This is a genomic window from Klebsiella sp. B345, from assembly GCF_051131735.1.
Classification (GTDB): Bacteria; Pseudomonadota; Gammaproteobacteria; order Enterobacterales; family Enterobacteriaceae; genus Klebsiella.
This window is the reverse complement of sequence record NZ_CP180443.1, coordinates 3,209,897-3,267,567: the sequence shown is the minus strand read 5'-3', so window position 1 is coordinate 3,267,567 and position 57,671 is coordinate 3,209,897. Positions and strand designations below refer to the sequence as shown.

The 57,671-nt window shown below is 55.0% G+C and carries 45 protein-coding genes, 1 tRNA gene, 3 rRNA genes and 1 riboswitch (2 of these 50 running past the window's edge); of the genes, 25 read left to right on the top strand and 24 right to left on the bottom strand.

From position 1 onward, the window contains the following. Both panS and ACMYSO_RS15355 read left to right on the top strand, forming a co-directional pair. On the top strand, positions 1–601 hold the 3' portion of the coding sequence (gene panS, locus ACMYSO_RS15360) for a ketopantoate/pantoate/pantothenate transporter PanS (RefSeq protein WP_123757724.1). It extends 329 nt beyond the left edge of the window; 601 of the gene's 930 nt are visible here — the last part of the coding sequence; the start codon falls outside the window, past its left edge; it ends in the stop codon at positions 599–601. Positions 602–690: 89 nt separating this feature from the next. Continuing rightward, entirely contained in the window at positions 691–963 is a 273-nt protein-coding gene (locus ACMYSO_RS15355; protein ID WP_123757723.1) for a DUF3811 domain-containing protein, read from the top strand. Here ACMYSO_RS15355 and rluF read toward each other — a convergent pair. Continuing rightward, on the bottom strand, positions 960–1,835 hold the full coding sequence (gene rluF, locus ACMYSO_RS15350; RefSeq protein WP_123757722.1) for a 23S rRNA pseudouridine(2604) synthase RluF: 876 nt from the start codon (positions 1,833–1,835) through the stop codon (positions 960–962). The genes ACMYSO_RS15355 and rluF overlap by 4 nt on opposite strands. Positions 1,836–2,307: 472 nt before the next feature. On the opposite strand from rluF, the gene ACMYSO_RS15345 reads away from it, so the two are divergent. From ACMYSO_RS15345 to pepE, 9 genes are all read left to right on the top strand, one after another. Then, positions 2,308–3,261 (top strand): sugar-binding transcriptional regulator, encoded by a 954-nt coding sequence (locus tag ACMYSO_RS15345; RefSeq protein WP_434665672.1) that lies wholly within the window; start codon positions 2,308–2,310, stop codon positions 3,259–3,261. A gap of 68 nt (positions 3,262–3,329) precedes the next feature. After that, positions 3,330–4,133 carry an SDR family oxidoreductase gene (locus ACMYSO_RS15340; RefSeq protein WP_434665669.1) on the top strand — a complete coding sequence of 268 codons (804 nt, stop codon included), beginning with the start codon at positions 3,330–3,332 and terminating at the stop codon, positions 4,131–4,133. Between the two features lie 9 nt (positions 4,134–4,142). Further along, entirely contained in the window at positions 4,143–4,562 is a 420-nt protein-coding gene (locus ACMYSO_RS15335; RefSeq protein WP_434665667.1) for a mannose/fructose/sorbose PTS transporter subunit IIA, read from the top strand. Beyond that, on the top strand, positions 4,562–5,056 hold the full coding sequence (locus tag ACMYSO_RS15330) for a mannose/fructose/sorbose PTS transporter subunit IIB (RefSeq protein ID WP_434665664.1): 495 nt from the start codon (positions 4,562–4,564) through the stop codon (positions 5,054–5,056). The genes ACMYSO_RS15335 and ACMYSO_RS15330 overlap by 1 nt, the downstream gene beginning before the upstream one ends. 90 nt (positions 5,057–5,146) lie before the next feature. Further along, complete coding sequence (locus tag ACMYSO_RS15325) at positions 5,147–5,944, top strand: PTS mannose/fructose/sorbose transporter subunit IIC (protein WP_434665661.1); 798 nt, start codon at positions 5,147–5,149, stop codon at positions 5,942–5,944. Between the two features lie 11 nt (positions 5,945–5,955). Then, positions 5,956–6,780, top strand: a complete 825-nt coding sequence (locus ACMYSO_RS15320) for a PTS system mannose/fructose/sorbose family transporter subunit IID (protein ID WP_434665660.1) — start codon at positions 5,956–5,958, stop codon at positions 6,778–6,780. Positions 6,781–6,831: 51 nt separating this feature from the next. Beyond that, positions 6,832–8,061 carry an L-sorbose 1-phosphate reductase gene (gene sorE, locus ACMYSO_RS15315; RefSeq protein ID WP_123757717.1) on the top strand — a complete coding sequence of 410 codons (1,230 nt, stop codon included), beginning with the start codon at positions 6,832–6,834 and terminating at the stop codon, positions 8,059–8,061. Then, positions 8,054–8,866, top strand: coding sequence for a shikimate 5-dehydrogenase (locus tag ACMYSO_RS15310; RefSeq protein ID WP_434665657.1), 813 nt, complete (start codon positions 8,054–8,056; stop codon positions 8,864–8,866). Before sorE ends, ACMYSO_RS15310 begins: the two co-directional genes overlap by 8 nt. A gap of 131 nt (positions 8,867–8,997) precedes the next feature. Next, on the top strand, positions 8,998–9,687 hold the full coding sequence (gene pepE, locus ACMYSO_RS15305; protein WP_434665655.1) for a dipeptidase PepE: 690 nt from the start codon (positions 8,998–9,000) through the stop codon (positions 9,685–9,687). 37 nt (positions 9,688–9,724) lie between these two features. Here pepE and ACMYSO_RS15300 read toward each other — a convergent pair whose 3' ends face one another. Then, positions 9,725–11,356, bottom strand: coding sequence for a Na/Pi cotransporter family protein (locus ACMYSO_RS15300; RefSeq protein ID WP_434586828.1), 1,632 nt, complete (start codon positions 11,354–11,356; stop codon positions 9,725–9,727). A gap of 227 nt (positions 11,357–11,583) precedes the next feature. Then, entirely contained in the window at positions 11,584–15,267 is a 3,684-nt protein-coding gene (metH, locus tag ACMYSO_RS15295) for a methionine synthase (protein WP_434665653.1), read from the bottom strand. A 194-nt stretch (positions 15,268–15,461) separates the two neighbouring features. Between metH and iclR the strand changes: the two genes are divergently transcribed. Both iclR and ACMYSO_RS15285 read left to right on the top strand, forming a co-directional pair. Next, the gene (gene iclR, locus ACMYSO_RS15290) at positions 15,462–16,289 is read left to right on the top strand and encodes a glyoxylate bypass operon transcriptional repressor IclR (protein ID WP_434665651.1); all 828 of its coding nucleotides are present in this window, start codon (positions 15,462–15,464) and stop codon (positions 16,287–16,289) included. Positions 16,290–16,299: 10 nt separating this feature from the next. Next, the gene (locus ACMYSO_RS15285; protein ID WP_434670820.1) at positions 16,300–16,719 is read left to right on the top strand and encodes an ASCH domain-containing protein; all 420 of its coding nucleotides are present in this window, start codon (positions 16,300–16,302) and stop codon (positions 16,717–16,719) included. Between the two features lie 33 nt (positions 16,720–16,752). Here the strand turns inward: ACMYSO_RS15285 and aceK are convergent, their stop codons facing one another. From aceK to ACMYSO_RS15245, 8 genes are all read right to left on the bottom strand, one after another. Continuing rightward, positions 16,753–18,495 (bottom strand): bifunctional isocitrate dehydrogenase kinase/phosphatase, encoded by a 1,743-nt coding sequence (aceK, locus tag ACMYSO_RS15280; protein ID WP_434665648.1) that lies wholly within the window; start codon positions 18,493–18,495, stop codon positions 16,753–16,755. Positions 18,496–18,547: 52 nt separating this feature from the next. Continuing rightward, positions 18,548–19,852 carry an isocitrate lyase gene (aceA, locus tag ACMYSO_RS15275; protein WP_434670819.1) on the bottom strand — a complete coding sequence of 435 codons (1,305 nt, stop codon included), beginning with the start codon at positions 19,850–19,852 and terminating at the stop codon, positions 18,548–18,550. Between the two features lie 88 nt (positions 19,853–19,940). Beyond that, a complete protein-coding gene (gene aceB / locus ACMYSO_RS15270; RefSeq protein ID WP_434665646.1) occupies positions 19,941–21,542 on the bottom strand; it encodes a malate synthase A in 1,602 nt (533 codons plus the stop codon). A 260-nt stretch (positions 21,543–21,802) separates the two neighbouring features. Next, positions 21,803–22,732, bottom strand: coding sequence for a homoserine O-succinyltransferase MetA (metA, locus tag ACMYSO_RS15265; RefSeq protein WP_434665644.1), 930 nt, complete (start codon positions 22,730–22,732; stop codon positions 21,803–21,805). A gap of 312 nt (positions 22,733–23,044) precedes the next feature. Then, positions 23,045–23,160, bottom strand: a 5S ribosomal RNA gene (gene rrf / locus ACMYSO_RS15260). Positions 23,161–23,254: 94 nt separating this feature from the next. Then, a 23S ribosomal RNA gene (locus tag ACMYSO_RS15255) occupies positions 23,255–26,160 on the bottom strand. 218 nt (positions 26,161–26,378) lie between these two features. Next, a tRNA-Glu gene (locus ACMYSO_RS15250) sits at positions 26,379–26,454 on the bottom strand. 85 nt (positions 26,455–26,539) lie between these two features. Then, positions 26,540–28,081: ribosomal RNA gene (locus ACMYSO_RS15245) — 16S ribosomal RNA — on the bottom strand. The 16S, 23S and 5S rRNA genes sit together here with 1 tRNA gene alongside, the layout of an rRNA operon. A gap of 616 nt (positions 28,082–28,697) precedes the next feature. Between ACMYSO_RS15245 and purH the strand changes: the two genes are divergently transcribed. Then, on the top strand, positions 28,698–30,287 hold the full coding sequence (gene purH, locus ACMYSO_RS15240; protein WP_434665641.1) for a bifunctional phosphoribosylaminoimidazolecarboxamide formyltransferase/IMP cyclohydrolase: 1,590 nt from the start codon (positions 28,698–28,700) through the stop codon (positions 30,285–30,287). 15 nt (positions 30,288–30,302) lie between these two features. Next, positions 30,303–31,592, top strand: coding sequence for a phosphoribosylamine--glycine ligase (gene purD, locus ACMYSO_RS15235; protein ID WP_434665638.1), 1,290 nt, complete (start codon positions 30,303–30,305; stop codon positions 31,590–31,592). A 169-nt stretch (positions 31,593–31,761) separates the two neighbouring features. On the opposite strand, the gene ACMYSO_RS15230 is transcribed toward purD, so the two are convergent. From ACMYSO_RS15230 to nudC, 6 genes are all read right to left on the bottom strand, one after another. Beyond that, positions 31,762–32,454 (bottom strand): DUF1481 domain-containing protein, encoded by a 693-nt coding sequence (locus ACMYSO_RS15230; protein WP_434670818.1) that lies wholly within the window; start codon positions 32,452–32,454, stop codon positions 31,762–31,764. A 12-nt stretch (positions 32,455–32,466) separates the two neighbouring features. After that, on the bottom strand, positions 32,467–32,739 hold the full coding sequence (hupA, locus tag ACMYSO_RS15225) for a nucleoid-associated protein HU-alpha (protein ID WP_004097675.1): 273 nt from the start codon (positions 32,737–32,739) through the stop codon (positions 32,467–32,469). A gap of 186 nt (positions 32,740–32,925) precedes the next feature. Beyond that, positions 32,926–33,516, bottom strand: coding sequence for a YjaG family protein (locus ACMYSO_RS15220; RefSeq protein ID WP_434665635.1), 591 nt, complete (start codon positions 33,514–33,516; stop codon positions 32,926–32,928). A gap of 42 nt (positions 33,517–33,558) precedes the next feature. Further along, entirely contained in the window at positions 33,559–34,230 is a 672-nt protein-coding gene (gene nfi, locus ACMYSO_RS15215; RefSeq protein WP_434665632.1) for a deoxyribonuclease V, read from the bottom strand. 9 nt (positions 34,231–34,239) lie between these two features. Then, positions 34,240–35,304, bottom strand: coding sequence for a uroporphyrinogen decarboxylase (hemE, locus tag ACMYSO_RS15210; protein WP_434665630.1), 1,065 nt, complete (start codon positions 35,302–35,304; stop codon positions 34,240–34,242). A gap of 39 nt (positions 35,305–35,343) precedes the next feature. Beyond that, positions 35,344–36,117 carry an NAD(+) diphosphatase gene (gene nudC / locus ACMYSO_RS15205; RefSeq protein ID WP_123758164.1) on the bottom strand — a complete coding sequence of 258 codons (774 nt, stop codon included), beginning with the start codon at positions 36,115–36,117 and terminating at the stop codon, positions 35,344–35,346. 93 nt (positions 36,118–36,210) lie between these two features. Between nudC and rsd the strand changes: the two genes are divergently transcribed. The 10 genes from rsd to ACMYSO_RS15155 all read left to right on the top strand — a co-directional run bounded on the left by rsd (position 36,211) and on the right by ACMYSO_RS15155 (position 45,025). Next, positions 36,211–36,708, top strand: a complete 498-nt coding sequence (gene rsd / locus ACMYSO_RS15200) for a sigma D regulator (protein WP_123758163.1) — start codon at positions 36,211–36,213, stop codon at positions 36,706–36,708. A 53-nt stretch (positions 36,709–36,761) separates the two neighbouring features. Continuing rightward, positions 36,762–36,914: riboswitch (TPP riboswitch) on the top strand. Between the two features lie 86 nt (positions 36,915–37,000). Next, the gene (gene thiC, locus ACMYSO_RS15195; RefSeq protein ID WP_434665628.1) at positions 37,001–38,908 is read left to right on the top strand and encodes a phosphomethylpyrimidine synthase ThiC; all 1,908 of its coding nucleotides are present in this window, start codon (positions 37,001–37,003) and stop codon (positions 38,906–38,908) included. Beyond that, positions 38,908–39,543, top strand: a complete 636-nt coding sequence (thiE, locus tag ACMYSO_RS15190) for a thiamine phosphate synthase (RefSeq protein WP_434665625.1) — start codon at positions 38,908–38,910, stop codon at positions 39,541–39,543. The genes thiC and thiE overlap by 1 nt, the downstream gene beginning before the upstream one ends. Then, positions 39,536–40,291 (top strand): HesA/MoeB/ThiF family protein, encoded by a 756-nt coding sequence (locus tag ACMYSO_RS15185; RefSeq protein WP_434665622.1) that lies wholly within the window; start codon positions 39,536–39,538, stop codon positions 40,289–40,291. Before thiE ends, ACMYSO_RS15185 begins: the two co-directional genes overlap by 8 nt. After that, positions 40,275–40,475 (top strand): sulfur carrier protein ThiS, encoded by a 201-nt coding sequence (thiS, locus tag ACMYSO_RS15180; protein WP_434586845.1) that lies wholly within the window; start codon positions 40,275–40,277, stop codon positions 40,473–40,475. The genes ACMYSO_RS15185 and thiS overlap by 17 nt, the downstream gene beginning before the upstream one ends. A 1-nt stretch (position 40,476) precedes the next feature. Continuing rightward, entirely contained in the window at positions 40,477–41,247 is a 771-nt protein-coding gene (gene thiG / locus ACMYSO_RS15175; RefSeq protein WP_434665619.1) for a thiazole synthase, read from the top strand. Further along, positions 41,244–42,374: a 2-iminoacetate synthase ThiH gene (gene thiH / locus ACMYSO_RS15170; RefSeq protein WP_434665616.1), complete on the top strand. Its 1,131-nt coding sequence runs from the start codon at positions 41,244–41,246 to the stop codon at positions 42,372–42,374. Before thiG ends, thiH begins: the two co-directional genes overlap by 4 nt. Positions 42,375–42,698: 324 nt before the next feature. Beyond that, on the top strand, positions 42,699–44,231 hold the full coding sequence (locus ACMYSO_RS15165) for a sensor domain-containing diguanylate cyclase (protein WP_434665613.1): 1,533 nt from the start codon (positions 42,699–42,701) through the stop codon (positions 44,229–44,231). Between the two features lie 218 nt (positions 44,232–44,449). After that, positions 44,450–44,710, top strand: coding sequence for a PTS sugar transporter subunit IIB (locus ACMYSO_RS15160; protein ID WP_434670817.1), 261 nt, complete (start codon positions 44,450–44,452; stop codon positions 44,708–44,710). 3 nt (positions 44,711–44,713) lie between these two features. Beyond that, entirely contained in the window at positions 44,714–45,025 is a 312-nt protein-coding gene (locus ACMYSO_RS15155; RefSeq protein WP_123758153.1) for a PTS lactose/cellobiose transporter subunit IIA, read from the top strand. A gap of 51 nt (positions 45,026–45,076) precedes the next feature. Here the strand turns inward: ACMYSO_RS15155 and ACMYSO_RS15150 are convergent, their stop codons facing one another. The 7 genes from ACMYSO_RS15150 to rplK all read right to left on the bottom strand — a co-directional run. After that, positions 45,077–46,417: an anaerobic C4-dicarboxylate transporter gene (locus ACMYSO_RS15150; protein WP_434665610.1), complete on the bottom strand. Its 1,341-nt coding sequence runs from the start codon at positions 46,415–46,417 to the stop codon at positions 45,077–45,079. Between the two features lie 414 nt (positions 46,418–46,831). Then, on the bottom strand, positions 46,832–51,055 hold the full coding sequence (rpoC, locus tag ACMYSO_RS15145) for a DNA-directed RNA polymerase subunit beta' (protein WP_123758151.1): 4,224 nt from the start codon (positions 51,053–51,055) through the stop codon (positions 46,832–46,834). Positions 51,056–51,131: 76 nt separating this feature from the next. After that, positions 51,132–55,160, bottom strand: a complete 4,029-nt coding sequence (gene rpoB / locus ACMYSO_RS15140; protein ID WP_123758150.1) for a DNA-directed RNA polymerase subunit beta — start codon at positions 55,158–55,160, stop codon at positions 51,132–51,134. A gap of 320 nt (positions 55,161–55,480) precedes the next feature. Next, positions 55,481–55,846, bottom strand: a complete 366-nt coding sequence (gene rplL / locus ACMYSO_RS15135) for a 50S ribosomal protein L7/L12 (protein ID WP_004118416.1) — start codon at positions 55,844–55,846, stop codon at positions 55,481–55,483. A 66-nt stretch (positions 55,847–55,912) separates the two neighbouring features. Then, positions 55,913–56,410, bottom strand: coding sequence for a 50S ribosomal protein L10 (gene rplJ / locus ACMYSO_RS15130; RefSeq protein WP_004097644.1), 498 nt, complete (start codon positions 56,408–56,410; stop codon positions 55,913–55,915). A 299-nt stretch (positions 56,411–56,709) separates the two neighbouring features. Then, on the bottom strand, positions 56,710–57,414 hold the full coding sequence (gene rplA, locus ACMYSO_RS15125; RefSeq protein ID WP_123758149.1) for a 50S ribosomal protein L1: 705 nt from the start codon (positions 57,412–57,414) through the stop codon (positions 56,710–56,712). Between the two features lie 3 nt (positions 57,415–57,417). Beyond that, positions 57,418–57,671 carry the 3' portion of a 50S ribosomal protein L11 gene (rplK, locus tag ACMYSO_RS15120; protein WP_004097640.1) on the bottom strand. The gene runs 175 nt beyond the window's last position, so 254 of the gene's 429 nt are visible here — the last part of the coding sequence; its start codon lies beyond the right edge, outside the window; its stop codon occupies positions 57,418–57,420.

Here is a 57,671-nt window from a genome sequence, read left to right as displayed (position 1 = left end):
GATGATCTACCTGGCAAAAGGTGATGTGGCGCTGTCGGTCACCATTTCGTCCGTCTCGACGTTGGTTGGGGTAGTCGCCACCCCGCTGTTAACGCGGCTGTATGTGGATGCTCATATTCAGGTGGATGTGATGGGGATGCTGCTGAGCATTCTGCAAATTGTGGTGATCCCGATTGCGCTGGGACTGGTCATTCACCATACGTTGCCAAAAGTGGTGCGCGCGGTTGAGCCTTTCCTGCCCGCCTTCTCGATGGTCTGTATTCTGGCGATTATCAGCGCCGTGGTTGCCGGCTCCGCTTCCCATATCGCCTCTGTTGGTCTGGTGGTGATTGTCGCGGTGATCCTGCATAACGCCATCGGCCTGCTCGGCGGCTACTGGGGTGGGCGGTTGTTTGGTTTTGACGAGTCAACCTGCCGCACGCTGGCGATTGAAGTGGGGATGCAGAACTCTGGCCTGGCTGCCGCGCTGGGCAAAATCTACTTCGGCCCGCTTGCTGCACTGCCTGGGGCGCTGTTCTCGGTCTGGCACAATCTGTCCGGTTCCCTGCTGGCAGGCTACTGGTCCGGAAAACCCACCGCTAAATCAGAGCGTAAACGCTAAGTCGCCATGACGCGGGAGACGGATGAACGCGCTGTCCGTCGGCCCGCGATTGCCGTACACTAAATTATCGGCTGACTGAGGGTTCTACTATGGCACTTCCCCGCATTACGCAACAAGATATGACCGAACGTGAGCAGCGTGAGCTAAAAACGCTGCTGGACCGGGCGAGAATTGCGCACGGCCGCCTGCTGACTAACGCAGAAACCAACGCCGTCAAAAAAGAGTACATCGATAAACTGATGGTACTGCGTGAAGCAGAAGCGAAAAAGGCCCGCCAGCTGAAGAAAAAGCAGGCCTACAAACCCGATAGCGACGCGTCGTTCTCATGGTCGGCAAACACGCCGACCCGCGGCAGACGTTAACGCCCTTTCTTCTTACGCCCCGGCTGAGTAAAACGTTTACCGTTTGATGCCGGGCGCCCTTTCTCGTTACTTTTCTCAGCCTTGACCACCGGACGCTTGATCCCGGCCGTTTTCGGTTTGGCTTTCGGCTTCGCCTTCGGTTGCGCCTCGGACGACGAGTTCTCAATCAGCTTAAACAGCGCCACCAGCTCATCATCCGTCAGGTCACGCCACTCACCCAGCGGCAGTCCCGACAGCCCGATATTCATAATACGCGTCCGTTCAAGTTTCGTGACTTCATAGCCAAAATGTTCGCACATCCGGCGAATCTGACGGTTTAGCCCCTGCACCAGGGTAATGCGGAACACGAACGGTGCTTCTTTTTTGACTTTACACTTCTTCGTCACCGTCCCGAGGATCGGCACACCGGCCCCCATGCCGCGAATAAAGTCGTCGGTCACCGGCTTATCGACCGTCACCAGATACTCTTTTTCATGATCGTTGCCGGCGCGCAGGATCTTATTCACCAGATCGCCGTGGTTGGTGAGGAAGATCAGTCCCTGGGAGTCTTTGTCCAGGCGGCCGATAGGAAAAACGCGCTTGCTGTGATTGACGAAGTCAACAATGTTGTCGCGCTCGCTGTCTTCCGTCGTGCTGACAATACCGATCGGCTTATTCAACGCGATGAACACCAGATCTTCAGCCTCGCGCGGTTCGATCAGCTGACCGTTAACCTTCACGACGTCGCCAGGATTAACCTGATCGCCGATGGTCGCTCGCTTGCCATTAATGAAAACATTGCCTTGCTCAATGTAGCGATCCGCCTCGCGACGCGAGCAGATGCCGCTTTCACTGATGTATTTATTAAGTCGGGTTGATGAGTCGGGCAGCATAACGTCTCCTGAGACACTTCATCCTTCAAGTTGTCACTGTGTTGGCTCCGCTCACTCATTCCACATAGATTGCTATGCTGCCGGAGTGCGCTCTCTTGCCGCCTTGATAAAACTTGAATGCTTTGATGTATGACGGGCATAAAACGTGGAATATACCTCAACCTGCGGACAATCAAAAACAGTCACGTCAGCATCAAGCGCCGATAAATGTGATCTCCCACCTCTTTCTACACAAAAGTGTCCATTCACAGACCGTGCAACTTTGCCCGGTGAACATAAGCAGAATCAATCCATTAGCGCATCACGCACAGAAGTGCCATCTCATGAGGGGATCAAGATCAAATGTGCAAAACAAACCACCACCTCATCCTAATGAAATGGTGGAATATTTCTTTGTAGTCGGCCTGTGATGGGGTTATATCAGATCAAGAGAGCAAGAATGTCATTTGCACAAATGTGCAGGAGCCCGAAGATGGCGATCGAAAACAGCGATGATATCCGCTTAATAGTGAAAGTTGCCCAGCTCTATTACGAGCAGGACATGACCCAGGCGCAGATTGCGCGCGAGCTGGGTATTTACCGCACCACCATCAGCCGCCTGCTGAAGCGCGGACGCGAGCAGGGTATTGTCACCATCGCCATCAACTACGACTACAACGAAAACCTGTGGCTGGAGCAGCAGCTGAAGCAGAAGTTCGGTCTTAAAGAAGCCGTGGTGGCCTCATGCAGCTCTTTACAGGAAGAGGACCAGCTCAGCACCATCGGTCAGCACGGGGCACACCTGGTGGATCGCCTGCTTGAGCCCGGCGATATCATCGGTTTTTCCTGGGGACGGGCGGTACGGGCGCTGGTGGAAACCCTGCCTCAGGCAAGCCAGTCGCGGCAGGTGATCTGCGTGCCGATCATCGGCGGCCCTTCGGGAAAACTGGAGAGTCGATATCATGTGAATACGCTGACCTACGGCGCCGCTGCCCGGCTGAAAGCCGAATCGCACCTGGCTGACTTCCCGGCGCTGCTGGAGAACACCCTGATCCGCAACGGCATTATGCAGTCTCAGCACTTTAAAACCATTTCATCCTACTGGGAGAACCTCGACGTGGCTCTGGTAGGGATCGGTTCCCCGGCGATCCGCGATGGCGCCAACTGGCACGCCTTTTACGGCAGCGAAGAGAGCGATGACCTTAACGTACGCCAGGTCGCTGGAGATATTTGTTCACGCTTTTACGATATCAACGGCAACGCCGTTGAGACCACGATGAATGAAAAAACGTTATCCATCGATATTGCCCGATTAAAACAGGTACGTTATTCCGTAGGTATTGCCATCGGAGAAGAAAAATACACGGGTATTATTGGTGCATTACGCGGTGGCTATATTAACTGTCTGGTGACTAATCGAGAAACTGCAGAGCTATTACTGAAATAAAAATCGTTTTCTGTTAACGCAGCTGGCGCTGCGTGGGTTCCCTTTACCTGAAAAATGAGATGACTATTATGCAAACCTGGCTAAATCTGAAAGATAAAATCATTATTGTTACCGGTGGCGCTTCGGGCATTGGCCTGGCAATTGTTGAGGAATTATTAAACCTCGGCGCCAATGTCCAGATGACCGATATTCACGGCGGCGACAAATATCAAAACAGCGATCGTTACACATTCTGGCCGACGGATATTTCCAGCGCCAGTGAAGTGAACCACAGCGTAGCGCAAATTATCCAGCAATACGGGCGTATCGATGGTCTGGTGAATAATGCCGGGGTGAATTTTCCGCGACTGCTGGTCGATGAAAAAGCGCCGGAAGGCCGTTATGAGTTAAACGAAGCCGCCTTTGAGAAAATGGTCAATATCAACCAGAAAGGGGTCTTTTTGATGTCGCAGGCGGTGGCGCGGCAGATGGTGAAGCAGCGTGAAGGCGTGATTGTCAACGTCTCTTCGGAAAGTGGGTTGGAAGGCTCAGAGGGCCAGAGTTGCTATGCCGCGACCAAGGCGGCGCTGAATAGCTTCACCCGTTCATGGTCCAAAGAGCTGGGTAAACACGGCATCCGCGTCGTCGGCGTGGCGCCGGGGATCCTTGAAAAGACCGGGTTGCGTACGCCGGAATATGAAGAAGCGCTGGCCTGGACGCGCAACATCACCGTTGAGCAGCTGCGGGCGGGCTATAGCAAAAATGCGATTCCCATTGGCCGCTCCGGTCGTCTGAGCGAGGTTGCCGACTACGTCTGCTATCTGCTGTCAGAGCGGGCAAGCTATATAACCGGAGTAACCACTAACATCGCCGGCGGAAAAACCCGCGGTTAAGGAGTCGATATGGTGAATGTTATTTTCTGCGCACATGGCCAGTTGGCCGGCGCCATGCTCGATTCGGTCCGCATGGTCTATGGCGACGTCGACGTCAACGCCGTGGAATTTGTCCCGGGAGAAAACGCCGGGGATATCGCTGCGAAGCTGGAAAAGTTAGTGAGCACTCACAATGATAGCGAGTGGCTGATTGCCGTTGATTTGCAGTGCGGCAGCCCGTGGAACGCCGCCGCCGGACTGGCGATGGGCAACCCACGACTGCGGGTCATCAGCGGCCTCTCGTTACCGCTGGCGCTGGAACTGGTGGATAACCAGCACAGCATGAGCGCAGAGGCATTATGCGACCACCTGATCGCCATCGCCAGCCAGTGCTGCGTGGTCTGGCGGCAGCCGGAAACCACTCCGGAAACCATTGAGGAGGATTTTTGATGAACATTACGCTCGCCCGCATCGATGACCGCCTGATCCACGGCCAGGTGACTACCGTCTGGTCCAAAGTGGCTAACGCCCAACGCATTATTATCTGCAACGACGAGGTGTATAACGATGAAGTACGGCGCACCTTACTGCGCCAGGCCGCCCCACCGGGAATGAAGGTCAACGTCGTGAACCTGGAAAAAGCGGTCGCCGTCTATCACAACCCACAATATCAAAACGAGACCGTTTTTTATCTCTTTACCAACCCGCAGGATGCGTTAACGATGGTCAAGCAAGGCGTCAATATCGCCACCTTGAATATTGGCGGAATGGCCTGGCGACCGGGTAAAAAACAATTAACCAAAGCGGTATCGTTAGATCAAAACGATATTAATGCGTTTCGTGAGCTGGATAAATTGGGAGTCAAACTGGATTTACGCGTGGTGGCTTCGGATCCATCCATAAATATTATCGACAAAATAACTGAGCAGTCCATTACAGAATAAAAAAAGCGCCTGTATTAATACCATCGTTCGCACGATGCCATATTAATGCCATAACAGGCAGGGATTAATATATCCGCAAGGTGACATATAATGGAAATTAGTACCCTACAAATAATCGCCATATTTATTTTTTCCTGTATTGCTGGCATGGGCAGCGTGCTGGATGAATTCCAGACTCACCGCCCGTTAATTGCCTGTACCGTTATCGGGTTAATTCTCGGTGATTTAAAAACCGGGATTATGCTCGGCGGTACGTTGGAGCTGATCGCCCTCGGCTGGATGAACGTTGGTGCCGCACAATCGCCGGACTCCGCGCTGGCCAGCATTATCTCGGCCATTCTGGTTATCGTCGGTCATCAAAGCATCGCCACCGGTATCGCCATCGCGCTGCCGGTAGCGGCGGCAGGCCAGGTATTAACCGTTTTCGCCCGCACCATCACCGTCGTCTTCCAGCATGCGGCGGACAAAGCGGCAGAAGAAGCCCGCTTTCGTACCATCGATATGTTGCACGTCTCGGCGCTGGGCGTACAGGCGCTGCGCGTCGCCATTCCGGCACTGGTGGTCTCGATGTTTGTCAGTGCCGACATGGTCAGCAACATGCTCAACGCCATCCCGGAATTTGTCACTCGCGGTCTGCAAATCGCCGGCGGCTTTATTGTGGTGGTGGGCTACGCCATGGTCCTGCGCATGATGGGCGTGAAGTATCTGATGCCTTTCTTTTTCCTCGGTTTTCTGGCGGGAGGTTATCTCAATTTCAGCCTGCTGGCCTTTGGCGGCGTGGGCGTCATCATCGCGCTGATTTACATCCAGCTGAACCCGCAATGGCGTAAGACCGAGCCGCAGCAGGTTGCCGCCTCTTCCACCGCCCTTGACCAACTTGACGACTGATGGAGCCCACAATGGAACCGAAAAAACTGACACAAGGCGACCTGGTTAGCATATTTCTGCGCTCCAACCTGCAGCAGGCCTCCTTCAACTTCGAACGAATTCATGGCCTTGGTTTTTGCTACGACATGATCCCGGCGATCAAGCGCCTGTATCCGCTAAAAGAGGATCAGGTGGCGGCACTGAAGCGCCATCTGGTGTTCTTCAACACCACCCCCGCCGTCTGTGGCCCGGTGCTGGGCGTGACGGCGGCCATGGAGGAAGCACGCGCCAACGGGGCGGCCATCGACGATGGAGCCATTAACGGCATCAAAGTTGGCCTGATGGGACCGTTGGCCGGCGTCGGCGATCCGTTGGTATGGGGGACGCTACGCCCGATTACCGCGGCGCTCGGCGCATCGCTGGCGCTCTCCGGAAACCTGCTGGGCCCCTTGCTGTTCTTCTTTATTTTCAACGCAGTACGTCTGGCCATGAAATGGTATGGCCTACAGCTCGGCTTCCGTAAAGGAGTCAATATCGTCAGCGATATGGGCGGCAACCTGCTGCAAAAATTGACCGAAGGAGCGTCGATTCTGGGTCTGTTCGTCATGGGGGTGCTGGTCACGAAATGGACCACCATCAACGTGCCGTTGGTGGTATCGAAAACGCCGGGCGCCGACGGAGCTACCGTCACCATGACCGTACAAAACATCCTCGATCAGCTCTGCCCTGGCCTGCTGGCGCTGGGTCTGACGCTGCTGATGGTGCGCCTGCTCAACAAAAAAGTGAATCCAGTATGGCTGATCTTCGCCCTGTTCGGGCTGGGGATTGTTGGCAACGCGCTGGGCTTCTTGTCCTGATTTTTCTGCCCCGGCCGCGCCGGGGCCACTGTGCTCAATATGAGGTGGTTTATGCAAACAACAGCTCTTCGACTGTACGGCAAGCGCGATCTGCGCCTGGAAACCTTCGAACTCCCGGCCATGCAGGACGACGAAATCCTCGCCCGCGTGGTCACCGACAGCCTGTGTCTCTCTTCCTGGAAAGAGGCTAATCAGGGGGAAAACCATAAGAAAGTCCCGGACGATGTGGCGGTCAACCCCATCATCATCGGTCATGAGTTCTGCGGTGAAATTCTCGCGGTCGGCAAAAAATGGCAGCACAAGTTTCAGGCCGGTCAGCGCTACGTGATTCAGGCCAACCTGCAGCTGCCGGACCGCCCCGATTGCCCCGGCTACTCTTTCCCGTGGATCGGTGGTGAAGCCACTCACGTGGTGATCCCTGACGAGGTGATGACGCAAGATTGCCTGCTCACCTGGGAGGGCGATAGCTGGTTTGAAGGCTCGCTGGTCGAACCGCTCTCCTGCGTGATCGGCGCGTTCAATGCCAACTATCATCTGCAGGAAGGCACCTACAACCACACCATGGGGATCCGGCCGCAGGGGCGCACGCTGATCCTCGGCGGCACCGGGCCAATGGGGCTGCTGGCCATCGACTATGCGCTGCACGGGCCGGTGAATCCGTCGTTGCTGGTGGTGACCGATACCAATAAGCCGAAGCTGAGCTATGCCCGCCAGCACTATCCGTCCGAGCCGCAAACGCTGATCCACTACCTTGACGGACACGATGCCGGACGTGAGACATTGATGGCGCTGACCGGCGGACACGGCTTTGACGATATTTTCGTCTTCGTTCCCAATGAGCAGCTGATTACCATGGCCTCTTCGCTGCTGGCCCCTGACGGCTGTCTGAACTTCTTTGCCGGTCCGCAGGATAAGCAGTTCAGCGCGCCGATCAACTTTTACGATGTGCACTACGCCTTCACCCATTACGTCGGCACGTCCGGCGGGAATACCGATGATATGCGGGCCGCCGTCGCCCTGATGCAGGCGAAAAAAGTCCAGGCCGCCAAAGTGGTGACCCATATTCTTGGGCTTAACGCCGCGGGTGATACGACCCTCGATTTGCCCGCTGTCGGCGGCGGTAAAAAGCTGGTGTATACCGAAAAATCACTTCCACTGACGCCCCTGGGCCAGATTGCCGATCCGCAACTGGCGGCCATTATGGAGCGTCACCATGGGATCTGGTCTGCGGAAGCGGAACAGTACCTGTTAGCCCACGCACCGGACATTGCTCATGATTAATCGTGATACCCAACTCTGTATGTCGCTGGCCGGTCGCCCGGGTAATTTCGGCACGCGCTTTCACAACTATTTGTATCAGAAACTGGGGCTGAACTATCTCTACAAGGCCTTTACGACGCAGGACATTGCCGCTGCGGTGGCCGGCGTGCGGGCGCTGGGCATTCGCGGCTGTGCGGTATCGATGCCGTTTAAAGAGAGCTGCATGCCCTTCCTCGACGCCATCGATCCTTCCGCTGCGGTTATTGATTCGGTGAACACCATCGTCAACGACAACGGCAGGCTGACCGGCCTCAATACCGACTATATTGCGGTGAAAAGCCTGATCGACAGCCACCAGCTGGATAACGCCGCCGCCGTGATGATTCAGGGTAGCGGCGGCATGGGGAAAGCGGTAATCGCTGCCTTCCGCGATGCCGGTTTTCGCAACGTGGTTATCGCTGCTCGCAACCGCGACAACGGCCTCGCGCTCGCCAGACAGTACGGTTTTCAGTGGCAGCCCCAGCCGGAAGGGATCGCCACCGATATCCTGGTCAACGTCACGCCGCTCGGCATGGCGGGCGGGGCGCACAGCGACACCCTGGCGTTCAGCCAGACGATGGTCGCCCAGGCCAGCGTGGTGTTTGATGTGGTGGCCCTGCCCGTGGAAACGCCGCTGATTCGCCTGGCGCAGCAGCTGGATAAACACATCATCAGCGGAGCGGAAGTGATCGCGCTGCAGGCGGTAGAGCAGTTTGCGCTGTATACCGGCGTGCGCCCGGATGCTGACCTCGTCAGAGAAGCCGCGGCATTCGCCCGGGCGGAGTAACAACGCTGAGCGCCAGGGAAGGCGCAATTCCTGTCGCGACCTTGCAACATCGTGAGCCATATCAGCGAGCGAGCAGGCTAGCGGTGGTAGGATCCGCAGCCGATGCTATCACCTGGCTACATGGAGAAAAGATGGAACTGCTGTTATTAAGTAACTCGTCGCTACCTGGTAAAGCATGGCTGGAACACGCGCTGCCCGTGATTAGCGGCCAGCTCAACGGACGCCGTTCGGCGGTGTTTATCCCCTTCGCTGGGGTGACGCAAACCTGGGATGACTACACGGCCAAGACTGCCGCAGTACTCGCCCCGCTCGGTGTCAAAGTCACCGGCATTCATAGCGTCGCCGACCCGGTGGCGGCCATCAACGCTGCCGAACTGGTGATTGTAGGTGGCGGGAATACCTTTCAGTTGCTGAAAGAGTGCCGTGAGCGCGGGCTTCTGGCTCCTATCGTGGATGTGGTAACGCGCGGCGCGCTGTATATCGGCTGGAGCGCCGGCGCGAATCTCGCCTGTCCGACCATCCGCACCACCAACGATATGCCGATCGTTGACCCGCAGGGGTTTTCTGCGCTGGGGCTGTTCCCGCTGCAAATTAACCCACACTTTACCAATGCGCTGCCGGAAGGCCATAAAGGTGAAACCCGTGAGCAGCGGATCCGCGAGCTGCTGGTCGTGGCGCCGGAGCTGACGGTGATCGGCTTACCGGAAGGTAACTGGATTCAGGTGACCCAGGGGCACGCCACCCTCGGCGGCCCGAACCCTACGCTGGTGTTCAGGGCCGGTGAAGAGGCGGTGACGCTCGAGGCAGGCCACCGCTTTTAAGACCGCTTCCCGGCTGGCGTATGCACGTCAGCCGGGCTTAATACTCATCCCGCTCATCGTCTTCATCCGGTTGTTCCATCACGCTATACGCCACGGAACAGAACAACGAGTTCAGACGTTTCATATCGCCCAGTAAACCCAAATGCAGCGAACTGGTCTCAATGCTCTGCACGTTCTGCTGGTGCAGACGATCGACGTGCGCATGCGAGTAGCGGCGGTTGAGGATGCGGAAGCGGTGCTTGTTGCGGCGCAGACGACGGGCGCTCGGCACATCGCTGGAGAAAAAGACCGACATCGCCAGCTGTAGGTTGCTAAGTAGCTGATCGTACAGGCCGTCCAGCTCTTTCAGCCCTTCGACGGAAAAGGCGCGCCGCGCCGCCAGAGATTTATCGGCGATCTCGCTGCCCATTCGCTCGACGATATCGGAGGCCTGTTCGAGGTTCAGCGCCATTTCGATGATTTCCGCCCAGCGCCGGGATTCCTCTTCTGCCAGCTCATCTTTCGGCATCCGCGCCAGATACAGCTTGATCGCGGTATAGAGCACGTTGATGTCGTCAGCCAGCCGACGCAATTCCTTCTCCTCTCGCGGTTCACCGTGCATCACCTTGTGCAACCCTTCCAGCATCTGCTCCATGGCGTCGCCAATACGCAGGGTCTCACGCGCGGCATTGGCTAACGCCAACGTCGGCGTATCCAGCGCCGAAGTATCCAGGTGCTTCGGCTTAAGATGCAGGTCAAGCTCAGGATCTTCGTGAATCAGGCGCTTACACAGCCGGGCCATCGGTTCAGCAAACGGCACCATCGCCACGCAGCGGATCAGGTTGTAGAAGACGTGGAAGTAGATGACCAGCTCCGCTTCCGGCAGCGGCATACGGTGCATCACATCGGCCAGCACATGGACAAATGGCAGGATAATCAGGCTACCCACCAGCTTAAACAACAAGCTACCGAGCGCCACGCGCCGCGCGGAGGCATTGGCGGCGCTGTTGTTGATCATCGCCAGAATCCCCGAGCCGAGGTTGGCGCCAATCACCAGACACAGCGCCACCGGGAACGAAATCACGCCGGTTGAGGTCAGGGTAGCCGTTAACAGCACCGCCGCCAGGCTGGAATAACTGATAATGGCGAACATCGCGCCGATCAGCGCATCCAGCATGATGTCGCCGGTCAACGAGGCGAAAATCACCTGTACGCCATTGGCCTGCGTAATGGGGTGAACCGCCTGTACGATCAGCTCCAGCGCTAATAAAATCAGCCCCAGACCGATGCCCACTCGCCCGAGCTGGCCGGCGCGGGTTTGTTTGCGGCCAAGAAAGAAAATCACCCCGATAAAAATCAGCAGCGGTGACAGCCAGGAGAGGTCGAAGGTCAGCACCCTCGCCATCAGCGCGGTACCAACATCGGCCCCAAGGACAATCACCAGCGCCGGCGTCAGCGCCACCAGATCCTGGGCCACGAACGAGGTCACCAGCATGGTGGTGGCGTTACTGCTCTGTACCAGCGCCGTGACGCCAATACCCGCGCAGAAGGCGAGCGGCTTTTTCTCGACGCTGCTACTCAGCACGGAGCGCAGGCGCGCGCCAAATACGCGCATCACGCCGGTACGAACGATGTGCGTCCCCCAAACCAGTAGGGCGACGGCAGACAGCAGGTGCAGCAGAGTTAACACGGATTCTTTTTCTCCTTACTTACCCGACGGATAAATACGGCTTCCCCGCCAGGAATTCCCCCGGCAGTGCTCAACCGGGCTACATCGTCCAGAACGCTCGCCATGGAAGACGGCACGCGCTGAACCAATAACCAGTATAAGGGTTTAGCAGCAATAAAGAGACAGGGCGCGACTGGCGCGCCCTGTAAGTTGTAAGGTGAGATGACAGATTTGTGACCGGCCGCGAGCTAGTCCGCGTCGTACCCGAGGTTTGGCGCCAGCCAGCGCTCAACTTCGGCCGGGGTCATCCCTTTACGACGGGCATAATCCTCCACCTGATCGCGCTGAATTTGCGCCACCGCGTAGTACTTGCTGTCCGGATGACTGAAATACCAGCCGGAAACCGAGGCGCCCGGCCACATGGCAAACGACTCGGTAAGCTTCATGCCGGTCTGGGCTTCAACATCCAGCAGTTCCCAGATAACCGCTTTTTCGGTATGTTCCGGGCAGGCCGGATAACCTGGTGCCGGACGAATCCCCTGGTAGTTTTCGCGGATCAGTTCTTCATTGCTGAGGTTCTCATTCGCCGCATAGCCCCAGTAGACTTTACGCACCCGCTCATGCAGATATTCCGCGAAGGCTTCCGCCAGACGGTCGGCGATGGCTTTCACCATGATCTTGTTGTAATCATCGTGCTGTGCATCAAACGCTTCCGCCAGCGCGTCTTCTTCCAGCCCGCCGGTGACCGCAAAGGCGCCGATGTAATCCGCTTTACCGCTTAGCTTCGGAGCGACAAAGTCGGCGAGGCAGTAGTTGGCAAAGCCCACTTTCTCCGTTTGCTGACGCAGATGATGACTGACCGTCAGGACGTGGGTGCGGGTCTCATCGCGGTAGATTTCGATATCGTCGCCCACGCGGTTGGCCGGGAATAATCCCACCACGCCGCGCGGGTTGAGCTGCTTCCCGGCGCTCAGCATATCCAGCATTTCGTTGGCATCATTGAACAGCCGCTGCGCCTCTTCACCCACGACTTCATCCTCAAGGATGCGCGGATATTTCCCGGCCAGCGACCAGGTCATAAAGAACGGCGTCCAGTCGATGTAGTTGCGCAGGGTTTCGATGCTGGCTTCCACGCTTTGTACGCCCAGACGGTGGGCCACCGGCGGCGTGTAGTTTTCCCAGTCGAAGGCCAGGTCGTTATCCCGGGCGGCAGCCAACGTCACCGGCGGCGTGCGCGGTTTTTTACGGGCGTGTTGAATACGCACGGTGTCGTACTCTTTACGGGTACGCGCGACGAACTCATCGTGCTGGGTTTCCGAAAGCAGCGAAGCCACCACGCCCACGGTACGCGAGGCGTTCTGCACGTACACCGTCGGGCCGCTGTAGTTCTGCTCGATTTTAACCGCCGTATGCGCTTTCGAAGTCGTGGCGCCGCCAATCAGCAGTGGAATGGTAAAGCCCTGGCGTTCCATCTCTTTCGCCACGTTGACCATTTCATCCAGAGACGGGGTAATCAACCCAGAGAGGCCAATCAGGTCGGCATTCACTTCACGGGCGGTTTTAAGGATTTTATCCGCCGGTACCATTACGCCAAGATCGATAATTTCGTAGTTATTACACTGCAGCACCACGCCAACGATATTTTTACCGATGTCATGGACGTCACCTTTGACGGTGGCAATCACCATCTTGCCGTTGCTGGAGCCTTTTTCCTTGCTGGCTTCGATATACGGCTCCAGATAGGCGACCGCCTGTTTCATGACGCGGGCCGATTTCACCACCTGCGGCAGGAACATTTTGCCCTCGCCGAACAGATCGCCGACTACGTTCATGCCGTCCATCAGCGGGCCTTCAATCACCTCAATCGGGCGAGCAGACTGCTGACGTGCCTCTTCGGTGTCCAGCTCGATAAACTCGGTAATCCCTTTTACCAGCGAGTATTCAAGGCGCTTTTTCACGTCCCAGCTGCGCCATTCCGCCTGTTGGGCATTTGCAGCGTCGTCGGTTTTACTGCCGCGGTATTTTTCCGCCAGCTCCAGCAGGCGATCGGTACCCTCGGCGTGTCGATTGAGGATCACGTCTTCTACGGCGTCGCGTAGCTCGGCCGGGAGATCGTCATAAATAGCCAGCTGCCCGGCGTTAACAATCCCCATATCCATGCCGTTGCGAATGGCATAGTAGAGGAACACCGCGTGAATCGCTTCGCGCACCGGATCGTTGCCACGAAACGAGAACGAGACGTTCGAGACGCCGCCGGAAATCAGCGCGTGCGGCAGCTCGCGTTTAATGTCTTCGCAGGCGCCGATAAAGTCCTGGGCATAGTTGTTGTGCTCTTCAATACCGGTGGCGACGGCGAAGATATTGGGGTCAAAAATAATGTCTTCCGGTGGAAAGCCCACCTCTTTGGTCAGAATGTTGTACGCCCTGCGGCAAATCTCAATTTTGCGCGCACGGGTGTCGGCCTGGCCGACTTCGTCAAAGGCCATTACCACGACGGCCGCGCCGTAGCGACGGACCTTTTTCGCATGCGCGACGAAGGCCTCAACCCCCTCTTTCATCGAGATAGAGTTGACGATGCCTTTCCCCTGAATGCATTTCAGGCCCTTTTCGATGACATCCCATTTCGAGGAGTCGATCATAATCGGCACCCGGGCAATATCAGGCTCGCCGGCAATCAGGTTGAGGAAACGCACCATCGCCGCTTCGGCGTCGAGCATCCCCTCATCCATGTTGATATCGATAATCTGCGCGCCACTTTCCACCTGCTGGCGGGCAACGTCCAACGCTTCGTTATATTTTTCTTCTTTAATCAGGCGTTTGAACTTAGCCGAACCGGTGACGTTGGTACGTTCGCCGACGTTCACAAACAGGCTGTCATCACCGATATTCAGCGGTTCCAGGCCCGCCAGGCGACAGGCCACCGGGATTTCCGGCAGCGCGCGCGGCGCCAGGCCCGTCACGGCACGTGACATGGCGGCGATATGTTCCGGCGTAGTGCCGCAGCAGCCGCCGACGATGTTCAGGAAGCCCGCTTCCGCCCATTCGCGGATCTGGGCGGCCATAGTGTCGGCGTCGAGATCGTATTCCCCAAAGGCGTTTGGCAGCCCGGCGTTAGGGTGCGCGGTGACGTAGCATTCGGCAATGCGCGACAGTTCCTGCACATACTGGCGCAGTTCGTCTGGTCCCAGTGCGCAGTTCAGGCCGAAGGTCAGCGCATCGGCGTGCCGCAACGAGTTATAAAAGGCTTCAGTGGTTTGCCCGGAGAGCGTACGACCGGAGGCATCGGTGATGGTGCCGGAGATCATAATGGGCAGATCCACCCCCAGCGCTTCGAACTCCTCTTTCACGGCAAAGATCGCCGCTTTGGCGTTCAGGGTATCGAACACCGTCTCAATCATGATCAGGTCCACGCCGCCTTCTACCAGCGCTTTGGTGGATTCACGGTATGCTGCTACCAGCCCATCAAAGGTGATATTGCGGTAGGCCGGGTCGTTAACGTCCGGGGAGATAGAGGCGGTGCGGTTGGTCGGGCCGAGGACACCTGCAACGTAACGCGGTTTTTCCGGCGTCCGGGCCGTCCACGCATCGGCGCAGGCGCGCGCCAACTGTGCCGCAGCAAAGTTGATTTCCGCCGACAGGGATTCCATTTGGTAATCCGCCATCGCGATAGTGGTCGAGTTAAAGGTGTTGGTTTCAATGATATCCGCCCCGGCCTCAAAGTAGGCGTCGTGGATAGCGGTGATCACCTCCGGCTTGCTGAGCACCAGCAGGTCGTTATTGCCTTTCAGGTCGCAGGGCCAGTCGGCAAAGCGTGCGCCACGGAAATCTTCTTCACTCAGACGATAGCCCTGGATCATGGTGCCCATACCGCCATCCAGAACTAAAATACGTTTTTTTAACTGCTGATGCAGTTGTTCAACTTTGCTGCTCACACTCGCTCCCGACAACGCTCACCCAGGCCAAAAGGCCAACAAACCATACTGGCATAAACCACCCATGCGGAAAAGAGAGCGACGGACAATATGAGACATGTTCAGCTTCACTCATCCGATCAGTCTGGTTGTGATTGCAAATCGTGCAAATAAAATGAAAACTATTTCCACGATACAGAAAAAAGGATTCAGCGATGGCTACTCCCGTTCCCGCTAAGCGCGGCAGAAAACCCGCGACGCCCGCCGCCCCACAGGCTGGCGGCCAGGTTCAATCGCTTACTCGCGGATTAAAACTCCTCGAGTGGATTGCTGAATCGCACAGCAGCGTCGCATTGACCGAACTGGCTCAACAGGCCGGTTTACCCAACTCCACGACCCATCGCCTGTTGACGACCATGCAGCAACTGGGTTTCGTGCGCCAGGTCGGCGAACTGGGTCACTGGTCGGTGGGCGCGCATGCCTTTATCGTCGGCAGCAGCTTTCTGCAAAGCCGCAACCTGCTGGCCATCGTCCACCCGATTCTGCGCCAGCTGATGGAAGACTCCGGTGAAACGGTCAACCTGGCCGTCCTGGATCAAAGCGACCACCAGGCTATTATTATCGACCAGGTTCAGTGTACGCAGCTGATGCGAATGTCCGCGCCGATTGGCGGAAAACTGCCGATGCACGCCTCCGGGGCGGGTAAAGCGTTCTTGTCTCAGCTCAGCGAAGAACAGGTCACTGGCCTGTTACACCGCAAAGGTCTGCACGCCTATACCCACGCGACGCTGGTTTCGCCGGTCCATCTGAAAGAGGATCTGGCCCAGACGCGCAAGCGTGGCTATTCGTTTGATGATGAAGAGCATGCCCTCGGTTTACGCTGCGTCGCCTCCTGCATTTATGACGAGCACCGTGAGCCGTTTGCCGCCATCTCCATCTCCGGCCCGATTTCCCGCATGACTGACGATCGGGTCACCGAACTGGGTGCGCTGGTGATTAGAGCGGCCAAAGAAGTGACGCTGGCGTATGGCGGGGCTCGCTAACATGAACGATCTGAAATCCCTCTGGCAACAGCGTTATCCCGGTGCATTCTGCTGGTCATTCGGCGATTCCCCCGAACTGGCCGATGAACTGGTGGATCTGGTTATCGCCGGGAAAAAACGCGGCACCTGCGGTTCTCTTGCCAGCTATCGCCAGGAGAACCCGCCCGTCACTCAAGGCGCCTACCACATCGTGCTCAACGGAGCCGGCGAGCCGGCCTGCGTCATCCGCACTCTGGTGCTCCGAATCATTCGCTTTAATGAGATGACCGCGGAGCTCGCCGCGCGGGAAGGTGAAGGCGATTTGAGCCTGGCCTACTGGCAGCAGGGCCATCAGGCGTTCTTCGAGCGTGAAGGGACCTGGTCACCGGAGATGGAGCTGATTTATGAAGAGTTTGCGCTGATCGAGGTCGCCGACGCCCGATTGTCCTGAGCCGCGAACCCGCGGCTCTCAATAACGTTTCGCTTATCCCGCCTGCTGCATGGCGCCGTAGCGCACGCAAAAGCGCTGGCGGCGGCGATAGGCATAGACATCTTCCACATGACCGTTACGAATGCGCGTCTGCAGCTCTCGCCAGTAATCCGCCCGTAGCAGGTCAGCGTGCATTTCCTCCAGCAGCGGTCCGATACGCGGGTCCGCGCACAACCAGTGGCGAAACTCTTCCGGAAAGACATCCCCGGCAGAGACGCTGTACCACGGTTCGCTCGCCAGCTCATCTTCCGGGTAGCGCGGCGGTGGTATTTCGCGGAAATTCACCTCGGTCATGTAGCAAATCTCATCGTAATCATAAAACACCACCCGACCATGGCGGGTCACGCCGAAGTTTTTAAACAGCATATCGCCGGGAAAAATATTGGCTGCGGCAAGCTGGCGGATGGCGTTGCCGTACTCCTCCACCGCATCGCGCAGCGCCTGGCCGTTTACCTGCTCCAGCCAGATATTCAGCGGCACCATACGGCGTTCGATATAGAGATGGCTGATGGCAATTCGATCGCCAAGATCGGTGATTTTTGCCCCGGCTTCAGACTGCAGTAACGCCATCAGCGCCGGGGCAATTTGCCGTTTTTCCAGCACGAAGTTTTCAAACTCCTGGGTGTCGGCCATACGTCCGACGCGGTCATGCTCTTTCACCAATTGATAACAGGCACGCACGTGGGCGGCGGTCATCTCCTTTTGCGGCGCAAAGCGGTCTTTAATGACTTTAAAAACCCGGTCGAAGCCCGGCAGGGTGAAGACCAGCATCACCATGCCGCGGATCCCCGGAGCCTCAATAAACTGTTCATTGCTGCGCTCGATGTAGTACAGGTATTCCCGATAGCTTTCGGTCTTCGCATGCTTCTGGCAGCCAATGGCCATATACAGCTCCGCGGTGGTTTTACCGGGCAGGATATCGCGTAGCCACTCGACCAGCGCCCCTGGCAGCGGTGCGTAGACCATGAAATAGGAGCGGGCGAAGCCAAAGACAATACTGGCTTCGGCATGAGTCATCAGACAGGTATCAATAAACAGCTCGCCTTCATCACTACGATGGACAGGCAACAAAAAGGGCAAGGTTGCGACCGGGGTGATCAGCTTTCCGACCAGCCAGGCCGCTTTATTACGATAGAAGAGCTCGTTCGCCACCTGCAGATGGCTGCGGGAAAGCATCTCACTGCCCAGCGCCTCCTGCAAAGACGCGCTAATGTAGCCAATGTCGCGCGCCTTGTTTTGCCACGGTAAACGTAGAGGCAGGTCGGTGAGTACTTTGTTGAGTAACGTCTCCCAGCCGCGATCGGGGAAAAAGCTTTTTGCCAGCGGTCGGGGAAGTGCCCGACCGCTGCGCGCTGGCTGCGAACTGAAAATAAATAGCCGCTCGGGAGTCAGCGAGCGGTGGTCAAACAGTCGACAATAGACCGAATTAAAAAAGCTCTCCGCAATTTCAAAACGCGGGTAGTCCGGCAGCAGACGGGTATACTGCTCTTTCACCCGCAGCAAAAAATCCACATCGGTGCTTTTGCCTTCGGTGATGCAGCGTAGCTGCTCTACCACCAGGCCAACGTGATGATCGTAAAGGTGAATACGCTGCTTCATGGCCTGCTGAACCGCATGCCAGTCAGCATCCTCAAAGCGCTGCTGCGCGCCAGAAGTGACTTCCAGGAAACGCCCGTACTGCGCGTCAAAACCTTGCAAAATCGTTTGTGCAATCAGTAATTCCAGGCCACGCGTCATAGCTTCCCCCTCACCCCAGACCCTCTCCCCAACAGGGAGAGGGGGAACACGATCAGAACTGCTCTTCTTCCGTGGAACCGGTCAGCGCCGTGACGGAGGAAGCCCCACCCTGGATAATGGTCGTGACCTTATCGAAGTAGCCGGTCCCCACCTCCTGCTGGTGAGACACGAACGTGTAGCCTTGCGAAGCGGCAGCAAATTCCGGCTGCTGCACCTTCTCGACGTAGTGTTTCATCCCCTCACCCTGTGCATAGGCATGGGCCAGGTCGAACATGTTGAACCACATGCTGTGGATGCCCGCCAGCGTGATGAACTGGTATTTGTAACCCATGTCGGACAGCGCCTGCTGGAATCGGGCGATGGTGCTGTCATCCAGATTCTTTTTCCAGTTGAACGACGGCGAGCAGTTATAGGCCAACAATTTGCCGGGGAAGCGGGCGTGAATGGCTTCGGCAAAGCGACGAGCCTGCTCGAGATCCGGTTTCGAGGTTTCGCACCACACCAGGTCGGCATAGGGTGCGTAGGCCAGTCCACGACTGATCGCCTGCTCAATACCAGCATGCGTACGGAAAAAACCTTCGCTGGTGCGATCACCAGAGATAAACTCACGATCGTACGGATCGCAGTCGGAGGTGATCAAATCGGCAGCATCGGCATCCGTTCGGGCGATCACCAGCGTAGGAACCCCCATGACATCTGCCGCCAGGCGTGCCGCGACCAGCTTCTGGATCGCCTCCTGGGTCGGTACCAGTACCTTTCCGCCCATATGTCCGCACTTCTTCACCGACGCCAGCTGATCTTCGAAGTGAACGGCCGCTGCACCGGCTTCAACCATCGATTTCATCAGCTCAAAAGCGTTCAGTACGCCGCCAAATCCCGCTTCGGCATCGGCAACGATCGGCAGGAAGTAATCGGTATAACGCGGATCACCTGGCTCAATACCGGTCGACCACTGGATCTGATCCGCGCGACGGAAGGTATTGTTGATCCGATCGACCACCGCCGGGACGGAGTTCGCTGGGTACAGTGATTGATCCGGGTACATGCTGGACGCCAGGTTGGCATCCGCCGCCACCTGCCAGCCGGAGAGGTAAATCGCCTCAATGCCGGCCTTTGCCTGCTGTAATGCTTGCCCACCAGTCAACGCACCGAGGCTGTTGATGTACCCTTTTTTCGCTTCGCCATGCAGCAGTCGCCACATTTTGGCTGCGCCCAACTGTGCCAGCGTGCATTCCGGATTGACGGAGCCGCGCAATTTCACGACATCCTCAGCGCTATAGGGGCGGGTAATGCCTTCCCAACGCGGCTGTGTCCACTCTTTGTTTAATGCTTCGATTTGTTGGGTACGGGTTTTCATGTGCAGATGCTCCATTATTTTATTCCTGGCTTCCCAGGCTTTATCGGTGAAGGCAGTGTGACCACGGACAAACAAACTCGGCTGATGCTTATGCCAGCAGGCGGTAGCCCGGCAGCGTCAGGAAGTCGATTAACTCATCAGAGGTGGTGATCTGTTCCATCAGGCGCGAAGCATCATCGAAGCGCCCGCTGCTGTAGCGGTGTTCGCCCAACTCCTCCTGAATCACCATCAGCTCTTCCGCCAGCCACTGACGGAACAGGGCTTTGGTGACCGGCGTGCCGTCGCTGAGGGTTTTTTGGTGATGAATCCATTGCCAGATGGAGGTTCGCGAGATTTCGGCAGTCGCCGCATCTTCCATCAGGCCGTAAATCGGTACGCAGCCATTACCGGAGATCCAGGCTTCAATGTACTGCACCGCGACACGGATATTGGCGCGCATCCCCACTTCCGTGCGCTCGCCATCACAGGGCGCCAGCAGCTGTTCAGCGTCGATCGGCGCATCTTCTTCCCGGCTGACGGACAGCTGGTTGGGACGTTCACCCAGAACGCGATTGAAAACTGCCATCGCCGTATCCGCCAGCCCGGGGTGCGCGATCCAGGTACCGTCGTGGCCATTGTTGGCTTCCAGTTCTTTATCGGCGGTCACTTTGCCAAGCACCTGGCGGTTACGGTCGGCATCTTTGCTGGGGATGAATGCCGCCATGCCGCCCATCGCAAACGCGCCACGCCGGTGGCAGGTTTTAATCAGCAAACGTGAATAAGCGCTGAGGAAAGGCTTATCCATGGTGACCACCTGGCGATCTGGTAATACGCGGTCACCATGGTTTTTTAACGTTTTGATATAGCTGAAAATGTAATCCCAACGGCCACAGTTCAGACCGACAATGTGGTCCCGCAGCGCATGCAGGATTTCATCCATCTGGAATACCGCCGGCAGCGTTTCGATTAACAGCGTGGCCTTGATGGTGCCGCGCGGCAGACTGAACCGGTCTTCAGTGAAGCTAAAGACTTCACTCCACCATGCCGCTTCCTGCCAGGCCTGGGTTTTCGGCAGATAGAAGTAAGGGCCGCTACCTTTCGCCAGCAGGTTCTGGTGGTTGTGGAAAAAATAGAGGGCGAAATCAAACAGGCTGCCGGGGATCGACTCGCCGCGCCATGTCACATGTTTTTCCGGCAGATGCAGACCACGTACGCGGCAAACCAGCACCGCCGGGTCAGGTTTGAGCTGGTAAATTTTACCGGCTTCGTTGGTGTAACTGATGGTACCGTTCACCGCATCGCGCAGGTTAATCTGCCCATCAATCACTTTGTTCCAGTCCGGCGCCAGCGAATCTTCAAAGTCCGCCATAAAGACTTTTACGTTGGCATTGAGGGCGTTAATCACCATTTTGCGCTCAACGGGGCCGGTGATTTCCACGCGGCGGTCCTGCAAATCAGCGGGAATACCGCGGATCGTCCAGTTACCATTTCTAATGGAAGCTGTTTCCGAAATAAAATCAGGCAGCGTTCCGTTATCAATCGCCTGCTGTTGCTGCAGGCGGGCCGCCAGCAGTTTATTGCGCTCAGGCGTAAAGCGACTCACCAGTTCCGTCAGAAATTCCACCGCCTCAGGCGTTAAAATTTGCGTTTCCTGCTCGCCATATGGCCGGCTAAAGGCCAGTTCATAAGTCATTGTCGCCTGTTGCGTCATTGTGTAGCTCCCGTTGGTTGATCCCGCTGGCGCGAGTGAACGATCGTTGTCTGCTTTTCGCTCAACACAACTAAGACTACTCAATAAAATTCCAAAATCAAAAACAATTTCCATTTTTAATTTAATATTACCACAACATATTGATAACATTAAGATTAAAGTTAATTACAATCTTGAAGTGAATTTCGGAAACAAAAAAGGCACCCGAAGGTGCCAGAGGCAAAATGCTGAAACGCTTAAGGATCGCGTTGTCTGGATGATTAGTCTAAAGTCGGATTCATATTCCGCAGATCGTATGGAGTGATCTGGTAAACGTAATAGTTAAGCCAGTTCGCAAACAGTAGATTTCCATGGCTGCGCCAGGTTGCACGCGGTTTGTTTTGCGGATCGTTTTGCGGGAAATAGTTGTCGGGAATTTGCGGGCTCAGACCGGCGTCAACATCACGGAAAAATTCGCTGGCCAGGGTATTGGCATCGTATTCAGGGTGTCCGGTCACGAAGGCAATACGTTTGTCTTTGCTGGCAAACAGATAGGCATCTCCCTCTTCCGTTTCGGCCAGGATCTCTAAATCAGTGTAGTCACGAATCAGTGCCGCCGGAAAATCGGCGTAGCGTGAGTGCGGTGCCAGGAAAAAGTCATCAAAACCACGCGTCAGTAAGGCGTGAGGATGCAGGATATGGTGTTCGTAGACACCGGAAATTTTTTCCGCACGGGTTTGTTTAGGGATGCCATACAGAATATTGAGCGCGGCCTGCACCGCCCAACAGACAAAAAGCGTGGAGGTGACGTGATCTTTCGCCCACTCCAGCACCTGTTTGATCTGAGGCCAGTAGGCTACGTCATTAAATTCAACCAGCCCTAACGGGGCGCCGGTGACGATCAGCCCATCAAAGTTCTGGTCGCAGATGTCGTCGAAATTACAGTAGAAATTATTGAGGTGCTCGGTCGGCGTATTGCGGGATTCACGCGCGTCAATACGCAGCAGCTGGATATCAAGCTGCAGCGGAGAGTTCGAGAGCAGACGCAGGAACTGGTTCTCGGTCTCGATTTTTTTCGGCATCAGGTTAAGGATAAGCACCTTCAGCGGACGAATTTCCTGAGTGGTCGCACGTGTAGCCGTCATCACAAAGACGTTCTCATCACGCAAGAAATTGACGGCTGGTAGCTCGTCCTGCACCCGAATTGGCATAACTTTATTACCTCATAGCATACGTATAAACGTTTAGACATCCAGACAGCTAACAATAACCAGGAATAAGGAGAATGTCGAGTCTGCAAGTAGAAGGTGAAAAAGTTTCAACCACGTCCGGGACAGAATACAGCGCTTAATCTCAAGGAAACATAGCGAATGTGATGATTCGGCGTTTGAGGGGCAATGCTGGCGAATAATTGATTGATCAGAGAGGGGTTTTGCTGCGGCAATGTATCAGTATGGCGGGGAATAGAACGCAGACAAAACAAAAGGCCCAGTCTTTCGACTGAGCCCTTTGCTTTATTTGATGCCTGGCAGTTCCCTACTCTCACATGGGGAGACCCCACACTACCATCGGCGCTACGGCGTTTCACTTCTGAGTTCGGCATGGGGTCAGGTGGGACCACCGCGCTATCGCCGCCAGGCAAATTCTGTTATCAACACGTCTTAAAGACGCATCAACTAATCTGTATCAGGCTGAAAATCTTCTCTCGTCCACCAAAACAGCTTTGGCGTTGTAAGGTTAAGCCTCACGGTTCATTAGTATCGGTTAGCTCAACGTATCGCTACGCTTACACACCCGACCTATCAACGTCGTCGTCTTCAACGTTCCTTCAGGACTCTCAAGGAGTCAGGGAGAACTCATCTCGGGGCAAGTTTCGTGCTTAGATGCTTTCAGCACTTATCTTTTCCGCATTTAGCTACCGGGCAATGCCATTGGCATGACAACCCGAACACCAGTGATGCGTCCACTCCGGTCCTCTCGTACTAGGAGCAGCCCCCCTCAATTCTCCAGCGCCCACGGCAGATAGGGACCGAACTGTCTCACGACGTTCTAAACCCAGCTCGCGTACCACTTTAAACGGCGAACAGCCGTACCCTTGGGACCTACTTCAGCCCCAGGATGTGATGAGCCGACATCGAGGTGCCAAACACCGCCGTCGATATGAACTCTTGGGCGGTATCAGCCTGTTATCCCCGGAGTACCTTTTATCCGTTGAGCGATGGCCCTTCCATTCAGAACCACCGGATCACTATGACCTGCTTTCGCACCTGCTCGCGCCGTCACGCTCGCAGTCAAGCTAGCTTATGCCATTGCACTAACCTCCTGATGTCCGACCAGGATTAGCTAACCTTCGTGCTCCTCCGTTACTCTTTGGGAGGAGACCGCCCCAGTCAAACTACCCACCAGACACTGTCCGCAACCCGGATTACGGGTCTACGTTAGAACATCAAACATTAAAGGGTGGTATTTCAAGGTTGGCTCCACGCAGACTGGCGTCCACGCTTCAAAGCCTCCCACCTATCCTACACATCAAGGCTCAATGTTCAGTGTCAAGCTATAGTAAAGGTTCACGGGGTCTTTCCGTCTTGCCGCGGGTACACTGCATCTTCACAGCGAGTTCAATTTCACTGAGTCTCGGGTGGAGACAGCCTGGCCATCATTACGCCATTCGTGCAGGTCGGAACTTACCCGACAAGGAATTTCGCTACCTTAGGACCGTTATAGTTACGGCCGCCGTTTACCGGGGCTTCGATCAAGAGCTTCTCCTTACGGATAACCCCATCAATTAACCTTCCGGCACCGGGCAGGCGTCACACCGTATACGTCCACTTTCGTGTTTGCACAGTGCTGTGTTTTTAATAAACAGTTGCAGCCAGCTGGTATCTTCGACTGATTTCAGCTCCATGAGCAAGTCACTTCACCTACCATCAGCGTGCCTTCTCCCGAAGTTACGGCACCATTTTGCCTAGTTCCTTCACCCGAGTTCTCTCAAGCGCCTTGGTATTCTCTACCTGACCACCTGTGTCGGTTTGGGGTACGATTTGATGTTACCTGATGCTTAGAGGCTTTTCCTGGAAGCAGGGCATTTGTTACTTCAGCACCGTAGTGCCTCGTCATCACACCTCAGCGTTAACAGAAGTCCGGATTTACCTAAACTTCCCGCCTACATGCTTAAACCGGGACAACCGTCGCCCGGCTAACATAGCCTTCTCCGTCCCCCCTTCGCAGTAACACCGAGTACAGGAATATTAACCTGTTTCCCATCGACTACGCCTTTCGGCCTCGCCTTAGGGGTCGACTCACCCTGCCCCGATTAACGTTGGACAGGAACCCTTGGTCTTCCGGCGAGCGGGCTTTTCACCCGCTTTATCGTTACTTATGTCAGCATTCGCACTTCTGATACCTCCAGCAACCCTCACAGGCCACCTTCAACGGCTTACAGAACGCTCCCCTACCCAACAACACATAGTGTCGCTGCCGCAGCTTCGGTGCATGGTTTAGCCCCGTTACATCTTCCGCGCAGGCCGACTCGACCAGTGAGCTATTACGCTTTCTTTAAATGATGGCTGCTTCTAAGCCAACATCCTGGCTGTCTGTGCCTTCCCACATCGTTTCCCACTTAACCATGACTTTGGGACCTTAGCTGGCGGTCTGGGTTGTTTCCCTCTTCACGACGGACGTTAGCACCCGCCGTGTGTCTCCCGTGATAACATTCTTCGGTATTCGTAGTTTGCATCGGGTTGGTAAGTCGGGATGACCCCCTAGCCGAAACAGTGCTCTACCCCCGAAGATGAGTTCACGAGGCGCTACCTAAATAGCTTTCGGGGAGAACCAGCTATCTCCCGGTTTGATTGGCCTTTCACCCCCAGCCACAAGTCATCCGCTAATTTTTCAACATTAGTCGGTTCGGTCCTCCAGTTAGTGTTACCCAACCTTCAACCTGCCCATGGCTAGATCACCGGGTTTCGGGTCTATACCCTGCAACTTAACGCCCAGTTAAGACTCGGTTTCCCTGCGGCTCCCCTATACGGTTAACCTTGCTACAGAATATAAGTCGCTGACCCATTATACAAAAGGTACGCAGTCACCTAACAAGTAGGCTCCCACTGCTTGTACGTACACGGTTTCAGGTTCTTTTTCACTCCCCTCGCCGGGGTTCTTTTCGCCTTTCCCTCACGGTACTGGTTCACTATCGGTCAGTCAGGAGTATTTAGCCTTGGAGGATGGTCCCCCCATATTCAGACAGGATACCACGTGTCCCGCCCTACTCTTCGAGTTCACAACGTGTGCATTTTAGTGTACGGGGCTATCACCCTGTACCGCCGGACTTTCCAGACCGTTCCACTAACACACACGCTGATTCAGACTCTGGGCTCCTCCCCGTTCGCTCGCCGCTACTGGGGGAATCTCGGTTGATTTCTTTTCCTCGGGGTACTTAGATGTTTCAGTTCCCCCGGTTCGCTTCGTTAAGCTATGTATTCACTTAACGATAGTGTGTCGAAACACACTGGGTTTCCCCATTCGGAAATCGCCGGTTATAACGGTTCATATCACCTTACCGACGCTTATCGCAGATTAGCACGTCCTTCATCGCCTCTGACTGCCAGGGCATCCACCGTGTACGCTTAGTCGCTTAACCTCACAACCCGAAGCTGTTTCGTAAAACAGTCCGCGTTGCGAAAATTTGAGAGACTCGAACACACCGCTTTTCCTTTCTTATTACGGAGAAAGGAAACAGTGTGTCGTTTCAATTTTCAGCTTGATCCAGATTTTTAAAGAGCAAATATCTCAAACGTGATTCCGGAGAACCAGTTTTGAGATATTGAGGTCGGCGACTTTCACTCACAAACCAGCAAGTGGCGTCCCCTAGGGGATTCGAACCCCTGTTACCGCCGTGAAAGGGCGGTGTCCTGGGCCTCTAGACGAAGGGGACACTGAAGTCTCAATCGCAAGACGCCTTGCTATTTACTTTTCATCAGACAATCTGTGTGGACACTACAAAGGCAGGTTCTTTCAGGTAAGGAGGTGATCCAACCGCAGGTTCCCCTACGGTTACCTTGTTACGACTTCACCCCAGTCATGAATCACAAAGTGGTAAGCGCCCTCCCGAAGGTTAAGCTACCTACTTCTTTTGCAACCCACTCCCATGGTGTGACGGGCGGTGTGTACAAGGCCCGGGAACGTATTCACCGTAGCATTCTGATCTACGATTACTAGCGATTCCGACTTCATGGAGTCGAGTTGCAGACTCCAATCCGGACTACGACATACTTTATGAGGTCCGCTTGCTCTCGCGAGGTCGCTTCTCTTTGTATATGCCATTGTAGCACGTGTGTAGCCCTACTCGTAAGGGCCATGATGACTTGACGTCATCCCCACCTTCCTCCAGTTTATCACTGGCAGTCTCCTTTGAGTTCCCGGCCGGACCGCTGGCAACAAAGGATAAGGGTTGCGCTCGTTGCGGGACTTAACCCAACATTTCACAACACGAGCTGACGACAGCCATGCAGCACCTGTCTCAGAGTTCCCGAAGGCACCAAAGCATCTCTGCTAAGTTCTCTGGATGTCAAGAGTAGGTAAGGTTCTTCGCGTTGCATCGAATTAAACCACATGCTCCACCGCTTGTGCGGGCCCCCGTCAATTCATTTGAGTTTTAACCTTGCGGCCGTACTCCCCAGGCGGTCGACTTAACGCGTTAGCTCCGGAAGCCACTCCTCAAGGGAACAACCTCCAAGTCGACATCGTTTACAGCGTGGACTACCAGGGTATCTAATCCTGTTTGCTCCCCACGCTTTCGCACCTGAGCGTCAGTCTTTGTCCAGGGGGCCGCCTTCGCCACCGGTATTCCTCCAGATCTCTACGCATTTCACCGCTACACCTGGAATTCTACCCCCTCTACAAGACTCAAGCTTGCCAGTTTCAAATGCAGTTCCCAGGTTGAGCCCGGGGATTTCACATCTGACTTAACAAACCGCCTGCGTGCGCTTTACGCCCAGTAATTCCGATTAACGCTTGCACCCTCCGTATTACCGCGGCTGCTGGCACGGAGTTAGCCGGTGCTTCTTCTGCGAGTAACGTCAATCACTAAGGTTATTAACCTTAATGCCTTCCTCCTCGCTGAAAGTACTTTTACAACCCGAAGGCCTTCTTCATACACGCGGCATGGCTGCATCAGGCTTGCGCCCATTGTGCAATATTCCCCACTGCTGCCTCCCGTAGGAGTCTGGACCGTGTCTCAGTTCCAGTGTGGCTGGTCATCCTCTCAGACCAGCTAGGGATCGTCGCCTAGGTGAGCCATTACCCCACCTACTAGCTAATCCCATCTGGGCACATCTGATGGCATGAGGCCCGAAGGTCCCCCACTTTGGTCTTGCGACGTTATGCGGTATTAGCTACCGTTTCCAGTAGTTATCCCCCTCCATCAGGCAGTTTCCCAGACATTACTCACCCGTCCGCCGCTCGTCACCCGGAGAGCAAGCTCTCCTGTGCTACCGCCCGACTTGCATGTGTTAGGCCTGCCGCCAGCGTTCAATCTGAGCCATGATCAAACTCTTCAATTTAAGTTTGATGCTCGTGAATTAAACTTCGTAATGAATTACGTATGTTCACTCAGAGACTTGGTATTCATTTTTCGTCCGAGGACGTTAAGAATCCATGTCACTTTGAGTGCCCACACAGATTGTCTGATAAATTGTTAAAGAGCAGTGCGACGGCGCTTAGCGCTCTGTCGCGAGGTGGCGTATATTACGCTTTCCTCTTTCAGAGTCAACCTCATTTTTCAGAAGTTTTCTCTTTCAACCCGGCGGCTTGTTTGCCGTTGTTCCGTGTCGATGGAGGCGCATTATAGGGAGTTCTCGAGAGCCCGCAATAGAAAAATTGCAGAAAAATGACTGACTGCTGCATTCCCCAGCAAAACCCCGCTTTATACCCTGTTACACACAGGATTATCCACAGACAGAGGCCATCTCACCCTGACAAAGGTCGGCAAAATGCCCTTCTATATAGAAGAGATCGCTGTGTAAAAGAGAAAGATCAAAATTCGCGAGCGTTGCGCAAACGTTTTCGTTACAATGCCGCGCAATAACACGGATGCCCGGTTGGGTGCGTTAGGTGAGTTTTTAGGCAAAAACTCACCTAACGCTCTCTGTAATGTTCAAATCCTGGGGATTTAATACCATGCAACAACGTCGTCCAGTCCGCCGTGCCCTGCTCAGTGTTTCTGACAAGGCCGGTATCGTCGAATTCGCGCAGGCACTTTCCGCTCGTGGTGTTGAGCTACTGTCTACCGGTGGTACCGCACGCCTGCTGGCTGATAAAGGTCTGCCGGTAACCGAAGTCTCTGACTACACCGGTTTCCCGGAAATGATGGATGGACGTGTTAAGACCCTGCATCCAAAAGTGCATGGCGGCATCCTCGGCCGTCGCGGCCAGGATGATGAGATTATGGCGCAGCACGCCATCTCTCCTATTGATATGGTAGTTGTTAACCTTTACCCGTTTGCGGAAACCGTCGCACGTGAAGGTTGCTCGCTGGAAGATGCAGTCGAAAATATCGATATCGGCGGCCCGACCATGGTGCGTTCCGCGGCCAAGAACCATAAAGACGTCGCTATCGTAGTGAAGAGCAGTGACTACGACGCCATTATTAACGAGATGGACGCCAACGACGGCTCCCTGACCCTGGCTACCCGCTTCGACCTCGCGATTAAAGCTTTCGAACACACTGCAGCCTATGACAGCATGATCGCCAACTACTTTGGCAGCATGGTTCCGGCCTATCATGGTGAGACGCAGGAAGCATCCGGCCGTTTCCCACGCACGCTGAATCTGAACTTCATTAAGAAGCAGGATATGCGTTACGGTGAGAACAGCCACCAGCAGGCAGCCTTCTATATAGAAGAAAGCATTAAAGAAGCCTCCGTCGCCACCGCGCAGCAGGTGCAGGGCAAAGCCCTCTCTTATAACAACATTGCCGATACCGATGCGGCACTGGAGTGCGTGAAAGAGTTCAGCGAACCGGCATGCGTCATCGTTAAGCACGCCAACCCATGCGGCGTCGCGGTTAGCGACACGATTCTGGATGCTTACGATCGCGCCTACAAAACTGACCCAACCTCAGCCTTCGGCGGCATTATCGCCTTCAACCGCGAGCTGGATGCCGAAACCGCACAGGCCATCATCTCTCGCCAGTTCGTCGAAGTGATCATTGCCCCATCAGCCAGTGAAGCTGCGCTGAAAATTACGGCAGCGAAGCAGAACGTCCGCGTTCTGATCTGCGGCGAATGGGCTGCACGCGTGCCGGGCCTCGATTTCAAACGTGTCAACGGTGGACTGCTGGTACAGGATCGCGATCTGGGCATGGTCACCGCCGATGATCTGCGCGTGGTCACTAAACGTCAGCCAGACGCACAAGAGCTGCGCGATGCGCTGTTCTGCTGGAAAGTAGCGAAGTTCGTGAAATCCAACGCCATTGTGTATGCCAAAGAGAACATGACCATCGGCATTGGCGCGGGCCAGATGAGCCGCGTCTACTCCGCTAAAATTGCTGGCATTAAAGCCGGTGACGAAGGTCTGGAAGTTAAAGGCTCAGCGATGGCCTCCGATGCCTTCTTCCCGTTCCGGGATGGTATCGATGCGGCTGCCGCAGTGGGCGTCACCTGCGTGATTCAACCAGGCGGATCCATTCGCGACGAAGAAGTCATTGCCGCTGCCGACGAACACGGCATCGCGATGATCTTCACCGACATGCGTCACTTCCGCCATTAATTCACGGAGCAGAACATGAAAGTATTAGTGATTGGTAACGGCGGGCGCGAGCACGCGCTGGGATGGAAAGCCGCACAGTCTCCGTTGGTGGACACCGTGTACGTCGCGCCGGGTAACGCCGGTACCGCGCTGGAACCTGCGCTGCAGAACGTGAATATCGGCGTGACCGATATTCCGGCATTGCTGAGCTTTGCCCAGCGCGAAAAGATCGACCTGACCATCGTCGGCCCGGAAGCGCCGCTGGTGATTGGCGTGGTGGATGCCTTCCGTGCGGCTGGTCTGAAAATCTTCGGACCGACCGAAGGCGCCGCCCAGCTGGAAGGCTCTAAAGCGTTCACCAAAGATTTCCTCGCACGGCATAACATCCCGACTGCGGAATATCAGAATTTCACCGACGTCGAGCCTGCGCTGGCCTACCTGCGCGAGAAAGGCGCACCGATCGTCATCAAAGCGGACGGTCTGGCTGCCGGTAAAGGCGTTATCGTCGCGATGACGCTCAAAGAAGCGGAAGACGCGGTTCAGGATATGCTGGCCGGTAACGCCTTCGGCGACGCGGGCCACCGTATCGTGATCGAAGAGTTTCTTGATGGTGAAGAAGCCAGCTTTATCGTCATGGTCGACGGCGATCACGTCCTGCCGATGGCCACCAGCCAGGACCACAAGCGCGTAGGCAACGGCGATACCGGCCCGAACACCGGCGGTATGGGCGCCTACTCACCTGCCCCGGTCGTGACGGATGACGTTCATCAGCGCACGATGGATCGTATTATCTGGCCAACGGTCAAAGGTATGGCGGCAGAAGGTAATACCTACACCGGTTTCCTCTACGCCGGGCTGATGATCGACAAACAGGGTAATCCTAAGGTTATCGAGTTCAACTGTCGCTTCGGCGATCCGGAAACGCAGCCGATCATGCTACGCATGAAATCCGATCTGGTGGATCTGTGCCTTGCAGCCTGCGATGGCAAACTGGACGAGAAAACCTCCGAATGGGACGAGCGCGCCTCACTGGGCGTGGTGGTTGCTGCCGGCGGTTACCCGGGTAACTACGGCACCGGCGACGAGATCTTTGGCCTGCCGCAGAGCGATGCGGCAGATGGCAAAGTGTTCCATGCCGGCACGAAGCTGACCGACGACCAGCGTGTGGTCACCCAGGGCGGTCGCGTCCTGTGCGTAACGGCGCTGGGTGATACCGTCGCCCAGGCACAGCAGCGTGCTTATGAGCTCCTCACCGGCATTCATTGGGATGGCAGCTTCAGCCGCGACGATATCGGCTGGCGCGCAATCGCCCGCGAGCAGCGCTAACGCCTGAGCGTCATCTCAGCATCGCCTTATTAACGGACGGCTTCAGTATTGAAGCCGTCCGTTTTTTTATCATCTACAGAAGCTGAGCCGCGAGTTATGTATAAAGATGTGTCGGGAAATACAGAGAGAGGAACCGCGAAGGTAAGACTGGCATGTACTCTGACGGGCGTCAGAAGGTTTTTTCCTGCGGTTGCCAGGTACAGAAGTCTTCGTTGGCCACCAGCAGCAGCTGAGCACCATCCGAGGCTTCGAGCCACGCTACGCTCACTTCAACAGATGAATGACTCTGGCGACGTTCAACGAAGGCCAGTGCCCGCGCGTCCAGCTCCGGCTTCACGGTTTGCCCTTCGCAGGTCGTTACCGTCCGGTTAGCATGCCAACGCCCCTGGCGGAGGACAACACGCCCCTGGCGTAATGCATCGCTGGTCTGGCGAATCTGTGTCGCCCGATAGCGGTAAAGCGCGACCTGATCGCTGGAGAGCTGTTGTTTTTGCCCATCCACTTCACGCTGCATAAAGCTCAGCTCACCCTGGTCATCAAAGCGGGCGCGGATATGTTCAGTGGGTTTGCCGTAGACGTTGAGTTCGATCAGCCTGAGTTTGTCACCTTGCCAGCGGTATTCGCTGGTTGAGGTATTGCCGTGACGCCACGGACTGAAGGCGGCAAGAAGATGCACTTCGCCGTTGGAATCCAGACGCCAGATGCGCATCGCGCCCTGGTTATCCGCATAGCCACTGGCGGTAAAAGGCGGGACAGAGGAATGACTACTACAGGCAGAGAGCAGCAGTGTACCCACCAGCACCGCGACACGGCGCCAGATAGACAAAAGGGGCGGTAAGGCCCCTTCGTTAAAACTGTACACTGCCACGCAGTCTTACTTGACTGCGTCTTTCAGAGCTTTACCAGAAACAAACGCCGGCACGTTAGCAGCGGCAATTTTGATTTCGTTACCGGTCTGCGGGTTGCGGCCAGTACGCTCAGCGCGGTGGTTCACTTTGAAGGTACCGAAACCAACCAGTTGAACAGCATCACCTTCTTTCAGAGACTCAGTAATTGCAGCCAGGGTAGATTCCAGGGCAGCTTTTGCCTGTGCTTTGGACAGGTCAGCTTTGTCCGCAATTACATCAATCAGTTGAGTCTTGTTCATAAGTTATCCTTACAATGTGTTTATCGCTTGCTAAGCACCGAGTGCGACGGAAATGCCTGAAAAGCACTCTCCTGCATACACGCACCGATAGCCACTTTTTTTCGCCCTCCAAATGTAGACCAGACGGGGGGCGGAATGGAAGCCTTCAGACGCGACAATTCAGGCGGTAAATCACGTTTTCTGGTCTCACTGCTTAAAATTTATACCAATATTGCTCTCGCCAGCCTCGCGGAGGTCTGCGCGCAGTCCTTTGATCAGTTCAATGTCGCGCTCTTCACAGTCGGCCAGCAGACGGAAAATCTCCCACTGAATATCCCATTCCTGCTCTACCGCTGGGTTTTCTTTGAGCTCTTCATCGGTCATTTCGCGACCAGCCTGGGTCATTTCCAGCATTGCTACTGTTGTGATGGAACTCTTACTCACCTCAATTGCGTGCTCAAGCGTTTCTCCGCTCAGGCGCGAGTGAATCAGTTCGCTCAATGCAACACAGGCGTCGATGGCAGGATAAACACCATACAGATCGTAATCGTCGGCTGCCGGAATGGCTTCCTCCAGCTTTTCGAGCTGGCTGTCAAAATTCACCTTCGCATCTTTGACCGTCAGAGTTTCCCAAATCAGATCGAGAATACGGCGATACAGCTGACCATCGGCAAACTCAGTTTGCTGGCAGAACATGGCGTAATTGGGGTACATGCGCTCGCACAGACAAGCCATAAAGGTGACGTGCTGCCAGCTTTCAAGCTTCTCCAGACGCAGATGAATCGGGTTTTGTAACATGATGAATTCTCGAAGTCAGAAATTAGCCGCAGTGTACCTGAATCAGCCGTGATTTGCTTGCCAACGCAAAAACGCCGGACGCCGTGAAGCGACCGCATCCGCCCAGCGCGTTGGCTCTGGCAGACGGTAGCCCTGCATACAACGCTGAACCCATGTCAGCGCGCTATCAAGGGAGACGCGATGGCCGGTGCTGATAAAGAGTGGATTACAGCGCGCTTTACTGCGCCAGACCCACGCCAGCTGTTCGCTTTTGTCCATCAACGGCGCCAGCGCCCCCACTTCGTCGTCGGGCAGCGTAAACTGCCCACACAAACGCTTTTTCGCCACGCCAATGGTCGGTACATCCACCAGCAGGCCAAAATGGCTGGCGACGCCCAGCCGCCGTGGATGGGAAATGCCGTGTCCGTCGACAAATAACAGACCCGGCTTTTGTGACAGCTGTTGCCACGCCGCCAGCAGCGCGGGGGTTTCACGAAAAGAGAGAAAACCGGGGATGTACGGCATGGTGGTCGCTACCCGCGCTACCTGATATTCCACCAGCTCCAGCGACGGGTAGGCGAGCAACACCATGGCCGCCCGCGTCACTGCGCCGTCTTGCTCAAAACCGACGTCCGCGCCACCGATCAGCCCGCAAGCATCCGGATCCCAGCGATCCTCACGGATAACCGAGCCGGCCAGCATCTGCTGACTGGCACGAAGGGACGTCAGATCCATCGCCATACCTTAGCGATGATATTGTGCTGAAAGTCGGTGCACCGCCTCGACAAACACGCCGGCATGCTCAGGATCCACATCCTGATGAATACCATGACCGAGGTTGAAGACGTGACCTTCACCCTGACCAAAGCCGGCAAGAATCGATCCGACTTCTTCTTCAATACGGCCCGCAGGCGCATACAGCATAGAAGGATCCATATTCCCCTGCAGCGCCACTTTATGGCCGACACGACGCCGGGCATCGGCAATATCGGTCGTCCAGTCGAGGCCCAGCGCATCGCAGCCGGTCTCCGCCATTGCTTCCAGCCACTGTCCGCCACCTTTAGTGAACAGCGTGACCGGTACGCGACGGCCTTCGTGTTCACGCAGCAGGCCATCCACGATTTTGTGCATGTAGTAGAGCGAGAACTGCTGATAATCGCGACCGGTCAGCACGCCGCCCCAGGTATCGAAAATCATCACCGACTGCGCGCCGGCTTTAATCTGGGCATTCAGATACAGCGTGACGCTTTTTGCCAACTTATCGAGCAGAGCATGCAGCGCCTGCGGGTCGGCATACATCATTTTTTTGATCACGGTGAAGGCTTTGCTGCTGCCACCTTCCACCATATAGGTCGCCAGCGTCCACGGGCTACCGGAGAAGCCAATCAGCGGAACATCGCCATTGAGCGCGCGGCGAATGGTGCGCACGGCATTCATCACATAGCCGAGTTCATCTTCCGGGTCGGGCACCGGCAGTTTATCGACATCGGCTTTGCAGGTGATGGTCGAGGTGAAGCGTGGACCTTCGCCGGCTTCGAAGTACAGCCCAAGCCCCATCGCATCCGGGATGGTCAGGATATCGGAGAAGAGGATCGCCGCATCCAGCGCATAGCGACGCAGTGGCTGCAACGTAACTTCACAGGCAAGCTCGGCGTTTTTACACAGCGACATAAAGTCGCCCGCTTGCGCACGAGTCGCTTTGTACTCCGGTAAATAGCGGCCAGCCTGACGCATCATCCAGACAGGGGTCACGTCCACAGGCTGGCGTAACAGCGCTCGCAGGTAACGATCGTTTTTTAGTTCGGTCATGTTATTCATCCTGATCCCATTTTACGCCAGTGTATCACGTCACTCCGCCTCTGCCCGACACAGTGCCACGGTATCTTCTATCAGCCGGCGCGCCACGGTCCCCGGCGGCGGCAATAGTGGTAAATCGTCGTAGCGATACCAGCCCGCCTGCAGCAGCTCTTTCTTGTCGATCACAATGTCGCCGCTATCATACTCCGCCATAAACGCGGTCATCAGCGACTGGGGGAATGGCCACGGCTGGGAGGTCACATAGCGCAGATTTTTCACCTTCAGGCCGCACTCTTCCATCACTTCGCGGGCCACCGCCTGTTCCAGGGTCTCCCCCACTTCGACAAATCCGGCCAGCACCGTGTGTACGCCGTTACGATGACGGGTATGCTGTGCCAGCAGGATCGTATCGTCCCGACGGATCGCCACGATCATGCACGGGGCAATTTGCGGGTAGTAGCGCTCGCGGCAGTGGCCACACAGCATCGCCCATTCGGTTTTGCTCGGGTGCATCGGGTGGCCGCAGTAACCGCAGAATTTATGCGAACGATAAAACTCGCTCAGTTGGATGCCGCGCCCCGCCAGCTGAAACAGCCCCGGATCGCTATCCAGCACCTGGCGTAACGATCCCATATCTTGCCGACGATCCTGGCGCACCATCCACACCGCATCACCTTGCCATTCACCGATATGCAGCGCGTGCTGGCCGACAAGATTGAAATTTACCGCTTCGCCATGTGGTAATTCCCCGCCGGGTAACCATAATTTTTGTTCGTGACTGACGATCCACCAGCCGCGATCTAATTTTTCAATAATACGATCCATATCTATTGCACTACCTTCGTTTTACTGGCACTTTTAACATTATATTTACATTTTGGTGAGCAACGTTATTTTCTTAAACTTGCGGAGTCAACCATGTTAAACCAGCTGGAAAACCTAACGGAACGTGTTGGAGGCAGTAATAAACTGGTCGATCGCTGGCTACATGTACGTAAGCATTTGCTCGTGGCTTACTACAAGCTGGTTGGCCTGAAGCCCGGCAAAGAATCCTTTATGCGACTGAACGAAAAGGCGCTGGATAATTTTTGCCAAAGCCTGGTGGACTACCTCTCCTCCGGCCATTTTAATATTTATGAACGTATTCTTGGCGAAATGGAAGGCAATACACCACTTTTGGCCGCGACCAAACTCTATCCGCAGCTGGAAGCCAACACTCAGCTGATTATGGATTGCTACGACTCCTGCCTCGAAAACGCCATCGACCACGATAACTATCTCGAATTTCAGCAGGCACTGTCCGATATCGGCGAAGCGCTGGAAGCGCGATTCGCGCTGGAAGACAAGCTGATCGTGCTGGCGATATCGCACAACCTGAAAGACAACATCAGTGACAATATCGCGCCGACAGCTTGAGTTGTGCGCTGTTAACGAGTAGTTTACATACGTTCCCCCTCGCTGGAGGGGGATGTATCTTGTCGGAGTGCCCATTTTCCACAACAGCGTTCGTGATGCCTCAAGGCAGCACGAAGGATGAAGCGGAAAAGGCTGAGACCGTTAATTCGGGATCCGCGGAACCTGATCAGGCTAATACCTGCGAAGGGAACAAGAGTAAACTGTCCTATGCGACCGTCCCTCCAGGACCGATCGCCTCTGTTACTCCATCCGTCGTCTGACAAGCCATGTCCTTTTTCATCTGGAATGCGCTATGTCTGCAACAAAATCTGAACCAAAACTCACCCGTCGGGAACAGCGCGAACGCGCCCAGCATTTTATCCATACCCTGGAAGGGACCGCCTTTCCCCGCTCGCAACGCATCTACATCCAAGGCCAGCAGGCGGATATCCGCGTACCGATGCGGGAAATCCAACTCAGTCCCACCTTGATTGGCGGTGATAAAGCCCAGCCGCAGTACGAACAAAACGAAGCGATCCCGGTGTACGACACCTCCGGCCCTTATGGCGACCCCGACGTGGCGATCGATGTGCGCCAGGGCCTGTCAACGCTGCGCCAGCCGTGGATTGATGCACGCGATGACAGCGAACCGCTGCAGGAACGTAGCTCCCTGTATACCAAAGCGCGTCTCGCCGATGACGATCTTGATACGCTGCGTTTTCGTGGCCAGCTGACGCCACGGCGCGCGAAACCTGGCAAATGCGTCACCCAACTCCACTATGCCCGTCAGGGGATCGTGACGCCTGAAATGGCGTTCATCGCTATCCGTGAAAACATGGGCCGGGAGCGCATACGCGGGGAGGTATTGCGCCACCAGCATCCGGGGGAAAGTTTCGGCGCCCGACTGCCGGACAATATCACTGCAGAATTCGTCCGCGATGAGGTCGCTGCCGGACGGGCCATCATCCCTGCCAACATCAACCACCCGGAATCTGAGCCGATGATTATCGGCCGCAACTTCCTGGTGAAGGTCAACGCCAACATCGGCAACTCGGCGGTGACTTCCTCCATCGAAGAAGAGGTGGAAAAACTGGTGTGGTCAACGCGCTGGGGCGCCGATACGGTGATGGATTTGTCCACCGGGCGGTATATTCACGAGACTCGCGAATGGATCCTGCGTAACAGCCCGGTTCCCATCGGCACCGTGCCGATTTACCAGGCGCTGGAGAAGGTCAACGGGATCGCCGAGAACCTCACCTGGGAAGCCTTTCGCGATACCCTGCTGGAGCAGGCGGAACAGGGCGTCGACTATTTCACGATCCATGCCGGCGTCCTGCTGCGCTATGTGCCGATGACCGCCAGACGCCTGACCGGCATTGTCTCCCGCGGCGGCTCTATCATGGCCAAATGGTGCCTCTCGCATCATCAGGAAAACTTCCTCTACCAGCATTTCCGCGATATCTGTGAGATTTGCGCCGCCTATGATGTCTCCCTCTCCCTCGGCGACGGCCTGCGCCCCGGCTCGATTCAGGATGCCAACGATGAAGCGCAGTTTGCCGAGCTGCATACCCTGGGTGAGCTGACCAAAATCGCCTGGGAATATGATGTGCAGGTGATGATTGAAGGCCCGGGCCACGTGCCAATGCAAATGATCCGCCGCAATATGACCGAGGAACTCGAGCACTGCCATGAAGCGCCGTTCTATACGCTGGGGCCGCTGACCACCGATATCGCCCCGGGCTATGACCACTTCACCTCCGGCATCGGCGCGGCGATGATCGGCTGGTTCGGCTGTGCCATGCTCTGTTATGTAACCCCGAAAGAGCACCTCGGCCTGCCGAATAAAGAAGATGTGAAACAGGGGCTGATCACCTACAAAATTGCGGCCCACGCTGCGGATCTGGCGAAAGGCCATCCCGGCGCGCAGATCCGTGATAATGCCATGTCCAAAGCCCGTTTTGAATTCCGCTGGGAAGACCAGTTCAACCTCGCCCTCGACCCGTTCACCGCCCGTGCCTATCACGACGAAACGCTACCGCAGGAATCCGGCAAAGTCGCCCATTTCTGCTCCATGTGCGGGCCCAAATTCTGTTCAATGAAAATCACCCAGGAAGTGCGGGACTATGCCGCCCGCCAGAACATCGAAAGCGGAATGGCCGATAAGTCGCAGGACTTCCGCGCTCGCGGCGGTGAAATCTATTTACGTAAGGAGCAAGCCTGATGTATCAACCCGATTTTCCGTCCGTTCCGTTCCGGTTAGGCCTCTACCCGGTCGTCGATAGCGTGGTCTGGATCGAACGCCTGCTACGCGCTGGCGTGCGTACCCTTCAGCTACGCATTAAAGATAAGCGCGATAGCGAAGTTGAAGCCGATGTCATCGCCGCGATCGCGCTCGGGCGCCAATACCACGCCCGGCTGTTTATCAATGATTACTGGCAGCTGGCGGTAAAACATCAGGCCTACGGCGTGCATTTAGGACAAGAGGACCTGGAGACAACGGACCTGAACGCTATTCGTCAGGCCGGCCTGCGTCTCGGCGTGTCGACCCATGACGATATGGAAATCGACGTTGCACTGGCAGCACGTCCTTCCTATATCGCCCTGGGTCACGTATTCCCTACGCAAACCAAGCAGATGCCTTCCGCCCCGCAGGGTCTGGAGCAGCTCGCCCGCCATATCCAGCGGCTGGCAGATTACCCGACGGTCGCGATCGGCGGTATTAGCCTGGAACGGGCGCCACTGGTACTGGAAACCGGTGTCGGCAGCATCGCGGTGGTCAGCGCCATAACTCAGGCGGCGGACTGGCAGCAAGCCACTGCGCAATTGCTGGACATGGCGGGAGCGGGCGATGAATGACAGCGATTTTATGCGCTACAGCCGCCAGGTGATGCTGGAAGATATTGCGATTGAAGGTCAACAAAAGCTGCTGGCCAGCCGGGTGCTGATCGTCGGGCTCGGCGGACTGGGTTCGCCCGCCGCCCTGTATCTGGCCGGGGCGGGCATTGGCACGCTGGTTATCGCGGACGATGATGATGTACACGTCAGTAACCTGCAGCGGCAAATTCTCTTCACCAGCGATGATATTGCCCGCCCGAAAACGACCGCCGCCCGGCAGCGCCTGACCCGGCTGAATCCACAGGTTGAGATCGTCACCTTGCAGCAACGTCTGGCCGGCGAAACCTTGCACCAGGAGGTCGCCAAAGCGGATGTGGTACTGGACTGTACCGATAACATGGCAACCCGCCAGGCTATCAACGCTGCCTGTGTCGCGCAGGCGACTCCGCTGATCACCGCCAGCGCCGTTGGGCTTGGCGGTCAGTTGATTGTACTGACACCGCCGTGGAATCAAGGCTGCTACCGCTGTCTGTGGCCGGATAGCACTGAACCTGAGCGTAACTGCCGTACGGCGGGAATTATCGGGCCGGTAGTCGGCTTGATGGGCACCCTTCAGGCACTGGAGGCTATCACCTTGCTTTCCGGTATGGCGACGCCGCGCAACACCTTGCGGTTATTCGACGCACGAACCAGCCACTGGCGCAGCCTGACGCTCCAGCGCGCACAGAGTTGCCCGGTCTGTGGAGGGCAGCATGCAGATTTGGTTTAACGATCAACCCATGCAGTGCATCGACGCCACCACCGTCGCCGCTTTGCTTCTTCAGTTAGAACAGCAGCAGGCGGGTATCGCGCTGGCGCTCAATCAACAGGTCCTGCCGCGCGAGCGGTGGGAACATCATCTTCTGCAGGAAGGCGATCGGGTCCTGCTTTTTCAGGTCATCGCCGGAGGCTGACATGTTACGTATCGCGGACAAAACGTTTGAATCTCATCTTTTTACCGGAACCGGCAAATTCTCTGCGCCGGAAGTCATGGTCGACGCTATTAGCGCCTCGGGCAGCCAGCTGGTCACGCTGGCGCTAAAACGCGTCGATCTGCGCCAGCATAATGACGCCATTCTCGCTCCATTACTGGCCGCCGGCGTCAGCCTGTTGCCGAATACCTCAGGGGCAAAAACGGCGGAGGAAGCCGTCTTCGCCGCCCGACTGGCCCGGGAAGCGCTAGGGACCCACTGGCTGAAGCTCGAAATCCATCCAGACGCACGCTGGCTGCTGCCAGACCCGATTGAAACCCTGAAGGCGGCGGAAGTGCTGGTACGGGAAGGTTTCGTGGTGCTGCCTTATTGCGGCGCCGACCCGGTGCTGTGTAAACGGCTGGAGGAGGTCGGCTGTGCCGCAGTGATGCCGCTGGGCGCGCCGATTGGCTCAAATCAGGGCCTGGAAACGCGGGCGATGCTGGAAATTATTATTGAGCAGGCCACGGTGCCGGTAGTGGTAGATGCCGGGATTGGCGTTCCCAGCCATGCCGCGCAGGCCCTTGAAATGGGCGCGGATGCCGTGCTGGTCAACACCGCCATTGCCGTGGCCGACGACCCGGTGACCATGGCGCGGGCTTTCCGCCTGGCGGTCGAGGCAGGCGTGCTCGCTCGCCAGGCGGGTCCGGGTTCGCGTAGCGCCCAGGCGCAGGCCACCAGCCCGCTGACCGGTTTTCTGGAGACGCTGGTATGAGCACCTTTACCGAACGCTGGAAACAGCTGGAGTGGGATGACATCCGCCTGCGCATCAATAGTAAAACACCAGCCGATGTCGAACGCGCGATGGCCGCAAAACAGCTCAGCCGTGACGATATGATGGCCCTGCTCTCCCCTGCCGCCGCCGGCTATCTGGAGCCGCTGGCGCAGAAAGCGCAGCGGCTGACCCGCCAGCGTTTTGGCAATACCGTCAGCTTTTACGTACCGCTGTATCTCTCTAACCTGTGCGCCAATGACTGTACCTACTGCGGTTTCTCGATGAGCAACCGTATTAAACGCAAAACATTAGATCAGGACGAGATCGCCCGTGAATGCACGGCCATTCGCGCGATGGGCTTTGAGCATCTGCTGTTGGTGACCGGCGAGCACCAGAGCAAAGTTGGTATGGACTATTTTCGTCGCCATCTGCCGGCGATCCGCAGCCAGTTCGCCTCCCTGCAGATGGAAGTGCAGCCACTGGCCATGGAAGAGTACGCGGAGCTAAAAACGCTCGGGTTGGACGGCGTGATGGTCTATCAGGAGACCTACCACGAAAGCATGTACGCGCAACACCACTTGAAAGGCAACAAGCAGGACTTTTTCTGGCGTCTGGAAACACCGGATCGGCTTGGCCAGGCGGGGATCGATAAGATCGGCCTCGGGGCATTAATTGGCCTTTCAGACAGCTGGCGCGTGGATTGTTATATGGTGGCGGAGCATTTGCTGTGGCTGCAGCAGCACTACTGGCGCAGCCGCTATTCGATTTCATTCCCCCGGCTACGCCCTTGTGCCGGCGGCGTTGAGCCCGCATCGCTGATGGACGAGCGTCAACTGGTGCAGACCATTTGCGCCTTCCGCCTGCTGGCACCGGAGATCGAACTGTCGCTCTCGACGCGCGAATCCCCGGCATTCCGTGACCAGGTGATCCCGCTGGCGATTAACAACGTCAGCGCGTTTTCCAAAACCCAGCCCGGCGGGTATGCCGACAACCATCCGGAACTGGAACAATTTGCGCCTCACGATGGCCGCCGCCCTGAAGAGGTCGCCGACGCGCTGGTGTCGCGCGGATTGCAGCCGGTGTGGAAAGACTGGGATAGCTGGCTGGGACGTTCCTCACAGCCGTAATGAAAAGCAAAGAAAGCGACGAGATGTTTTACGTCGCTTTATCCAATGCGAAAAATGGATGATGGTCACCGCACAGCCGTTTTCCTATTCTTGTCCGGTCAGCAGCGGACGCTGACCAGGGCGAACATCTTCTCTTCCTCATTTTCGCCCTGCCTCATCACCGCGTTGGCCGTTACTGCACGGGTATTGTGGCCGAAGATAAATCACATCATCCCCGGTGCCATGGTTATAATTGACCAGGAGTTATCTTGTTCTCTCGCCAGGCATTACGGCTAAACCTGCGCTTTAATCCACGGTTATACCTTCAGGAACGATTTACGACACATGGCACGTCACAACAGAAAACTGTCTTTCACTATGCCAATTTTGCTTGGATTCGCGGGTATTCTCCTCAGTTTTTTGCTGATCGCGGTGTTTGTCACCCTGGCGCAAAAAAAGAATTTGATTGAGGAGTATCACTCCGTTAATCGTAATTTCACCTATAACCTCGCGGTGAATTACACAGAATCGGTGCTGCGTGGAAATGATTATATTCTCGGGCGTGCCACGAAATTCTTTGCTAACTATGACCGGTTAAATCAGTCCGTTAACGTCGATCCTCAAAAAGGATTACAGGATTTAATGCAGCTCCAGGAACTGATGCCTAACGTCTCCTCTATTTCGCTGGCGGATACCCAGGGTCATTATCTACGGGCGCCGGAAGTGCTGCCGAGTAAAGAGAGCCGGACCTTTACACCCCAGTCCAGGCCGTGGTTTATCAAGCAGGCCGAAGTGAGTACGTTCAGTCTTTATACCTCAACATACCTTGATTATTTTACCCACCACCCGACCATCACACTTTTCAGACCCGTTATCTCACCCGAAGGCCGGCTCAAAGGCACACTCGCTTTTCACCTGGATCTGACCTCAATGGGCTATGCCTTGCGCCAGATGGCCGCCCCGATGCAGGGGGAGTTTTTTGTGGTGCAACGTGACGGGAAAGTCGTTATCCATCCTGACCCTGGCGTGCTGTTTAAACCCTACGCCAGCGAAGCTTTGATGGACAAAATGACCAGCGCTGAAGGTCAGCTCTATGACAAAACCTCAGACACCTGGTATTACTATTACTCTTTTACGAATCCCGACTGGTTCGCCATTTACCGCGTTACCAACGCCACGCTGGTCGATATGTCGCGCCACGAATCCACTGTTGTTATCTGGGGCTTTGCGCTATCCGCTATTGTGATCGTTCTGTTCGGTCTCTATCTGCGATACGCTTCACGCACGGTACTGATGAACATCATCAACGCGATTAAAACCGGGGAAGTTAACCGCGCGCCGCGGCTCGAAGCCATGCTGAGTAAAGCCATCGAAAGCAATAAACAACGCGAGCTTACCTATGTGCGTCAGGCAACGATTGACGCACTGACCGGCTGTAAAAACCGCCGCGCCTTCGACAGCGATGTCGCTGCGCTGATGAACGATCACCACCCCTTCGCACTGGCACTGGTGGATATCGATAACTTTAAATCTATTAATGACACCTGGGGCCACCTCAACGGCGACATTGTTTTGCGTAACGTTGCGCGCGAAGGGCTGCAGATCCTACAACCCGAACAGATTTCGCTCTACCGCTATGGCGGGGAAGAGTTTGCCGTCATTTTCACGCAGCAACATCTCGCGAATGCCCATGCCCTTCTCGACAACTGGCGAGAGAAGATTGCGCAGCGGACCTGGCGTGAAGATGGATTGACGGTGACCTTTAGTTCCGGGTTGGGAGAATGGAACATGGAACCGCTGGATAAACTGGTCGTGGCCGTGGATGAGGCGCTGTATAAAGCGAAACAACAGGGCAAAAACTGCATCGTGCGGGTTTAACGCTGATGACCCCTGAAAGCCCACTTCGGTGGGTTTTTTATTAATTCACGGGCAAAATTGAAACCGGTTTCATTATTTTGTGATGCCTTACACACAATCGCGGTAAAGCGGTTGTCGCGCCCCTCTCCCCGCGATAAAGATGATGCATCAAGGGAACATAAGGGCCACCCATTATGAAGAACATCGTGTTATGTTGCGCCGCCGGAATGTCCACCAGCATGCTGGTTCAACGCATGCAAGACGCTGCGAAGAAGAAAGGTATTGAAGTCTCAATTAAAGCCGTACCGGTCGCTGAGTTTAAAGATAACCTCGCCACAGCGGACATCATTCTGCTGGGTCCGCAGGTGAAGTATGAGCAGGCGAAACTGCAGGCGATGGCCGACCCGCTCGGTAAGAAAGTCGCGGTTATCGATATGATGGATTACGGCATGATGAAAGGTGATGCCGTTCTTGATAAAGCCCTGAAGTTGATGGAGTAAACCATGGAAGATTTAGAAACAACCATCATGGAGCTGTTGGTGAACGCCGGTTCAGCACGCAGTTGCGCATTAACCGCCTTGCAGCTGGCGCGTAAAGGCGATTTTGCCGCCTCCGAGCAGGCCATGGCCGAATCACATGAGTTCGTAAAGCACGCGCATAAAATCCAGACTCAGCTCATCGGCCTTGATGAAGGCACCGGCAAACTCCCGGTCAACCTGATTACGGTTCATTCCCAGGATCATCTGATGAATGCGATGGTCATTCAGGATCTGGCCACCGATATGATTGAACTGTATCGCCGTACGGCACAGTAAATAAACCACGTCCGTTAAAAGCAGGTGCCTGAAGAGGCACCTGCTTTTTTATTACAGAAAGCCGTACAGCGCGGCGAATATCCAGCCAAACACACACGACACGCTGACGCCGATCAGCCCCGGCAGAATAAAGCTATGGTTAATCACGAAACGGCCAATATGGGTGGTGCCCGAACGGTCGAACTGAATCGCCGCCAGGTCGCTTGGGTAGGTCGGCAGAATGTAATAGCCATAGCAGGCGGGTGCGGAGGCCACGATATAGGCAGGGTCGACGCCAATCGCCAGCGCCACAGGAACAATCGCCGCCAATGCCGCGGCCTGGGAGTTCACAAATTTGGACACCAGCAGCAGGACGATAGCGTAAGCCCAGGGATACTCCTGCACCATTTCGCCCAACACGCCTTTAATCTCGGTCATGTGTGCGCCAAACATGGTTTCCGCCATCCAGGCGATCCCGTACACCGCCACTATCGCAATCATCCCCGAACGGAACACTTCATTCTTAGAAATCGCGGCCGGGTTGGTTTTGGTGATAATAATAATGAGCGCACCGGAGAGCAGCATAAACATCTGGATCACCAGCACCATCGAGAGTGGCTTACCGTCGAATGCCGGGCGCAGCTCAGAGAAGGCTCCCAGTACCGCCACCACGGCAATAGATGCCAGGAAAATCCACATAGCAACCCAGTTACTGGCTGGCAGTTTCCGGTCAAGCAGCGTGGCCGTGTCACCGTATACATAGTGGCGGTTTTCTGGCGTCGAGATAAAGGCCTGGAACTCTTCGTCCTTGTCCAAGTCCTTACCACGAAACCAGCTAAAAATACCGATAGCCAGAATACCCAGCAGCGTTGACGGAATGGTAATCGCTAACAGGTCGAGGAACTCGAGATGTTTACCGTTAAAGGTGAAATTCCCCAACATCGCCACCAGCGACACCACCGCAACCGACACTGGGCTGGCGATAATCCCCATCTGTGCGCCAATCGAACTTGCCGCCATCGGCCGTTCGGGGCGTATGTTGTTCTTGATCGCGACGTCGTAAATAATTGGCAGGATCGTATAGACCACGTGCCCGGTGCCGCAAAGAATGGTCAGGGTACAGGTGACAAAGGGTGCCACAATCGAAACATATTTGGGGTTACGCCGCAGAAGTTTTTCCGCAATCTGCAGCATCACATCTAATCCACCGGATGCCTGCAACGTTGCCGAGGCGGCCACCACCGCAATAATCACCAGCATCACATCAACCGGCGGCTTACCTGGCTGAAGATGAAAGACAAAGACTAAAATCACCAGCCCGATACCGCCCAGCAGACCAAGCGCGATGCCGCCTTTTCTGGCACCATAAAACAGGCATATTAAAATAATGACGAGTTGTATTGCGAATTCCATGCATCCCCCAGACTCAGTCTATTAAAATCAAAAATGCAGCGACCGCTGTCGTTCTGTTAACCCACTCCCCTGTCGCAGGTCTGTTTTGCAGATATAAGACACCCTCTCCGGTTTCAAGAAACTGAAGACATAAAAAAGTAATCACATGATTAATTGGACTTTTTGACTATATCGCCTTTGATTTGACGATTTTTTGATACGTGTAGAATTTTTACCCATCAATTTGTATGGGTATTAAGAAAAAGAGAAGGCTCTTTATCTATATGGCTTGTTTGCTGCTTAATTGAGGGAAAAACATTAATGGAATGTAATTTATTATGGGGAATATAAGGTAACGATTAGCCCGGCAGCAATCGGAGATAATAAAAAAGCCAGTCAGGAGACCTGACTGGCTTTTACGCGAAGCGTCAACGATTAATCGTTGTCGGAACCGCCCAGACCTGCGTTCAGCAGTTCTGCCAGGTTGGCAGAAGCTTCTTCAACGCTTACCTGCGGTGCAGCCGGCTGTTCGCCCGCGGCACGACGGCGCATACGATCCTGATGGTACGCATAACCGGTACCAGCCGGGATCAGACGACCCACGATAACGTTCTCTTTCAGGCCACGCAGTTCGTCGCGTTTACCCGCAACGGCTGCTTCGGTCAGGACACGCGTGGTCTCCTGGAACGATGCGGCAGAGATGAACGACTCGGTTGCCAGAGACGCTTTGGTGATACCCAGCAGGTCGCGGGAGAAGGTCGCCGCCACTTTGCCGTTCGCTTCCAGATCGCGGTTCGCAATCTTGACGCGGGAGTATTCAACCTGTTCGCCTTCCAGGAAGTCGGAGCTACCAGCGCTCTCGATGGTCGCTTTACGCAGCATCTGACGAACGATAACTTCAATGTGCTTATCGTTAATCTTAACGCCTTGCAGACGGTAAACGTCCTGTACTTCGTTGGTGATATAACGCGTTACCGCGTGTACACCACGAAGACGCAGAATGTCGTGCGGTGCTTCCGGACCGTCGGAAACCACATCACCACGTTCTACACGTTCACCTTCGAACACGTTCAGCTGACGCCACTTCGGAATCATCTCTTCGTACGGATCGCTACCGTCTAACGGCGTGATAACCAGACGACGTTTACCTTTGGTCTCTTTACCGAAGGAGATGATACCGCTGATTTCAGCAAGGATCGCAGGCTCTTTCGGACGACGCGCTTCGAACAGGTCAGCAACGCGTGGCAGACCACCGGTGATATCTTTGGTACCACTGGATTCCTGAGGAATACGCGCCAGGGCGTCACCTGAGTGAATCTGAGTGCCGTCTTCCAGCTGCACAATCGCTTTACCCGGCAGGAAGTACTGAGCAGACATATCGGTGCCTGGGATCAGAACGTCGTTACCGTTAGCATCAACGATTTTCAGCGCCGGACGCAGATCTTTACCACCCGCGGTACGTTCTGCAGAATCCAGAACAACCAGGGATGACAGACCGGTTAATTCGTCGGTCTGACGGGTAATGGTCTGGCCGTCGATCATGTCGGTGAAGCGAATGAAACCGCTGACTTCAGAGATAACCGGCATGGTGTGCGGATCCCAGTTTGCAACGGTTTCACCGCCAGCAACCTGCTCACCATCACCTTTCGCCATTACAGCACCGTAAGGTACTTTATAGCTCTCTTTGGTACGGCCGAATTCGTCGATCAGTTTCAGTTCGGTGTTACGCGAGGTCACTACCAGCTTGCCGGCAGAGTTCACAACCGATTTAGCATTGCTAAGACGGATGCTACCTTTGTTTTTCACCTGAATGCTGGATTCAGCAGCCGCACGAGATGCCGCACCACCGATGTGGAACGTACGCATCGTCAGCTGGGTACCCGGCTCACCGATGGACTGTGCCGCGATAACACCGATAGCCTCACCTTTGTTGATGATGTGGCCACGTGCCAGGTCACGACCGTAGCAGTGCGCACAGACACCAAAGTCGGTGTCACAGGATACGACAGAACGTACTTTGACGGAGTCAACGGAGTTCTCTTCCAGCAGGTCACACCAGTGCTCGTGCAGCAGCGTGTTGCGTGGAACCAGAATATCCGCGGTACCCGGCTTCAGAACGTCTTCAGCAGTTACACGACCCAGTACGCGATCGCGCAGCGGCTCTTTAACATCACCACCCTCGATAACCGGGGTCATGGTGATGCCTTCCAGGGTGCCACAGTCGTCTTCAGTAACAACCAGGTCCTGTGCAACGTCAACCAGACGACGAGTCAGGTAACCGGAGTTCGCTGTTTTCAGTGCGGTATCCGCCAGACCTTTACGAGCACCGTGGGTGGAGATGAAGTACTGGAGTACGTTCAGACCTTCACGGAAGTTCGCGGTGATCGGCGTTTCGATGATGGAGCCATCCGGCTTCGCCATCAGACCACGCATACCAGCCAGCTGACGAATCTGTGCCGCAGAACCACGCGCACCGGAGTCGGCCATCATGTAGATGCTGTTGAAGGAAACCTGCTGCTCTTCGACGCCGTCACGGTTAATAACGGTTTCGGTTTGCAGGTTATCCATCATCGCTTTGGATACACGATCGTTCGCCGCAGCCCAGATATCGATAACTTTGTTGTAGCGTTCGCCAGCGGTAACCAGACCGGACTGGAACTGTTCCTGGATCTCAGCAACTTCGGCTTCCGCCTCAGAGATGATCTCGTGTTTTTTCTCCGGGATGACCATGTCATCGATACCAACGGATGCACCTGAACGCGCTGCATAAGCAAAGCCGGTGTACATCGTCTGGTCCGCAAAAATAACGGTCGGTTTCAGGCCCAGAATACGGTAGCAGGTATTCAGCATCTTAGAGATGGCTTTCTTACCCAGCGCCTGGTTCACGATAGTGAACGGCAGACCTTTCGGTACGATCATCCACAGAATGGCACGGCCAACGGTCGTGTCTTTCAGGCTGGTTTTCGCAACAAACTGGCCATTTTCGTCTTTTTCGTATTCGGTGATACGCACTTTAACGCGCGCATGCAGAGAGGCCAGGCCAGCGCGATAAATACGCTCAGCTTCTTTCGGGCCAGTCAGCACCATGCCTTCGCCTTTGGCGTTAACACAGTCACGGGTCATGTAGTACAGACCCAATACAACGTCCTGAGACGGAACGATGATAGGTTCGCCGTTCGCCGGGGACAGGATGTTGTTGGTAGACATCATCAGCGCACGCGCTTCCAGCTGGGCTTCCAGCGTCAGCGGTACGTGAACAGCCATCTGGTCACCATCGAAGTCGGCGTTATATGCCGCACAAACCAGCGGGTGCAGCTGGATAGCTTTACCTTCGATCAGTACCGGTTCAAACGCCTGGATACCCAGACGGTGCAGAGTTGGTGCACGGTTCAGCAGTACCGGGTGTTCGCGGATAACTTCATCCAGGATATCCCAGACGACAGCTTCTTCACGCTCAACCATTTTCTTCGCGGCTTTGATGGTGGTGGCCAGGCCACGCAGTTCCAGCTTGCCGTAAATGAACGGTTTGAACAGCTCCAGTGCCATTTTCTTCGGCAGACCGCACTGATGCAGACGCAGGTATGGACCTACGGTGATAACAGAACGACCGGAGTAGTCAACACGCTTACCGAGCAGGTTCTGACGGAAACGACCCTGTTTACCTTTGATCATGTCGGCCAAAGATTTCAGAGGACGTTTGTTAGAACCGGTGATCGCACGACCGCGACGACCGTTATCCAGCAGGGCGTCGACCGCTTCCTGCAGCATACGTTTTTCGTTGCGTACGATGATATCCGGCGCAGCCAGATCCAGCAGACGTTTCAGACGGTTGTTACGGTTAATGACGCGACGATACAGATCGTTCAGGTCAGAAGTCGCGAAACGACCACCATCCAGCGGAACCAGCGGACGCAGATCTGGCGGCAGAACCGGCAGAACGGTCAGGATCATCCACTCCGGCTTGTTGCCAGACTGAACGAATGCTTCCAGCAGCTTGATGCGCTTGGTCAGCTTTTTACGCTTGGTTTCGGAGTTGGTTTCGTTCAGCTCTTCGCGCAGAGTTTCACACTCTTGCTCCAGATCCATGCTCTTCAGCAGGGCCTGGATAGCTTCCGCACCCATCTTCGCGTCGAATTCGTCACCGAACTCTTCCAGCGCATCCAGATACTGCTCTTCAGTCAGGATCTGGTTACGTTCCAGGTTGGTCATGCCGCCTTCGATAACCACATAAGATTCGAAGTACAGAACACGTTCGATATCACGCAGCGGCATATCCAGCAGCAGGCCGATACGGGACGGCAGCGACTTCAGGAACCAAATGTGGGCAGTCGGAGACGCCAGTTCGATGTGGCCCATGCGCTCACGACGCACTTTAGTCTGGGTCACTTCAACGCCGCACTTCTCGCAAATCACACCACGGTGTTTCAGGCGCTTGTACTTACCGCACAGGCACTCGTAGTCTTTTACTGGCCCGAAAATACGCGCACAGAAAAGGCCGTCACGTTCTGGTTTGAACGTACGGTAGTTAATGGTTTCCGGCTTTTTAACTTCACCAAAAGACCATGAACGGATCATGTCTGGCGATGCCAGAGCAATTTTGATCGCATCAAACTCTTCGGTTTTAGTTTGCGCTTTCAGAAACTTTAATAAGTCTTTCACGGATTTGCTCCCGTCGGAGTTAGCACAATCTGGCGCCGGGTATTACCCCGGCACCAGTGACCTGTTTGAGCGAGAGTTACTCGTCTTCCAGTTCGATGTTGATACCCAGCGAACGAATCTCTTTCAACAGTACGTTGAAGGACTCTGGCATGCCTGGTTCCATCTGATGGTTGCCGTCCACGATGTTTTTATACATCTTGGTACGACCGTTCACGTCATCAGACTTAACGGTGAGCATTTCCTGCAGGGTGTAAGCTGCGCCGTAAGCTTCCAGCGCCCATACTTCCATCTCACCGAAGCGCTGACCACCGAACTGTGCCTTACCACCCAGCGGCTGCTGAGTAACCAGGCTGTAAGAACCGGTGGAACGAGCGTGCATCTTATCGTCGACCAGGTGGTTCAGTTTCAGCATGTACATGTAACCTACGGTTACCTGACGCTCAAACTGCTCACCGGTACGGCCGTCGAACAGGGTGATCTGGCCAGAAGATGGCAGACCGCCGAGTTGCAGCAGCTCTTTAATTTCAGCTTCTTTCGCACCGTCGAATACCGGCGTTGCGATCGGCATACCTTTTTTCAGGTTCTCAGCCAGACGCAATACTTCATCATCAGTGAAGGTATTCAGGTCGACTTTCTGACGAACGTCGGTACCCAGGTCATACGCTTTCTGGATGAATTCACGCAGCTTGGCAACTTCCTGCTGCTGCTTGAGCATGGCGTTAATTTTCTCGCCGATACCTTTCGCAGCCATACCCAGGTGAGTTTCCAGGATCTGACCGATGTTCATACGAGACGGTACGCCCAGCGGGTTCAGTACGATATCGACCGGCGTACCGTTCGCATCGTGCGGCATATCTTCGATCGGGTTGATCTTAGAGATAACACCCTTGTTACCGTGACGACCTGCCATTTTATCACCAGGCTGAATCTGACGTTTAACGGCCAGATACACTTTAACAATCTTCAGCACGCCCGGTGCCAGATCGTCGCCCTGAGTGATTTTGCGGCGTTTCGCTTCGAGTTTTTTCTCGAACTCGTGCTTCAGTTCGTCGTACTGCTCAGCCAGCTGTTCCAGCTGATTTTGTTTCTCTTCGTCGGTCAGGCCCAGTTCCAGCCAGCGATCGCGCGGCAGCTTGTCGAGCTTCTCAGCTTCAACACCACCGGCAACCAGCACCGCGTAGATACGACCGAACAGGCCAGCTTCGAGGATCTGCAGTTCTTCAGACAGGTCTTTCTTGGCCTGCTTCAGCTGCATTTCTTCGATTTCCAGCGCACGTTTGTCTTTTTCTACGCCATCGCGGGTAAAGACCTGAACGTCGATAACAGTACCGGAAACACCGTTTGGTACACGCAGAGAAGAGTCTTTAACGTCAGACGCTTTCTCGCCGAAGATCGCACGCAGCAGTTTCTCTTCTGGCGTCAGCTGGGTTTCACCTTTCGGGGTCACCTTACCAACCAGAATGTCGCCGCCGGTCACTTCTGCACCGATGTAAACGATACCGGATTCGTCCAGTTTGGAGAGCGCAGCTTCACCCACGTTCGGGATATCAGCGGTGATCTCTTCCGGCCCCAGCTTGGTGTCACGGGACACACATGCCAGTTCCTGGATATGAATTGTAGTGAAACGATCTTCCTGAACCACACGCTCGGAGACGAGGATGGAGTCTTCGAAGTTGTAACCGTTCCACGGCATGAACGCTACGCGCATGTTCTGACCGAGCGCCAGTTCACCGAGGTCGGTGGACGGGCCGTCAGCCAGCACGTCGCCGCGCTCAATTGGCTCACCCAGAGAGACACACGGCATCTGGTTGATGCAGGTGTTCTGGTTAGAACGGGTGTACTTGGTCAGGTTATAGATGTCGATACCTGCTTCGCCCGGGTACATCTCGTCTTCGTTAACTTTGATAACGATACGGGAAGCATCCACGTACTGAACCAGACCGCCACGTTTAGCTACCGCAGTAACACCGGAGTCAACGGCTACAGCACGTTCCATACCGGTACCAACCAGCGGCTTATCAGCACGCAGAGTTGGAACCGCCTGACGTTGCATGTTCGCACCCATCAATGCACGGTTGGCGTCATCGTGTTCCAGGAACGGGATCAGGGACGCACCGACGGAAACCACCTGCTGGGTGGAAACGTCCATGTAGTCAACCTGGTCACGGCTGAAGAGGCTCGATTCGCCTTTGCTACGGCAGGTTACCAGGTCTTCTACAAAGTGGCCTTCGTCATCCAGGTTGGAGTTCGCCTGAGCGATAACGTAGTTGCCTTCTTCAATAGCGGACAGGTAGTGAATTTCGTCGGTAACAACACCGTCGGTGACTTTACGGTACGGCGTCTCGAGGAAGCCATATTCGTTCGTCTGTGCATAGACCGACAGGGAGTTGATCAGACCGATGTTCGGACCTTCAGGCGTTTCGATTGGACATACGCGACCGTAGTGAGTCGGGTGGACGTCTCGAACTTCAAAGCCTGCACGTTCACGGGTCAGACCGCCTGGGCCCAGTGCGGAGATACGACGTTTGTGCGTAATCTCAGACAGCGGGTTGTTCTGGTCCATAAACTGGGACAGCTGGCTGGAACCAAAGAACTCTTTCACTGCTGCAGAAATCGGCTTGGCGTTGATCATATCCTGAGGCATCAGGGTATCCAGATCGCCCAGAGACAGACGCTCTTTCACCGCACGCTCAACACGTACCAGGCCAACGCGGAACTGGTTTTCCGCCATTTCGCCAACGGAACGGATACGACGGTTGCCGAGGTGGTCGATATCATCGACTTCGCCTTTACCGTTACGGATATCGATGAGCTTCTTCATCACTTCGATGATGTCGTCTTTGCTCAGGATACCGGAACCTTCGATTTCGTCACGCAGCAGGGAACGGTTGAACTTCATACGACCAACCGCGGACAGATCGTAGCGGTCTTCGGAGAAGAACAGGTTCTCAAACAGGCTTTCAGCCGCTTCACGAGTCGGCGGCTCACCCGGGCGCATCATACGGTAGATTTCTACCAGTGCGCTCAGACGATCGTTGGTCGGGTCGACACGTACAGTCTCAGACATGTACGCACCGTGATCGAGATCGTTGGTGAACAGAGTTTCGATGCGCTTATGACCGGACTGGCTCAGTTTGGCCAGCAGGTCCAGGCTCAGCTCCATGTTCGCCGGGCAGATCAGTTCGCCAGTCGCTGTATCGACATAATCTTTAGCAGCAACTTTCCCCGCGATATATTCAACCGGAACTTCGATATGCTTGATATCGTCTTTTTCCAGCTGACGGATATGGCGAGCGGTAATACGACGCGCTTTCTCAACGTAGACTTTACCGTTGGCTTCGATGTCGAAGGATGCCGTTTCACCACGCAGACGCTCCGGAATCAGCTCCATCTGCAGCTTGTTGTCGCGAATTTCAAAGACCACTTTTTCGAAGAACAGGTCAAGGATCTGCTCAGTGGTGTAATTCAGCGCGCGCAGGATGATAGTCGCCGGCAGCTTACGACGACGGTCGATACGGACAAACAGGTTGTCTTTCGGATCGAATTCGAAGTCCAGCCAGGAACCGCGGTAAGGGATGATACGTGCGTTATACAGGACCTTACCGGAAGAGTGGGTCTTACCTTTGTCACTGTCAAAGAAGACGCCCGGGCTACGGTGCAGCTGAGAAACGATAACACGCTCAGTACCGTTGATAACAAAGGTACCGTTGTCGGTCATGAGCGGAATTTCGCCCATGTAGACTTCTTGTTCTTTAATGTCTTTAACGGTGCCTTCCGGCGCTTCACGCTCGTAGATCACCAGACGCAGTTTTACGCGCAGCGGTGCCGAATAGGTCACGCCACGGATCTGACATTCTTTAACATCAAAAACAGGTTCGCCCAGACGGTAGCTGACGTATTGCAGCTCGGAATTACCGCTGTAGCTTTTAATCGGGAACACGGAACGGAAGGCTGCTTCCAGACCATATTGCCCTTCAGGATCTTGCTCGATAAACTTCTGGAACGAATCAAGCTGGATAGAAAGGAGATAAGGTATGTCCAGAACTTGTGGACGTTTACCAAAATCCTTACGAATACGTTTTTTCTCGGTATAGGAGTAAACCATAGGGTTCCTCAGCTCGCTGACAAGTCGACCCGTCTGCCTCAAAAAGGCAGTTTTTTATGCAACACTATTTTGTGGACCGGAAAATGGAACACTTTCCGCAATACCTGTTGCTATCACGCTTAAACCATTTCGTCGCGATTTACACAGAGCGAGCACCCTGTCGCAGTATATTAAGTCGTCGATAGAAACATGCATTGTCAGGACAACCAGCAGTCAAACAGTGTGAAATGCTACTGGCGCCTTACAGCGCAAAAAGGCTGGTGACTAAATAGTCACCAGCCATCAGCCTGATTACTCAAGCTGCAACCGGAAAGGTTGGCTTATTTAACTTCAACTTCAGCGCCAGCTTCTTCCAGAGATTTTTTCAGTGCTTCTGCGTCATCTTTGCTGATGCCTTCTTTCAGGGCAGCAGGTGCAGATTCTACCAGGTCTTTAGCTTCTTTCAGACCCAGGCCAGTTGCGCTACGTACTGCTTTGATTACAGCAACTTTGTTAGCGCCAGCAGCTTTCAGAATTACGTCGAATTCAGTTTTTTCTTCAGCAGCTTCAGCCGGGCCAGCAGCTACAGCTACAGCAGCAGCAGCGGAAACACCGAATTTTTCTTCCATTGCAGAGATCAGCTCAACAACGTCCATTACGGACATAGCGGATACTGCTTCAATGATTTGATCTTTAGTGATAGACATTTAAATTGTTCCTGAATATCAGAATAAGTTTATACGTAAGCGAGCGTTTTATAAAGATAACTGCGATTAAGCAGCTTCTTTCGCATCGCGTACAGCAGCCAGAGTGCGAACCAGTTTGCCAGCCGAAGCTTCTTTCATGGTTGCCATCAGGCGTGCAATTGCTTCTTCGTAGGTCGGCAGAGTTGCCAGGCGGTCGATTTGCGACGCCGGGATCAGCTCACCTTCAAAGGCTGCGGCTTTGACCTCAAATTTTGCATTCGCTTTCGCGAACTCTTTGAACAGACGAGCAGCAGCGCCCGGGTGTTCCATAGAGTATGCAATCAGGGTCGGACCAACAAACGTGTCTTTCAGGCACTCGAACGGAGTACCTTCAACGACGCGGCGCAGCAGGGTGTTACGAACAACACGCATGTAAACGCCAGCTTCACGACCTGCTTTACGCAGTTCAGTCATTTTATCTACAGTTACGCCGCGGGAATCCGCAACTACTGCAGACAGCGCGCCTTTGGCTACTTCGCTGACTTCAGCAACAATCGCTTGTTTGTCTTGAAGATTTAAAGCCATTAGCTTTGCTCCTGGATGTTTGCCAGAGCTCATGCTCTGGAACTCACTTCACCCTACTCAACGAGTAGAGCGTCTTAATACGGTGAGCAGAAACAAGCCAGAGTATCCAAAAATAATCTTAGCGTTCTGTCACCGTCTACGCAGGGGATTAAGTTTCTGATGAAACACCTGCGGTCTTCGACGGAGGCCTGGATAGGCCAGGCTCCAACGAACAAATCTGTTTTTCTCTGTCTAACCGAAGTTAGCAGAAACATGGGGGTAGTATTGTAGACAAAACCACCACCCACGTAAAGCTAATCTTAGTTCGCAGACGCGCTCAGACCAGCCTGATCAACGGCAACACCAGCACCCATGGTGGTGGAGAGGCTGACTTTCTTGATGTACACGCCTTTCGCCTGAGTCGGTTTTGCTTTTTTCAGCGCAACCAGCAGGGATTCCAGGTTTTCTTTCAGTTTGTCAGCGTCAAAGTCCACTTTACCGATGGTGGTGTGGATGATGCCGTTTTTGTCGTTACGATAACGAACCTGACCTGCTTTAGCATTCTTAACTGCTTCAGCAACGTTCGGAGTTACAGTACCAACTTTCGGGTTAGGCATCAGGCCACGCGGACCCAGAACCTGGCCCAGCTGGCCAACAACGCGCATTGCATCCGGGGAAGCAATAACAACGTCAAAGTTCATTTCGCCTTTTTTGATCTGGTCAGCCAGATCTTCCATACCTACCAGCTCGGCGCCTGCAGCTTTAGCAGCTTCAGCGTTCGGGCCCTGGGCAAATACGGCTACGCGAACGGAACGGCCAGTACCGTGCGGCAGTACAGTCGCGCCACGGACGTTCTGGTCAGATTTACGAGCGTCGATGCCGAGGTTAACGGCAACGTCTACGCTTTCAGTAAATTTAGCAGTGGCCAGCTCTTTCAGCAGAGCAATAGCTTCGTTGATGTCGTACTGTTTAGTTGCATCAACTTTGTCACGGATCACGCGCATACGCTTGGTCAGTTTAGCCATTTCTTAGTCCTCCACTACCAGGCCCATGGAACGTGCAGTACCTTCGATGGAGCGAGTCATCGCTTCAATGTCGGAACCAGTCATGTCGGCAGCTTTGGTCTGCGCGATTTCCTGCAGCTGAGCGCGGGAAATTTTACCAACTTTATCTTTGTTCGGCTTACCGGAACCAGACTTGATGCCTGCAGCTTTCTTCAGCAGAACAGCAGCCGGCGGGGTCTTGGTAACAAAGGTAAAGGAACGGTCAGCGTAAACGGTAA

Coding starts and splice junctions, on each gene's coding strand:
- ACMYSO_RS15355 (WP_123757723.1), top strand. CDS start 691: ATGGCACTTCCCCGCATTACGCAACAAGATATGACCGAACGTGAGCAG.
- rluF (WP_123757722.1), bottom strand. CDS start 1,835: ATGCTGCCCGACTCATCAACCCGACTTAATAAATACATCAGTGAAAGC.
- ACMYSO_RS15345 (WP_434665672.1), top strand. CDS start 2,308: ATGGCGATCGAAAACAGCGATGATATCCGCTTAATAGTGAAAGTTGCC.
- ACMYSO_RS15340 (WP_434665669.1), top strand. CDS start 3,330: ATGCAAACCTGGCTAAATCTGAAAGATAAAATCATTATTGTTACCGGT.
- ACMYSO_RS15335 (WP_434665667.1), top strand. CDS start 4,143: ATGGTGAATGTTATTTTCTGCGCACATGGCCAGTTGGCCGGCGCCATG.
- ACMYSO_RS15330 (WP_434665664.1), top strand. CDS start 4,562: ATGAACATTACGCTCGCCCGCATCGATGACCGCCTGATCCACGGCCAG.
- ACMYSO_RS15325 (WP_434665661.1), top strand. CDS start 5,147: ATGGAAATTAGTACCCTACAAATAATCGCCATATTTATTTTTTCCTGT.
- ACMYSO_RS15320 (WP_434665660.1), top strand. CDS start 5,956: ATGGAACCGAAAAAACTGACACAAGGCGACCTGGTTAGCATATTTCTG.
- sorE (WP_123757717.1), top strand. CDS start 6,832: ATGCAAACAACAGCTCTTCGACTGTACGGCAAGCGCGATCTGCGCCTG.
- ACMYSO_RS15310 (WP_434665657.1), top strand. CDS start 8,054: ATGATTAATCGTGATACCCAACTCTGTATGTCGCTGGCCGGTCGCCCG.
- pepE (WP_434665655.1), top strand. CDS start 8,998: ATGGAACTGCTGTTATTAAGTAACTCGTCGCTACCTGGTAAAGCATGG.
- iclR (WP_434665651.1), top strand. CDS start 15,462: ATGGCTACTCCCGTTCCCGCTAAGCGCGGCAGAAAACCCGCGACGCCC.
- aceK (WP_434665648.1), bottom strand. CDS start 18,495: ATGACGCGTGGCCTGGAATTACTGATTGCACAAACGATTTTGCAAGGT.
- aceA (WP_434670819.1), bottom strand. CDS start 19,852: ATGAAAACCCGTACCCAACAAATCGAAGCATTAAACAAAGAGTGGACA.
- aceB (WP_434665646.1), bottom strand. CDS start 21,542: ATGACGCAACAGGCGACAATGACTTATGAACTGGCCTTTAGCCGGCCA.
- metA (WP_434665644.1), bottom strand. CDS start 22,732: ATGCCAATTCGGGTGCAGGACGAGCTACCAGCCGTCAATTTCTTGCGT.
- purH (WP_434665641.1), top strand. CDS start 28,698: ATGCAACAACGTCGTCCAGTCCGCCGTGCCCTGCTCAGTGTTTCTGAC.
- purD (WP_434665638.1), top strand. CDS start 30,303: ATGAAAGTATTAGTGATTGGTAACGGCGGGCGCGAGCACGCGCTGGGA.
- hupA (WP_004097675.1), bottom strand. CDS start 32,739: ATGAACAAGACTCAACTGATTGATGTAATTGCGGACAAAGCTGACCTG.
- ACMYSO_RS15220 (WP_434665635.1), bottom strand. CDS start 33,516: ATGTTACAAAACCCGATTCATCTGCGTCTGGAGAAGCTTGAAAGCTGG.
- nfi (WP_434665632.1), bottom strand. CDS start 34,230: ATGGATCTGACGTCCCTTCGTGCCAGTCAGCAGATGCTGGCCGGCTCG.
- hemE (WP_434665630.1), bottom strand. CDS start 35,304: ATGACCGAACTAAAAAACGATCGTTACCTGCGAGCGCTGTTACGCCAG.
- nudC (WP_123758164.1), bottom strand. CDS start 36,117: ATGGATCGTATTATTGAAAAATTAGATCGCGGCTGGTGGATCGTCAGT.
- rsd (WP_123758163.1), top strand. CDS start 36,211: ATGTTAAACCAGCTGGAAAACCTAACGGAACGTGTTGGAGGCAGTAAT.
- thiC (WP_434665628.1), top strand. CDS start 37,001: ATGTCTGCAACAAAATCTGAACCAAAACTCACCCGTCGGGAACAGCGC.
- thiE (WP_434665625.1), top strand. CDS start 38,908: ATGTATCAACCCGATTTTCCGTCCGTTCCGTTCCGGTTAGGCCTCTAC.
- ACMYSO_RS15185 (WP_434665622.1), top strand. CDS start 39,536: ATGAATGACAGCGATTTTATGCGCTACAGCCGCCAGGTGATGCTGGAA.
- thiS (WP_434586845.1), top strand. CDS start 40,275: ATGCAGATTTGGTTTAACGATCAACCCATGCAGTGCATCGACGCCACC.
- thiG (WP_434665619.1), top strand. CDS start 40,477: ATGTTACGTATCGCGGACAAAACGTTTGAATCTCATCTTTTTACCGGA.
- thiH (WP_434665616.1), top strand. CDS start 41,244: ATGAGCACCTTTACCGAACGCTGGAAACAGCTGGAGTGGGATGACATC.
- ACMYSO_RS15165 (WP_434665613.1), top strand. CDS start 42,699: ATGGCACGTCACAACAGAAAACTGTCTTTCACTATGCCAATTTTGCTT.
- ACMYSO_RS15160 (WP_434670817.1), top strand. CDS start 44,450: ATGCTGGTTCAACGCATGCAAGACGCTGCGAAGAAGAAAGGTATTGAA.
- ACMYSO_RS15155 (WP_123758153.1), top strand. CDS start 44,714: ATGGAAGATTTAGAAACAACCATCATGGAGCTGTTGGTGAACGCCGGT.
- ACMYSO_RS15150 (WP_434665610.1), bottom strand. CDS start 46,417: ATGGAATTCGCAATACAACTCGTCATTATTTTAATATGCCTGTTTTAT.
- rpoB (WP_123758150.1), bottom strand. CDS start 55,160: ATGGTTTACTCCTATACCGAGAAAAAACGTATTCGTAAGGATTTTGGT.
- rplL (WP_004118416.1), bottom strand. CDS start 55,846: ATGTCTATCACTAAAGATCAAATCATTGAAGCAGTATCCGCTATGTCC.
- rplJ (WP_004097644.1), bottom strand. CDS start 56,410: ATGGCTTTAAATCTTCAAGACAAACAAGCGATTGTTGCTGAAGTCAGC.
- rplA (WP_123758149.1), bottom strand. CDS start 57,414: ATGGCTAAACTGACCAAGCGTATGCGCGTGATCCGTGACAAAGTTGAT.